The sequence below is a fragment of the Aquabacterium sp. genome (assembly GCF_016234775.1).
In the GTDB taxonomy this organism is placed as follows: Bacteria; Pseudomonadota; Gammaproteobacteria; order Burkholderiales; family Burkholderiaceae_C; genus Aquabacterium.
In genome coordinates this window covers 56108-111501 of record NZ_JACRAH010000005.1, presented here as the reverse complement: position 1 = coordinate 111501, position 55394 = coordinate 56108, and the positions used below count along the sequence as shown (strand labels likewise).

Annotated in this window: 52 protein-coding genes and 2 tRNA genes; 32 read left to right on the top strand and 22 right to left on the bottom strand. The window is 61.3% G+C overall.

Annotated elements, in window-relative coordinates:
* Window positions 1–43 precede the first annotated feature (43 nt).
* The 6 genes from petA to HY836_RS02710 all read left to right on the top strand — a co-directional run bounded on the left by petA (window position 44) and on the right by HY836_RS02710 (window position 4412).
* Window positions 44–643: a ubiquinol-cytochrome c reductase iron-sulfur subunit gene (petA, locus tag HY836_RS02735; RefSeq protein ID WP_290673333.1), complete on the top strand. Its 600-nt coding sequence runs from the start codon at window positions 44–46 to the stop codon at window positions 641–643.
* 13 nt (window positions 644–656) lie between these two features.
* Entirely contained in the window at window positions 657–2060 is a 1404-nt protein-coding gene (locus HY836_RS02730; RefSeq protein WP_290673331.1) for a cytochrome bc complex cytochrome b subunit, read from the top strand.
* A gap of 30 nt (window positions 2061–2090) precedes the next feature.
* Entirely contained in the window at window positions 2091–2867 is a 777-nt protein-coding gene (locus tag HY836_RS02725; protein WP_290673329.1) for a cytochrome c1, read from the top strand.
* Between the two features lie 132 nt (window positions 2868–2999).
* Complete coding sequence (locus HY836_RS02720; RefSeq protein ID WP_290673327.1) at window positions 3000–3614, top strand: glutathione S-transferase N-terminal domain-containing protein; 615 nt, start codon at window positions 3000–3002, stop codon at window positions 3612–3614.
* Between the two features lie 28 nt (window positions 3615–3642).
* A complete protein-coding gene (locus tag HY836_RS02715; protein WP_290673325.1) occupies window positions 3643–4272 on the top strand; it encodes a ClpXP protease specificity-enhancing factor in 630 nt (209 codons plus the stop codon).
* Window positions 4273–4336: 64 nt separating this feature from the next.
* Window positions 4337–4412, top strand: a tRNA-Thr gene (locus HY836_RS02710).
* A gap of 61 nt (window positions 4413–4473) precedes the next feature.
* Here the strand turns inward: HY836_RS02710 and HY836_RS02705 are convergent.
* The 6 genes from HY836_RS02705 to HY836_RS02680 form a co-directional block, all read right to left on the bottom strand.
* The gene (locus HY836_RS02705; RefSeq protein ID WP_290673323.1) at window positions 4474–4818 is read right to left on the bottom strand and encodes a hypothetical protein; all 345 of its coding nucleotides are present in this window, start codon (window positions 4816–4818) and stop codon (window positions 4474–4476) included.
* Between the two features lie 156 nt (window positions 4819–4974).
* Window positions 4975–6378, bottom strand: coding sequence for a TolC family outer membrane protein (locus tag HY836_RS02700; protein ID WP_290673321.1), 1404 nt, complete (start codon window positions 6376–6378; stop codon window positions 4975–4977).
* A 31-nt stretch (window positions 6379–6409) separates the two neighbouring features.
* A complete protein-coding gene (locus tag HY836_RS02695) occupies window positions 6410–7063 on the bottom strand; it encodes a protein-L-isoaspartate O-methyltransferase (RefSeq protein ID WP_290673319.1) in 654 nt (217 codons plus the stop codon).
* Window positions 7064–7142: 79 nt separating this feature from the next.
* The gene (locus tag HY836_RS02690) at window positions 7143–10307 is read right to left on the bottom strand and encodes an efflux RND transporter permease subunit (protein WP_290673317.1); all 3165 of its coding nucleotides are present in this window, start codon (window positions 10305–10307) and stop codon (window positions 7143–7145) included.
* Between the two features lie 28 nt (window positions 10308–10335).
* Window positions 10336–11484, bottom strand: coding sequence for an efflux RND transporter periplasmic adaptor subunit (locus tag HY836_RS02685; RefSeq protein WP_290673315.1), 1149 nt, complete (start codon window positions 11482–11484; stop codon window positions 10336–10338).
* Window positions 11481–12233: a TetR/AcrR family transcriptional regulator gene (locus HY836_RS02680; RefSeq protein ID WP_290673313.1), complete on the bottom strand. Its 753-nt coding sequence runs from the start codon at window positions 12231–12233 to the stop codon at window positions 11481–11483. The genes HY836_RS02685 and HY836_RS02680 overlap by 4 nt, the downstream gene beginning before the upstream one ends.
* A 143-nt stretch (window positions 12234–12376) precedes the next feature.
* Here HY836_RS02680 and HY836_RS02675 point away from each other — a divergent pair, with 143 nt between their 5' ends.
* The 16 genes from HY836_RS02675 (at window position 12377) to HY836_RS02600 (ending at window position 29702) form a co-directional block, all read left to right on the top strand.
* Window positions 12377–12826 (top strand): thioesterase family protein, encoded by a 450-nt coding sequence (locus HY836_RS02675; protein ID WP_290673311.1) that lies wholly within the window; start codon window positions 12377–12379, stop codon window positions 12824–12826.
* A gap of 1 nt (window position 12827) precedes the next feature.
* Entirely contained in the window at window positions 12828–13562 is a 735-nt protein-coding gene (locus tag HY836_RS02670; protein ID WP_290673309.1) for a nitroreductase, read from the top strand.
* Window positions 13563–13730: 168 nt separating this feature from the next.
* Window positions 13731–15362, top strand: a complete 1632-nt coding sequence (locus HY836_RS02665) for a 3-(methylthio)propionyl-CoA ligase (protein WP_290673307.1) — start codon at window positions 13731–13733, stop codon at window positions 15360–15362.
* A 196-nt stretch (window positions 15363–15558) separates the two neighbouring features.
* Window positions 15559–16803 (top strand): branched-chain amino acid ABC transporter substrate-binding protein, encoded by a 1245-nt coding sequence (locus HY836_RS02660; RefSeq protein WP_290673305.1) that lies wholly within the window; start codon window positions 15559–15561, stop codon window positions 16801–16803.
* 103 nt (window positions 16804–16906) lie between these two features.
* Entirely contained in the window at window positions 16907–17932 is a 1026-nt protein-coding gene (locus tag HY836_RS02655) for a branched-chain amino acid ABC transporter permease (protein WP_290673303.1), read from the top strand.
* Window positions 17933–17937: 5 nt separating this feature from the next.
* Window positions 17938–19230, top strand: coding sequence for a branched-chain amino acid ABC transporter permease (locus HY836_RS02650; protein WP_290673301.1), 1293 nt, complete (start codon window positions 17938–17940; stop codon window positions 19228–19230).
* Window positions 19231–19254: 24 nt separating this feature from the next.
* Window positions 19255–20058, top strand: a complete 804-nt coding sequence (locus HY836_RS02645; protein WP_290673299.1) for an ABC transporter ATP-binding protein — start codon at window positions 19255–19257, stop codon at window positions 20056–20058.
* Between the two features lie 5 nt (window positions 20059–20063).
* Entirely contained in the window at window positions 20064–20759 is a 696-nt protein-coding gene (locus HY836_RS02640; RefSeq protein ID WP_290673297.1) for an ABC transporter ATP-binding protein, read from the top strand.
* A gap of 216 nt (window positions 20760–20975) precedes the next feature.
* Window positions 20976–23081 (top strand): 3-hydroxyacyl-CoA dehydrogenase NAD-binding domain-containing protein, encoded by a 2106-nt coding sequence (locus HY836_RS02635; protein ID WP_290673295.1) that lies wholly within the window; start codon window positions 20976–20978, stop codon window positions 23079–23081.
* Between the two features lie 144 nt (window positions 23082–23225).
* On the top strand, window positions 23226–24005 hold the full coding sequence (locus HY836_RS02630; RefSeq protein ID WP_290673293.1) for a crotonase/enoyl-CoA hydratase family protein: 780 nt from the start codon (window positions 23226–23228) through the stop codon (window positions 24003–24005).
* A 120-nt stretch (window positions 24006–24125) separates the two neighbouring features.
* A complete protein-coding gene (locus tag HY836_RS02625; RefSeq protein ID WP_290673291.1) occupies window positions 24126–26012 on the top strand; it encodes an acyl-CoA dehydrogenase in 1887 nt (628 codons plus the stop codon).
* Between the two features lie 61 nt (window positions 26013–26073).
* Window positions 26074–26355, top strand: a complete 282-nt coding sequence (locus HY836_RS02620) for a Dabb family protein (protein ID WP_290673289.1) — start codon at window positions 26074–26076, stop codon at window positions 26353–26355.
* A 12-nt stretch (window positions 26356–26367) separates the two neighbouring features.
* Entirely contained in the window at window positions 26368–27162 is a 795-nt protein-coding gene (locus HY836_RS02615; protein WP_290673287.1) for an SDR family oxidoreductase, read from the top strand.
* A gap of 1 nt (window position 27163) precedes the next feature.
* The gene (locus HY836_RS02610) at window positions 27164–27628 is read left to right on the top strand and encodes a PaaI family thioesterase (RefSeq protein ID WP_290673285.1); all 465 of its coding nucleotides are present in this window, start codon (window positions 27164–27166) and stop codon (window positions 27626–27628) included.
* A gap of 61 nt (window positions 27629–27689) precedes the next feature.
* On the top strand, window positions 27690–28718 hold the full coding sequence (locus HY836_RS02605) for an NADP-dependent oxidoreductase (RefSeq protein WP_290673283.1): 1029 nt from the start codon (window positions 27690–27692) through the stop codon (window positions 28716–28718).
* Between the two features lie 54 nt (window positions 28719–28772).
* Window positions 28773–29702 (top strand): SDR family oxidoreductase, encoded by a 930-nt coding sequence (locus HY836_RS02600; protein ID WP_290673281.1) that lies wholly within the window; start codon window positions 28773–28775, stop codon window positions 29700–29702.
* Window positions 29703–30457: 755 nt separating this feature from the next.
* Here HY836_RS02600 and rapZ read toward each other — a convergent pair.
* From rapZ to HY836_RS02585, 3 genes are read right to left on the bottom strand one after another with little or no spacing between them, the layout of a single operon-like run.
* Entirely contained in the window at window positions 30458–31393 is a 936-nt protein-coding gene (rapZ, locus tag HY836_RS02595; RefSeq protein ID WP_290673279.1) for an RNase adapter RapZ, read from the bottom strand.
* 58 nt (window positions 31394–31451) lie between these two features.
* Window positions 31452–33197, bottom strand: a complete 1746-nt coding sequence (recN, locus tag HY836_RS02590; RefSeq protein ID WP_290673277.1) for a DNA repair protein RecN — start codon at window positions 33195–33197, stop codon at window positions 31452–31454.
* 1 nt (window position 33198) lies between these two features.
* Complete coding sequence (locus HY836_RS02585) at window positions 33199–34101, bottom strand: NAD kinase (protein WP_290673275.1); 903 nt, start codon at window positions 34099–34101, stop codon at window positions 33199–33201.
* A 93-nt stretch (window positions 34102–34194) separates the two neighbouring features.
* On the opposite strand from HY836_RS02585, the gene hrcA reads away from it, so the two are divergent.
* The 4 genes from hrcA to HY836_RS02565 all read left to right on the top strand — a co-directional run bounded on the left by hrcA (window position 34195) and on the right by HY836_RS02565 (window position 37938).
* Window positions 34195–35214 carry a heat-inducible transcriptional repressor HrcA gene (gene hrcA, locus HY836_RS02580; protein ID WP_290673273.1) on the top strand — a complete coding sequence of 340 codons (1020 nt, stop codon included), beginning with the start codon at window positions 34195–34197 and terminating at the stop codon, window positions 35212–35214.
* A gap of 93 nt (window positions 35215–35307) precedes the next feature.
* A complete protein-coding gene (locus HY836_RS02575) occupies window positions 35308–36285 on the top strand; it encodes an MBL fold metallo-hydrolase (protein ID WP_290673271.1) in 978 nt (325 codons plus the stop codon).
* A 5-nt stretch (window positions 36286–36290) separates the two neighbouring features.
* Window positions 36291–37187, top strand: coding sequence for a LysR family transcriptional regulator (locus HY836_RS02570; RefSeq protein WP_290673269.1), 897 nt, complete (start codon window positions 36291–36293; stop codon window positions 37185–37187).
* A 145-nt stretch (window positions 37188–37332) separates the two neighbouring features.
* Window positions 37333–37938 carry a hypothetical protein gene (locus HY836_RS02565; RefSeq protein ID WP_290673267.1) on the top strand — a complete coding sequence of 202 codons (606 nt, stop codon included), beginning with the start codon at window positions 37333–37335 and terminating at the stop codon, window positions 37936–37938.
* A gap of 117 nt (window positions 37939–38055) precedes the next feature.
* Here the strand turns inward: HY836_RS02565 and HY836_RS02560 are convergent, their stop codons facing one another.
* The 8 genes from HY836_RS02560 to HY836_RS02525 form a co-directional block, all read right to left on the bottom strand.
* Window positions 38056–38490: a nuclear transport factor 2 family protein gene (locus tag HY836_RS02560; RefSeq protein WP_290673265.1), complete on the bottom strand. Its 435-nt coding sequence runs from the start codon at window positions 38488–38490 to the stop codon at window positions 38056–38058.
* Between the two features lie 15 nt (window positions 38491–38505).
* Complete coding sequence (locus HY836_RS02555) at window positions 38506–39279, bottom strand: SDR family oxidoreductase (RefSeq protein WP_290673263.1); 774 nt, start codon at window positions 39277–39279, stop codon at window positions 38506–38508.
* Between the two features lie 22 nt (window positions 39280–39301).
* Entirely contained in the window at window positions 39302–39856 is a 555-nt protein-coding gene (locus HY836_RS02550) for a DUF3833 domain-containing protein (RefSeq protein ID WP_290673261.1), read from the bottom strand.
* Window positions 39853–41130, bottom strand: a complete 1278-nt coding sequence (locus tag HY836_RS02545) for an MFS transporter (RefSeq protein WP_290673259.1) — start codon at window positions 41128–41130, stop codon at window positions 39853–39855. Before HY836_RS02545 ends, HY836_RS02550 begins: the two co-directional genes overlap by 4 nt.
* A gap of 3 nt (window positions 41131–41133) precedes the next feature.
* Complete coding sequence (locus tag HY836_RS02540) at window positions 41134–41634, bottom strand: chalcone isomerase family protein (RefSeq protein ID WP_290673257.1); 501 nt, start codon at window positions 41632–41634, stop codon at window positions 41134–41136.
* 106 nt (window positions 41635–41740) lie between these two features.
* The gene (locus tag HY836_RS02535; RefSeq protein ID WP_290673255.1) at window positions 41741–43024 is read right to left on the bottom strand and encodes a cyclopropane-fatty-acyl-phospholipid synthase family protein; all 1284 of its coding nucleotides are present in this window, start codon (window positions 43022–43024) and stop codon (window positions 41741–41743) included.
* Entirely contained in the window at window positions 43021–43794 is a 774-nt protein-coding gene (locus HY836_RS02530; RefSeq protein WP_290673253.1) for a DUF1365 domain-containing protein, read from the bottom strand. The genes HY836_RS02535 and HY836_RS02530 overlap by 4 nt, the downstream gene beginning before the upstream one ends.
* Window positions 43795–43816: 22 nt before the next feature.
* Window positions 43817–45133 (bottom strand): NAD(P)/FAD-dependent oxidoreductase, encoded by a 1317-nt coding sequence (locus HY836_RS02525; RefSeq protein WP_290673251.1) that lies wholly within the window; start codon window positions 45131–45133, stop codon window positions 43817–43819.
* A 131-nt stretch (window positions 45134–45264) separates the two neighbouring features.
* Between HY836_RS02525 and HY836_RS02520 the strand changes: the two genes are divergently transcribed.
* Together HY836_RS02520 and HY836_RS02515 are read left to right on the top strand one after the other, a co-directional pair.
* Window positions 45265–45882: a TetR/AcrR family transcriptional regulator gene (locus tag HY836_RS02520; protein ID WP_290673248.1), complete on the top strand. Its 618-nt coding sequence runs from the start codon at window positions 45265–45267 to the stop codon at window positions 45880–45882.
* Window positions 45883–45940: 58 nt separating this feature from the next.
* Window positions 45941–46017, top strand: a tRNA-Ile gene (locus tag HY836_RS02515).
* Window positions 46018–46030: 13 nt separating this feature from the next.
* On the opposite strand, the gene HY836_RS02510 is transcribed toward HY836_RS02515, so the two are convergent.
* Genes HY836_RS02510 through HY836_RS02500 form a run of 3 tightly spaced genes read right to left on the bottom strand, consistent with a single transcriptional unit; the run spans window position 46031 to window position 48512 of the window.
* The gene (locus HY836_RS02510) at window positions 46031–46909 is read right to left on the bottom strand and encodes a site-specific integrase (protein WP_290673246.1); all 879 of its coding nucleotides are present in this window, start codon (window positions 46907–46909) and stop codon (window positions 46031–46033) included.
* Window positions 46906–47280: a helix-turn-helix domain-containing protein gene (locus HY836_RS02505; RefSeq protein ID WP_290673244.1), complete on the bottom strand. Its 375-nt coding sequence runs from the start codon at window positions 47278–47280 to the stop codon at window positions 46906–46908. Before HY836_RS02505 ends, HY836_RS02510 begins: the two co-directional genes overlap by 4 nt.
* An 11-nt stretch (window positions 47281–47291) precedes the next feature.
* The gene (locus HY836_RS02500) at window positions 47292–48512 is read right to left on the bottom strand and encodes a replication initiation factor domain-containing protein (protein ID WP_290673242.1); all 1221 of its coding nucleotides are present in this window, start codon (window positions 48510–48512) and stop codon (window positions 47292–47294) included.
* Between the two features lie 433 nt (window positions 48513–48945).
* Here HY836_RS02500 and HY836_RS02495 point away from each other — a divergent pair, with 433 nt between their 5' ends.
* The 3 genes from HY836_RS02495 to HY836_RS02485 all read left to right on the top strand — a co-directional run bounded on the left by HY836_RS02495 (window position 48946) and on the right by HY836_RS02485 (window position 52427).
* Entirely contained in the window at window positions 48946–50502 is a 1557-nt protein-coding gene (locus HY836_RS02495) for a DUF262 domain-containing protein (RefSeq protein WP_290673241.1), read from the top strand.
* A 51-nt stretch (window positions 50503–50553) separates the two neighbouring features.
* Window positions 50554–50994 carry a hypothetical protein gene (locus HY836_RS02490; RefSeq protein WP_290673239.1) on the top strand — a complete coding sequence of 147 codons (441 nt, stop codon included), beginning with the start codon at window positions 50554–50556 and terminating at the stop codon, window positions 50992–50994.
* 383 nt (window positions 50995–51377) lie between these two features.
* Window positions 51378–52427, top strand: a complete 1050-nt coding sequence (locus tag HY836_RS02485; RefSeq protein WP_290673237.1) for an AraC family transcriptional regulator — start codon at window positions 51378–51380, stop codon at window positions 52425–52427.
* Window positions 52428–52451: 24 nt separating this feature from the next.
* Here HY836_RS02485 and HY836_RS02480 read toward each other — a convergent pair whose 3' ends face one another.
* Window positions 52452–53348: an SDR family oxidoreductase gene (locus tag HY836_RS02480; protein ID WP_290673235.1), complete on the bottom strand. Its 897-nt coding sequence runs from the start codon at window positions 53346–53348 to the stop codon at window positions 52452–52454.
* A gap of 126 nt (window positions 53349–53474) precedes the next feature.
* Window positions 53475–54716, bottom strand: a complete 1242-nt coding sequence (locus tag HY836_RS02475) for a hypothetical protein (protein ID WP_290673233.1) — start codon at window positions 54714–54716, stop codon at window positions 53475–53477.
* 101 nt (window positions 54717–54817) lie between these two features.
* Between HY836_RS02475 and HY836_RS02470 the strand changes: the two genes are divergently transcribed.
* Window positions 54818–55384, top strand: a complete 567-nt coding sequence (locus tag HY836_RS02470; protein WP_290673232.1) for a hypothetical protein — start codon at window positions 54818–54820, stop codon at window positions 55382–55384.
* Window positions 55385–55394: the final 10 nt, after the last annotated feature.

Sequence of the window (55394 nt, the reverse complement as noted above, 5' to 3'; positions counted from 1 at the left end):
TCTCATCGTCCCATCAGTCCTCTATAAGTCCAAAAGGATACCCATGAGCAATCAGCCAGTGGATCAAAGCCGTCGGACCTGGGTGACCATGGCCTGCGCCGCCGGTGGCGTGGGCGGCGTGGCCACCGCCATCCCCTTCGTTTCGACTTTCCAACCTTCAGAACGTGCTCGCGCAGCTGGTGCTGCCGTTGAGGCTGATATCAGCGCCCTCAAGTCGGGCGAGATGATGACGGTTGAATGGCGCGGCAAACCCGTGTGGATCATCAAGCGCACGCCCGAGCAGGTCGCCGGTCTGGCCAAGATCGATGGTCAACTGGCCGACCCCAAGTCCGAGCGCAAGCCAGCCGAGCTGACACCCGAGTACGCGCGCAACGAGCACCGTTCGATCAAGCCTGAAGTGCTGGTCGCCGTGGGTATCTGCACCCATCTGGGCTGCTCTCCGACGTCCAAATTCCAATCCGGCCCTCAGGCTTCGCTGCCCGATGACTGGCCAGGTGGTTTCCTCTGCCCTTGCCACGGCTCGACCTTCGACCTGGCAGGCCGCGTGTTCAAGAACAAGCCGGCTCCAGATAATCTGGAGATTCCGCCCCACATGTATCTGTCTGAGACCAAGCTGCTGATTGGCGAAGACAAGAAGGCCTGACAGGAGAGACGCAATGGCTGAAATGAAGCAGGCGCCCGCAGGCGCAACGGCCGGCGAAAAGTTGATGACATGGGTGGATAACCGGTTCCCGGCCACCAAGATGTACAACGAGCACGTCGGCGAGTACTACGCACCGAAGAATTTCAACTTCTGGTATTTCTTTGGTTCGCTGGCCATGTTGGTGCTGGTGATCCAGATCGTGACCGGCATTTTCCTGGTCATGAACTACAAGCCTGATGCGGCCACGGCTTTCGCCTCGGTCGAATACATCATGCGTGACGTGCCATGGGGCTGGTTGATCCGCTACATGCACTCCACGGGCGCTTCCGCGTTCTTTGTGGTGGTCTACCTCCACATGTACCGCGGCCTGATCTACGGTTCGTATCGCACCCCGCGTGAACTGGTCTGGATCTTCGGTTGCCTGATCTTCCTGTGCCTGATGGCTGAAGCCTTCATGGGTTATCTGCTCCCATGGGGCCAGATGTCCTACTGGGGCGCCCAGGTGATCATCAACCTGTTCGCCGCGATCCCCTTCGTCGGTCCTGACCTGGCCATCCTGATCCGCGGCGACTACGTCGTGGGCGATGCCACCCTGAACCGCTTCTTCTCGCTGCACGTGATTGCCGTGCCCCTGGTCCTGCTGGGCCTGGTGGTGGCGCACATCATCGCGCTGCACGAAGTGGGTTCGAACAACCCCGACGGTGTGGAAATCAAGCAAGGTCCGAAGGATGCCAAGGGCAACCCGTTGGACGGCGTGCCTTTCCACCCTTACTACACGGTGCACGACATCCTGGGCGTGGGCGGTTTCCTGATCTGCTTTACGGCCGTGATCTTCTTCATGCCCGAGTTTGGCGGTTACTTCCTGGAGTACAACAACTTCATCCCCGCTGATCCGTTCAAGACGCCTCCGCACATCGCGCCGGTCTGGTACTTCACGCCGTTCTATTCGATGCTGCGTGCCACCACCGACCAGATGGTCACCGTGCTGGCCATCATCATCGGCGCGGCTGCCGTGCTGAACCTGATCAAGGGCAAGGGCACCGGTCAGACCAAGATCGCTGGTCTGGTTGTGGCTGCTGTCGTGGTCGGTCTGTTGAAGACGTTCGAAGCCAAGTTCTGGGGCGTGGCCGTGATGGGTGGCGCTGTGGTGATCCTGGCTGGTCTGCCCTGGTTCGACAAGAGCCCGGTCAAGTCCATCCGCTATCGTCCGGGCTGGCACAAGATGGTGTATGGCATCTTCGTGATCAACTTCTGCATCCTGGGTTACCTGGGCGTGGAGCCGCCGTCTGATATCGGCAACCTGGTCTCGCAAGTCGGCACACTGCTGTACTTCGGTTTCTTCGTGCTGATGCCTTGGTGGAGCCAGGCAGGTACCTTCAAGCAAGTGCCTGACCGTGTGACTTTCAAGCCTCACTGATCACACAGAACATCGAAGCAGGAAACTCCTATGAAAAAAATCCTAGCCTCCTTGCTGGCTGCGTTGTTGGCAACATCGGCCTTGATGTCGGGTGCCCACGCCAATACCGCGCTGGTGCTCGACAAGTTCCCTAAAGAGCGTGTGACGGATCTGGCCGCACTGCAAAACGGTGCCAAGCTGTTCGTCAACTACTGCCTCAACTGTCACGCTGCCGCCTTCATGCGTTTCAACCGCCTGAAGGACATCGGTCTGACCGAGCAACAGATCAAGGACAACTTGCTCTTCCCGACCGACAAGGTTGGTGAGGTCATGAAGGTCTCCCTGGATCCGAAAGATGCCAAGGAATGGTTCGGAGCTGTGCCGCCTGACCTGACCCTGGTGGCTCGTTCGCGTGCCAGCGGCAGCGGCACGGGTGCCGATTACCTCTACACCTATCTGCGCAGCTTCTACCGTGATGACACGCGTCCGACCGGCTGGAACAACATGGTCTTCCCCAACGTCGGCATGCCGCACGTGCTGTGGGAACTGCAGGGCCAGCAAGCTGCCAAGTTTGTGACGCATGCTGATCCACACAATCCAGCGAAGGTTGAACACAAGTTCGAAGGCTATGAAGCCATCACCAAGGGCACCTTGTCTCCCCAGGAGTACGACAGTGCCGTGGCTGACCTTGTGGCCTATCTGCAATGGATGGCAGAGCCCATGCAAAATCAGCGCAAACAACTGGGTGTTGGTGTGTTGATTTTCCTGGCGATCTTCACCTTCATCGCCTGGCGTCTGAATGCCGCGTACTGGAAAGACGTGAAGTGATTCAGGCGCACTCGCTGACTTGTCAGTGAGCGCTTGGTGGCGCAGTGGCCTGCTGCAAAGCGGTCACTGCGCTTCGTTGTTTTGTGGTGTCGAACACCACGAGCCTTTTTAGAACTATAGGAGCCCACCGCCATGATGGTGCTTTACTCCGGAACGACCTGCCCTTATTCGCATCGTTGCCGTTTTGTGTTGTTTGAAAAGGGCATGGATTTTGAAATCCGTGACGTCGACGTCTTCGCCAAGCCGGAAGACATCGCCCTGATGAACCCGTACAACGAGGTGCCCATCCTTGTTGAGCGTGATCTGATCCTGTACGAGTCGCACATCATCAACGAGTACATTGATGAGCGTTTCCCGCATCCGCAACTGATGCCTGGTGACCCTGTCGCCCGTGCACGCGTTCGCTTGTTCTTGCTGAACTTCGAGAAGGAGTTGTTTGCTCACGTGAACCTGCTTGAGGGGCGTGGTGGCATCAAGGGTAATGACAAGCAATTGGAAAAGGCACGTTCGCAAATCCGCGATCGACTGACCCAACTCGCTCCGATTTTCCTGAAGAACAAGTACATGCTGGGCGATGACTTCTCCATGCTGGACGTGGCGATTGCCCCTCTGCTGTGGCGCCTGGATTACTACGGTATCGAGCTGTCGAAGAATGCCCTGCCGCTGTTGAAGTATGCTGAGCGCATCTTCTCGCGTCCGGCCTACATCGAAGCCCTGACGCCGTCTGAAAAAGTGATGCGCAAGTAAGTGATCCGATTCCGGTCTGAAGAGCAGCATGTCCACTGAACAAGATTCACAGGGTTCCTCCACCCGGCCGTACCTGATCCGTGCCTTGCACGACTGGTGCACCGACAATGGGTTCACACCCTATCTGGCTGTTTATGTGGACCGTTCCGTTCAGGTGCCGCAGGAATACGTCAAGAACAACGAGATCGTGCTCAATGTCAGCTTCGAGGCCACAAGCCAGTTGCAGTTGGGTAATGACTACATCGAGTTCAAGGCACGTTTCGGCGGCATGGCGCGGGACATCTGTGTACCCATCGATCACGTGATTGCCATCTATGCCCGTGAGAACGGGCAGGGCATGGCCTTCCCTGTGCCGACATCCTTGGGTGGTGAAGGTGTGGATTCACCTTCCTCGCCTGATGACGGCAGCGACGTGGCGGTCTTGCATGCAACCCTGCCTGCGGATCACCCTGTCGAGCGCGGGCCTTCACTGAAGCTGGCCCGAGCTGGAAAAGGTGAAGGCAGGGACGTGTCTAGCAGCACAACACCCAAGGATCGCCCCAAGGCGGTCAAGCCTGTTGAGGTGGAGTCCGTGCCCAAGCCAGTTGATGGTGGTGATGAGCCGAATGATCCCCCCCCAACAGGTGGTGGTCGACCAGCTCTTCGTCGCATCAAATAAGGCGAATTCCCGTAGTAGAATATCTGCTTCTGATCTTTGCAGTCTTTGACTTCAGGGATCTGATGCCGGCTTAGCTCAGTTGGTAGAGCAACCGCCTTGTAAGCGGTAGGTCGTCAGTTCGAATCCGACAGCCGGCACCAAATTTAAAAGCCTGCAACTCTCATGGGTTGCAGGCTTTTGTCATTTGCACGTTCTCAAGGCTTATCGGGCGTGGTCTGTGCTTGGGCACTGATAGGCCTTGCCGCTCAAGGTGGTGGTGTCATAACCCACGCTGGCTTTGTCCCACACCACGTGGGTGGCGCCCATGGCATCGGCCTGTCTCAGCAGGTTCTGTTTGATGTTGTCGACGCCCTTGGGCGCGAAGAAGCCTGTCAGGCCGGAGCTGCTGCTCAAGGTATCCAGAAGCTTGCAGCCCACCACCATGTCCGCGTTGCCGTCGATCACGTGCCCGGCATAACGCTCATGATGCTGCGGCGTGCTGCTGCAGGCCGCCAGGGTGGCGAGCAAGGTCGCGCAGGTGAGAGCGCTCAGGCGCATGGATGTCATGTGGTCTCCTATCGAATCGGGTCTGGTTGTTTTCAATGTAGCGCATGCCCCTGGCGCTTCATAGCATTTCGGCTTGCGCCAGCACAAGAACAAAGGCCCGCACGTGGCGGGCCTGCTGAAAGGGCGTTGGCGTAGCTGGTGCCAACAGGTGCTGGTTTATTGCGCAACCAGCTTGTTGAGGTCAACCAGATCGTCGGCCTTCAGTGTGCCGGCGGCCTGTTTGAGCAGGATGGAGCTGACGATCACGTCGTAGCGAGCTTTGTAGAGGTCCTTCTGGGTGGAGGTCAACTGGGTCTGGGCATCCAGCACATCCTTGTTGATTCGCACGCCAACACGGTAGCCCAGTTGCGTGGCTTCGAGTGCCAGTTTGGCCGAGGCCTCTGCCGCCTCGTAGGCCTTGACTTGAGCAAGGCCAGATTGCACGCTGGAGAAAGCCTGGCGTGTTTTCAACGCGACGCCGCGTTTGGCATTGTCCACGTCACGCTCGGCCTTGTCGGACAGCGCCAGCACTTCCTTGACGCGATTCTGGACGGCGCCACCAGCGTACAGCGGCATGTTCAGTTCGATGCCGATCGATGCAGTCGAGCCGGATCCGGCTGACACGGTGGAGGAGTTGGAGTCGATCTTGCTGCGCGTCAGGTTGGCCACCGCATCCAGCGTGGGCCAGTTGCCCGCCTTGGCTTTGTCGATTTCGAGCTTGGCCACCTTCAGGCCCACTTCTGCCTTGCGCACAGCGGGGGCATTGGATGTCTGGGCAACCCAGTCGTCCATCTGGCCTGGCGCCAAAGCGTCGAGCTTGGCCGGCGTCAGCAGTGGGCTGGGCGTCACATCGGTGCGACCCACCAGCTGATCCAGTGCGATGCGCTTGACGCGCAAATCGTTGGTGGCGGCGATTTCCTGCGCCGAGGCCAGATCGAATCGGGCCTGGGCTTCACGTGTGTCGGTGATGGTGGCATTGCCGACTTCAAAATTGCGCTTGGCGGACGCCAGTTGCTCGGCCAGGGCCTTCTTGTTGGCTTGGGTGGTGTTGAGCACATCTTGAGCAGCCAGCACGTCAAAGTAACCCTGCGTTAGCCGGGCGGCCAGATCGTTTTCGGCGATGCTCAGGTCGGCCTGGGCCGCAACGAGCGACAACTCGGCCTGATCCACCTTGGCGGAATCAGCCCGGTTGATCAGTGGCATTTTGCCGGCCAACGACGCCGTTTTATTTGTGGTGCTGGCATTGGCTGTTTGGCCTGCCATGGCTAACGACGGTGGTACCTCTGCATCACCCTCGAAGCGACTGCGGGTTATGGAGCCCTTCAAGCCCAGGCTGGGCCGCAGTAGCGCGTAAGACTGCTCCACCTGATACTGCACCGACTCCGCCTGCGCCTTGGCCGACAGATAAGCCGCGTCATAGCCCTTGGCCGCCTGATACAGGTCCACCAGATTTTCAGCTTGCGCATGTGTCCAGCCCGCCAGGCTCAGAATGGCCGCAGAGCAGGCCATGGCGAGCGCGCGCCTTTGGGCTGCAGTACGTTGGCCAGTAAGCGACAGGGCCGTTTTGACGGACTTGGACATCATGATTCCTCAATCAAATGGGTATGGTTCTTCAGAACTGGAACCGGCTGGGCTCGGTGAAACCGGCCAGTCGGGGCGCGATGGTGTCAAACAGCACCTGGCTGCTGAACTGCGCGTCGTTCACACGGGTGTAGAGCGTGGCCTGCATGATGGGCTCCTGCCCAACGATGGCCAGCAGGCGGCCGCCGGTCTTGAGCTGGTCCAGCAGGCTCTGGGGAACCTGGGCCACCGAGCCAGTCAGCAAAATGGCGTCGTACGGGGCCTGGCCGGGGAAACCGGCGTTGCCATCAGCCTGCACCACTTCCGCGTTGTTCACGGCGGCGTTGCGCAAGTTTGTGCGTGCCACCGTTGCCAGGGCTGCATCGGCTTCCAGCGCAATCACGCGCTGCGCCTTGTGGGCCAGCAGGGCCGCGACGTAGCCGGTGGCGGCGCCGATCAGCAGCACGGTGTCGCGCTTGCTCAGGTTCAGATCCTGGACCATGCGGGCTTCAACACGGGGAGCCAGCAGGGAGCGGCCCTGACCCAGCGGAATCTCCAGGTCCATGAAGGCCTGGGCGCGGTGGTCGGCGGGGATGAAATCTTCGCGACGAACGGCAGACAGCAGGGCCAGCACCGAGGTGTCCAGGACATCCCAGGGGCGGATCTGTTGCTCGATCATGTTGAAACGGGCTTGTTCGACGTTCATGCTGGGCATCCTACGGGAGACGGTAAGGGAAAGTAATCCGGATAAAACATAGATTTTAAGAAGAGCAGCCGGGTTTGCCTCAATGCGACAGTGACTTGTCCGAATTAAAGCGATTTTTTACCCACATGCTGAAATCGTCCAGGAAGGTGTAGATCACGGGTACCACCACCAGGGTCAGCAGGGATGAGGCGATGACCCCACCGATCACGGCCTGGCCCATGGGGGCGCGTTGTTCGGAGCCCTCCGTGAGGGCAAAGGCCAGTGGCACCATGCCGAACACCATGGCCAGCGTGGTCATGAGAATAGGGCGCAGGCGCACACGGGCGGCCAGCAACAACGCTTCTCGTCGGGGCAAGGGCTCGGTGTGGTCGGTCTCACCGCTGTGACCCAGACGCGCCCGGTTGGCGAAATCGACCAGCAGGATGGCGTTCTTGGTGACCAGGCCCATCAGCATGATGATGCCGATGACGGAGAACATGTTCAGCGTGGAGCCGAACACGAGCAAAGTCACGACCACGCCGATCAGGGTCAGTGGCAGAGAACTCATCAGGGCAATGGGCTGCAGGAAGCTGCGGAACTGCGAGGCCAGGATCATGTAGATGAAGATCACGGCCAGGCCCAGTGCGGATGCGGCATAGGCAAAGGCTTCCTTCATGTCCTTGGTCGAGCCACCGAAGCGATAGTGGTAGTTCGCGGGCCAAGGCGTCTTGTCGAGGATGGCCTTGATGTCGGCCGAGACCTCGCCCATGGAGCGGCCCGTCACGTTGGCGGTGATCTCCACCTCGCGGTTGAGGTCGCGGCGGTTGATCTGGGTGGGGCCAATGCCTTCGATGACGTCGGCCACCTGGTGCAGTTTGACGATGCGGGGGCGGCCCTGTGCATCGGTGCCGGCCACGAGGGGCAGGTTGCGCAGGTCTTCGGCGGTGCGGCGATCTTGCGGACGCAGGGACACGCGGATGTCGTAGTTCTGCTCGTCGGAGGCCAGCCAGCTACCTACCGTCTTGCCTTCCACCAGAACGGACAAGGCATTGCTGATGGCCTCCACATTGAGACCTAGATCAGCTGCGGCATCGCGGCGCACGCGGATGTCCAGCGTGGGCTTGTTGGGCTTGAGGCTGGTGTCCAGGTCTACCAGGCCAGGCACCTTGCTCAGCTTGCGCATTGTTTCCTGAGACAGCTTGCCGAGTTCGGCCAGGCTGGTACCCTGGATGGAGAGCTGAATGGGCTTTTGGCCGCCCACCGAATCCAGCAGGCCGACGTGGGTGATGGTGATGTCAGGCAACTGGCTCAAGGCCTGTCTCAAGGGAGCAGAGAGCTGGTCCACACTGCGTTGGCGTTGATGCCGGTCCTTCAGGCGCACGTAGACGCTGACCTGGTTGCGCCCCAATGAAAAGCCCGTGTTGATGGTGGACAGCGTGTAGCTGACCTCGGGCATCTGGCGGATCAGTGCCTCGACATCGTGTGTGCGCGTTTCGGTGGCTTCCAGCGAGGTGCCAGCCGGCGTATAGAAGCTGACGAAGGTCTCGGAGTAATCGGCCTTGGGCACGAACTCGGTGCCCATCAAGGGCATCAAGGCCAGGCTGCCGACCAGGCTGCCAGCTGCGAGCAGCATGGTCCACCAGGGGTGTTCCAGCGCCCACGCGAGCAGGTGCTGGTAGGCCTCGCCCAGCGAATCGGCCCAGCGCTCCACGGCACCGGTCAGGCGGCCGATGCTGCGGTCGTACCACGAGCGTGATGCGGCGGCATCACCCTGGCGGTGAATCGCCGGGTCATGCCAGACGCTTGACAGCATCGGGTCCAGTGTGAAGCTCACGAACATCGAGATCATCACGGCGGCCACGATGGTGATGCCGAACTCGTGGAAGAACTTGCCGATGATGCCGCCCATGAAACCGATTGGCAGGAACACCGCCACGATGGACAAGGTGGTGGCCAGCACGGCCAGGCCGATCTCCCTGGTGCCGTCCATGGAAGCGTCGAGCGCCGATTTGCCCATCTGCACATGGCGCACGATGTTCTCGCGCACCACGATGGCATCGTCGATCAGCAGGCCCACGCACAGGCTCAGGGCCATCAGCGTGATCATGTTGATGGAAAAGCCGAAGGCATACATGAACAGGAAGGTGCCGATGATGGAGATGGGCAGCGTGAGGCCGGTGATGACGGTCGAGCGCCAGGAGTTCAGGAACAGGAACACGATGCCCACGGTCAGCAGCGCGCCTTCAATCAGCGTTTCGCGCACGGTGGACACGCTCACGGCGATGGGGCGGCTGTTGTCGCGGATGATGTCGACCTTCATGCCCGGTGGCAGTTCCTTTTCCACCTGCGTGATCACCTCGCGCAGGCCCTTGGCCACATCCAGCGTGTTCTCGCCCTGGGCCTTGAGGACTTCCAGCGCGAGCGTGCGCTTGCCGTTGTACAGGGCCAGTGTTTCCAGCTCCTGCGGGCCGTCGATCACATCGGCAACCTGGCTGAGGCGGATGGGTTGGTTGGCGCGCGTGGTGATGATCAGGCGCTCGAAATCACGCACGGTCTTCAGGCGTGCGTCGACCTGCACGACGCGGTCTTGCTCCTTCGTGCGCACGCTGCCGGCCGGCTGGTCCTGATTTTCCAGGCGCACGGCATTGGCCACCTGTTCGGCACGCAGGCCGAGCGCCTGCAGCGCTTGCGGCTTGAGATAGACGTTGATCTGGCGCTTGAGGGCGCCCACCAGGTTGACCGAGCCCACGCCGCGCACGTTTTCCAGTCGCTTGCGCAGGATCTGGTCGGCGTAGGTGCTCAGCGCCTGCTCGCTTTGCGATGAATCTGGCGAGGTCAAGGCCAGCGAGAAGATCGGGCGGTTGGCCGGGTCAAAGCGCAGGACGCGCGGTTCCTTCACTTCATCGCGCAGGGTGGGGCGGATGGCCGAGAGCTTTTCGCGCACGTCATCAGCGGCGCGGCGGCCATCGACATCCAGATTGAATTGCACGATGACGACCGAGCTGCCTTCATAGGAGCGCGAGTACAACTGGTTGATGCCCGCCACCGTGTTGACGGCTTCTTCGACCTTGCGGGTGACTTCGGATTCGATGATCTCGGGTGAGGCGCCGGGGTAGTCCAGCTGGATGGCCAGCGTGGGCAGTTCGATGTCGGGGAACTGATCGACCTTGAGGCGCTGATAAGAAAACAGACCGAGCACGACCAGGGCCAGCATGACCATGGTGGCCAGCACCGGGTTGTTGATGGACAGGCGGGTGAACCACATGCGGTGCGTTTCCTGGCAGGTGTCGGTATCAGCGCGTGGCTGCAGCGGGCTGTTCGAGCTTGACGGCCTGGCCGTCATGCACGGTGCCGGTGGCGTTGCGCACGATCACGTCGCCAGCCTGCACGCCTTCGATCACCTCCCGCATGGGCAGCCCCTCAGGGCTCTTGCCGCTGTGCGTGCCCAGTTTCACGTTGACCCTGCTCACCTTGCCCTGGCTGACCCGCAGCACCTGGTCACGGCCAGATTCCCTGGTGATGGCGCTCAAGGGCACGGCAAGTGCAGTGCGTTGCGCCAGCATGATCTCGCCTTGGGCAAACAGGCCCTGGCGCAGGGCGGGGTGGCTGGGCAGAGCCAGGTAGACCATGACCGAGCGGGTGTCGGCTGTGGCGCTGGGGTTGATGCGGGCAATGCGGGCGGTGATGGCTTCGCTCAAGCCGTCAAGATGGAGGGTGGCAGGGCTGCCCACGCGCACTTGCGTCACGTCTTGCGGCGAGAGAGGTGACTGCAACTCCAGGCTGTTCAAGTCCACCACTTCCACGATGCGGCCATCCACGGCCACGCGTTCGCCTGCTTGCACGAAGCGCTGCGAGATCTGTCCGGCAATCGGCGCACGCACGGTGCTGTCCTTCAAGGACTTGCTGGCCAGGTCGACGGCGGCTTGTGCGGCCTCGTAGGCCGCTTTGGTGCCGGCGGCGTTGGACTGCGAAGTGTCCAGCGCATTGCGCGAGATGAAGCCTTGTTGAATGAGGGCCTGGTTGTTGTCGAGGTTCTGCTGGGCGATCTGCCACTGGGCTTTGGCCGAGGCCGCCTGCTGGCGTGCCTGTTGCAGCTTGGTGTCGAACTCCTGAGGATCGAGCTTGCCAATGACCTGATCGGCCTTGACCTGGTCACCTTCACGCACTTTCAGGCTCAGCAGCTCGGCGGCCACCTTGGCCTTGACGATGGCCGAGCGCTGGGCGCTCAAGCTGCCCGAGATGGCGATGGTGTGCGTGAGTTGAGTCGGCTGGGCCGTCATGACCTCGCGCGACGTCAGCGTCATCTGAGGCGCCTGCGCGCTGGCGGAACTCTGCGCCAGGTCGCTTTGCTGTGCCTTCTTGTGCACGATGGCGCGGCCGATGCCGCCACCCAGAACCAGCACACCGGCTGCCAGGGCGATCCACTTGGTTTTGTTGCTCATGTCTCTTGCTGTTGTGCGTTACCGGGGCGAACCTCAAGGCCTCTCAGAAGCAGTTCGATCTGGGTCGTCATGAAACGTGCCGGATCAAGTGGCACCGGGTTGGCCGTGCAAACCGATGTGCACTGGCGATACAGGATCAGGAATTGCAGCGGGGCAATCAGCGCATGGACGACCGAGGTGACATCCATCTGCCTGAACTCCTGGCGGTCGATGCCACGCTGCACGGCTCGGGCCAGCAAGGCATGGCTTGGCGCGACCACCTCATCCACATAGAACTGTGCCAGCTCCGGAAAGTTGGCGGCCTCGGCCATGATCAGCACCAGCAGCCCTGACGCCTTGGATGAGCCCACCCGCGACCACCAGGTGTGGGCCAGCAGGTGCAGGGCATCGGACGTGCTGCCGTCAAATTGCTCCAGCAACTCTTCACCTTCCACGATCACCTGGGTGAGGTAGGCGCGAACTACCGCCTTGAAGAGCTCGTCCTTGCTGGGGTAGTAGAGGTACAGCGTGCCCTTGGATACGCCTGCTCGTTTGGCGACCTCTTCCGCTCGTGTGGCCGCCAGGCCCTTCTCCACGAACAGGTTCATGGCAGCTTCCAGCAACTCGTGAGGGCGGGCAGCCTTGCGCCGCTGGCGCACCTTGGGGGCCAATGCCGCCACCGCAGCTGCGATCGGGCAGGAGGGCCCGCTGGCGTCCGGTTTGTCCGCAGGTACGGGCAGGGCAGAAGCAGGCGAGGGGACGCGGCTCAAGGCAGTGACTTTCAAAATAACTGACTGGTGGGTCAGTAATGTAGCCGTGCGATTCGGCTCGGTCAAACCGTCTGCGCAGATGTTGGCAACGTGCTGGCTTGGCTATCATGCAACTCGATTTGTCAGTTCTGAAGAGCCCATTCATGGAAAGACCCCAAGCGCAAGAGCGGGCGGCTTACGCCCACTTCAGCACCATCACCACCCGCTGGATGGACAACGACATCTACGGGCACGTCAACAACGTCACCTACTACAGCTACTTCGATACGGCCGTGAACCGTTATCTGATCGAGGCGGGTGTGCTGGACATCCACAACGGTGACGTCATCGGCCTGGTCATCGAGACGCATTGCAATTATTTTGCTTCGCTGGAGTTTCCCAAAAACGTGGATGCCGGCATCCGCGTGGCCCACATCGGCAAGAGCAGCGTGCGCTACGAGATCGGCCTGTTCGATGAAGGCGAGCCCATGTCGGCGGCGGTGGGGCACTTCGTGCATGTGTATGTGGACCGAAGCACGCGTCGCCCCGTGCCCTTGCCGGAGCCTTTCGTGAAGGCGTTGCAAGCCCTGCAGGTCAAACCCAAGGTGGATTGAGATGCCCCACCCGAAGTCGGTGCCGCGTGAGCCGGATGTGATCACGCCCGAGTCGATCGCTGCGGTGGATCACGCCATCACCTCGCGACGCTCGATCAGGCGGTTCCTGACCAAGCCTGTGCCGCGTGAGTTGATCGATGAGATCCTGCAGGTCGCGTCGCGCTCACCGTCGGGCAGCAACACCCAGCCTTGGCGTGTGCATGTGCTGACGGGCGCCAGTCGCCAAGGCCTGGTCGACAAGATCATGGCCGCGTACAACGATCCCGCTCAGGCGGCGCAGCACAAGACGGAAGAGGGCTATTACCCTGCGAAGTGGGAGCCGCCCTATGCCGATCGGCGCCGACAGGTCGGGCTGGACCTGTACGGTTTGCTGGAAATCGGCCGTGAAGAAAAAGCGCGCATGCATGAGCAGCAGGGCCGCAATTACGCGTTCTTCGATGCGCCGGTAGGTCTGATCTTCACCATCGACCGCCGACTGGGCCGCGGCAGCTGGATGGACTGCGGCATGTTCCAGCAGACCCTCATGATGGCTGCCCGCGCGCGCGGCCTGGACACCTGTCCACAAGCGGCGTTCAACCAGTACCACTGCATCGTCAGTGCCCACCTGGGTTTGAATGAAGAGACCGAGATGGTGGTAGTGGGGATGGCCCTCGGGTATGCGGATCTGGATGCGATCGACAATACTTTGCTGTCGGATCGGGAGCCGGTATCTGGCTTCGCGCGTTTCCTGGATTGAACAGGGGCCACGCCTGAATGTGGGGATCCTAGGGTTATCCCTTGATGGTTTCCCATGTGGTTTCCGGTCTCCTCGGTCTAAGATCCGCCTGCCGATCTGAGTCGGCCTGTTTCCTGTTTTGGCCTGCCTGGTCAATTGCGTTTCACTCTTTGTTCGGAGGTAGTTCCTATGAGCCTGATGGGCCAAATGATGCACATGCCCTTGATGATTTCGTCGCTGCTGACGCATGCGGCACGTCATAACGGTGATGTCGAGATCGTGTCCAAGCGTGTGGAAGGCGACATGCACCGCACCAACTGGTCCGAGATCGAGTTGCGCTCCCGCAAGCTGGCGCAGGCACTGGACCGTCTGGGCCTGGAAGCCGGCGATCGCGTGGGCACCCTGGCCTGGAACGGCTATCGCCACATGGAGATTTACTACGCGGTCTCGGGCTCGCAGCGCGTTTGCCACACCATCAATCCGCGATTGTTCCCGCAACAAGTCGTCTGGATCGCCAGCGATGCGCAGGACAAGGTCATCTTTGTTGACCTGAACATCTTCCCGCTGGTCGAGAAGCTGGCACCGTCGCTGCCCACACTCAAGCATGTGGTGCTGATGTGCGCACGCGAGAACATGCCGCGCGAATCGGCGCTGGCCAACCTGCATTGCTACGAAGACCTGATCGCTGCCGAGGATGGCAACTACGCCTGGCCGTCGTTTGACGAAAATGCCGCCGCGAGCATTTGCTACACCTCCGGCACGACCGGCAACCCCAAGGGCGCCGTCTATTCGCACCGCTCTACCGTGCTGCACGCGTTCGCCGCTGCCTTGCCTGATGCCATGAGCCTGAAGGCCACGGACACCGTGTTGCCTGTGGTGCCCATGTTCCACGTCAATGCCTGGGGCATTCCATACGCCGCCGCGTTGGTGGGTTGCAAGTTGGTGATGCCGGGTCACCACCTGGATGGCGCTTCGCTGTACAACCTCTTCGAAGAAGAGAAGGTCACCATGAGCGCTGGCGTGCCCACCATCTGGTTGGGTCTGCTGAACCATGTCAAGGCCAACAACCTGAAGTTCAGCACCTTCAAGACCACGATCATTGGTGGATCGGCTTGCCCGCCTGCCATGATTCGCACGTTCGAAAACGACTATCAGGTTGAAGTCATCCACGCCTGGGGCATGACCGAGTTGTCACCCATCGGCACCTTGGGTCGTCTCAAGTCCAAGCATGCGGACTGGTCGCTTGAGGACAAGCAAAAGCTGCTGGAAAAGCAGGGCAAGTCGGTCTATGGCATCGACATGCGCATCGTGGATGCCGATGGCAAGGTGCTGCCCTGGGATGGCAAGGCCGCCGGCGATCTGGAAGTGCGCGGCCATTGGGTCATCAGCAGTTACTTCAACATCGACAAGTCGCCACTGCATGATGGCTGGTTCCCTACGGGCGACGTGGCCACCATCGACCCCGATGGCTATATGCAGATCACCGACCGCTCCAAGGATGTGATCAAGTCCGGTGGCGAATGGATCAGCTCCATCGACCTGGAAAATGTGCTGATGGCCCACCCGGCTGTGCACGAAGCTGCTGCGATTGCTTGCCATCATCCGAAGTGGGATGAACGCCCGCTCATGGTGGTGGTCAAGAAGCCTGGCGCCGAAGCCACGGTGGATGAACTGATCGCCTTCTACAAAGGCAAGATTCCCAGCTGGCAGACGCCGGACGATGTGGTGTTCGTTGAAGAAATTCCGCACACGGCCACTGGCAAGATCTCCAAGCTGCAATTGCGCGAAAAGTTCAAGGACCACAAGCTGCCTACGGCTTGATCGTTGTGTGAAGCACACAGGGCGCTCCATTTGGGGCGCCTTTTTTTTGCGGGTGATGTGCGCTGTTGCGCGCATGCGCAGGTGTTTTGTTCATTTACGCGCACTAAGGTGCATGTGCGGGTCATCCCTGACGGACGCCCTCAATTCAGGGGGGTAAATTGACCACGCTTAGGTTCATCACGACACGGAGATTTCAATGCGCTTCCCTGTTCCCCAAGTTCGCACGCTGAGCCTTCTGGTAGCTGCCAGCCTGTCCGCTGGCGCGGCATTGGCCCAGAAGGGTGAAACCGTCAAGATCGCCTGGATCGATCCACTGTCCGGCCTGATGGCCAGCGTCGGTCAGAATCAGGTCAAGAGCTTCCAGTTTGTGGCCGAGAAGATCAACGCCAACAACCCCGCTGGCGTGAAGTTCGAAATCGTCAGCATCGACAACAAGCTCAGCCCGGCTGAATCCCTCAATGCCCTTAAGTCGGCAGCCGACCAGGGCATCCGCTATGTCGTGCAGGGCCTGGGATCGGGATCCGCGCTGGCGTTGGTGGATGGCGTCAACAAGTACAACGAACGCAACCCCGGCAAGGAAATCGTTTACCTGAACTACGCCGCGGTAGATCCTGATCTGACCAACAGCAAGTGCAGCTACTGGCACTTCCGTCTGGATGCCGACACCTCCATGAAGATGGAGGCGCTGACCACCTTCATCAAGGATCAGAAGGACGTGCAGAAGGTCTACTTGATCAACCAGAACTATGCACACGGCCAGCAGGTCTCGAAGTTTGCCAAGTCCATGCTGGGCCGCAAGCGTGCTGACATCCAGATCGTGGGTGACGACCTGCATCCGTTGGCCCAGGTGCGTGACTTCGCGCCGTATGTGGCCAAGATCAAATCTTCCGGTGCCGATACCGTGATCACAGGCAACTGGGGTTCTGACCTGGCCTTGCTGGTCAAGGCCGCGAACGAAGCGGGTCTGAACGTCAAGTTCTACACCTACTACGCCAACTTCGGTGGCACCCCGACCGCACTGGGCAAGGCCGCCGATGGTCGCGTCTACCAGGTGGGCTACGGCCACTACAACATGCCCGGCCTGAATGCGACCCTGGTCAGCGAGTTCAAGAAGCGCTTCAATGACGACTACTACTCGGCTGCCACCTACTCGGGGCTGACGATGCTGGCAGAAGGCATGGCCAAGGCAAAGTCTACCGACCCGGTGAAGGTGGCCGCCGCGATGGAGGGCTTGAAGTTCAAGAGCTTCAACGGTGAAGTCGAATTGCGCAAGACTGATCACCAGTTGCAGCAACCCTTGTTCATCGCCAAGTGGGCGCCGGTGGATGCCAAGAACGGCTACGACGTCGAAAAGACGGGCATGACCTTCGTGCCTGTGAAGTCGTTCGACGCGTATGTGTCGAGCACGCCGACGTCCTGCCAGATGAAGCGTCCTTCGTGATACGAGCGGCCTGGGGCATCTTCGATGAGTTGCCTGGGCCGATGAATGTGGGCAGGCAAGGTGGCGCAGCGCCTGCCCCGGTTTCACTCGTGCGCCGCGCCTGATGGAAACCTTTGTTGTCTTCTTTCTGAACGGCATCAGCTACGGGCTGTTGCTGTTCATGCTCAGCTCCGGGCTGACGCTGATCTTCAGCATGATGGGTGTGCTGAACTTTGCACACACCAGCTTCTATATGCTGGGTGCCTACTTCGCCTACATGATCGCCGGCACGGTGGGCTACTTCCCTGCCTTGATACTCGCGCCCTTGCTGGTGGGGGTGCTGGGCGCCATGTTCGAGCGATACAGCCTGCGCAAGGTGCATGTTTACGGGCATGTGCCGGAGCTGTTGATCACCTTCGGCCTGTCTTACGTCGTGTACGAGTGCGTGCGGCTGATCTGGGGGCCGGCCAATGTCGACTACCGCATCCCCGAATCGCTCAGCGGGCCCTTGTTCACGGTGGCCAACGTCAAGGCGCAAGGCCTGCAGTTCATGCTGGGGGCGGGTGATCAGGCGATCTGTGGCCCTGCTGCCGGCAACTCCTGCACGCAGTTCCCGATCTACCGCGGCTTCATGGCCCTGGTGGCCTTTTTCATGCTGGGCGCCTTGTGGCTGCTGCTGACCCGCACGCGCATCGGCTTGATCATCCAGGCGGCGCTGACTCATCCTGACATGGCTCAGGCGCTGGGGCATAACGTGCCGCGCGTGATGATGGGCGTGTTCGGTGGCGGCTGCGCACTGGCTGGCCTGGCCGGCGTGATCGGTGGCAATGCCTTTGTGACCGAACCCAATATGGCGGCCTCGGTGGGCGCCATCATCTTCGTGGTGGTGGTCGTGGGCGGCATGGGCTCGTTGGCGGGGGCCTTCCTGGCTTCCTTGCTGATCGGCCTGCTGCAGACCTTTGCTGTGGTGGCCGATGTGTCGGTGGCCACCTTCATGCAAAGCCAAGGCCAGACGGTGAACTATGAGCACTGGTCCTACCCGCTGCTGAAAATCACGGTGTCGCAGATGGCGCCGATCCTGCCGTATCTCCTGTTGGTGTTGATCCTGATCTTCAGACCCAAGGGCCTGCTGGGCACACGTGAGGAGTAATGAGCATGTCCAGCAATGTCTATCGATTTCGTCCTCTGAATGTCGGCCGCTGGGTGCTGTGGTCAACGTATGCCCTGGCGCTGTTAGTGGCCCCTATGTTCTTCAAGAGCAGCCTGGCCATGACCATGCTCACGCAGATGGGCACCGCCATCATCGTCTGCCTGTCCTACAACATGCTGCTGGGGCAAGGTGGCATGCTGAGCTTCGGTCATGCCGTGTATTCCGGCCTGGGTTCGTTTGCCGCCATTCACACGCTCAACAAGGTGGGGGCGGGTGATTGGGCCATCCCGGTGAGTCTGATTCCCATCATCGGTGGGGTGGCCGGCTTCCTGGTCGCCGCCTTGCTGGGCGCCGTCACCACCAAGAAGTCAGGCAACACCTTTGCCATGATCACGCTGGGTGTCGGTGAGCTGGTGTGGAACATGTCCCTGATGCTGCCTGAGTTCTTTGGTGGCGAGGGAGGCATCAGCAGTAACCGCGTGGTGGGGCAGCCTTTCATGGGCATCACCTTCGGGCCGCAGATTGAGGTGTACTACCTCATTGCCGTGTACTGCTTCATCTGCACGGTGCTGATGTTTGCCTTCACGCAGACCCCCTTGGGGCGCATGCTCAATGCCGTGCGCGACAACCCCGAGCGTGTCGAGTTCATCGGTTATGACACGCAACGGGTGCGCTACATCGCCTTCATGATCGCGGGCTTTTTTGCCGGCATCGCAGGTGGCCTGTACGCCATCAACTTCGAGATCGTGACCGCTGAGGTGGTGGGCGCGCAGCGCTCCGGGGCCTACCTGCTGTTCACCTTCCTGGGTGGTTCGCTGTTCTTCTTCGGCCCGATCATTGGCGCGGTGCTGATGGTGTTCGCAATGGTGATGCTGTCGGAGCTGACCAAGGCCTGGTTGCTGTATCTGGGGCTGGTCTTCCTGTTCATGGTGATGTTTGCGCCTGGCGGCATCGCCAGCCTGCTGATGATGAACGTGCGCCTGGCTGCCTACGGCATGTTGCGTCGCCTGTGGGGCACGTATGCGGCGCTGGCCGCCACCGCCGCGCTGGTGGTGCTGCCGTTTGCAGCCATTGTGGAGATGGTCTACCACGTCAAGCTCAATGAGGCCCTGGGCCCCGTCATGCGCTTTGCCGGTGTTGAGCTCAATACGCAGCTTGGTTCTACCTGGGGCATGACCGTGCTGGCGCTGGCGGTGGGGGTGGGCTTGTTCGAGCTGGTGCGCCGACGCTTCTCGCGTCAGTGGAACCAGATCCAGGAAGAGATCGAGGCGCAGATGGTGCGCCAGCAAGCGCATTGATCGGGGTTGAGCATGAGTACGTCAATGCAAGCAAACACGTCGGCACCGAGGATGGCGCTGGAGTTGCGCCAGGTGCGCAAGTCCTTTGGCAAGACCGAGATCATCCGCGGGACCGAGCTGGCTGTGAAGGCCGGTGAGCGCGTGGCCCTGATCGGGCCCAATGGCGCGGGCAAGTCCACCTTGTTCAATCTGATCAGCGGGCGCATGGCGCCCACGAGTGGCGAGATCCTGCTCAATGGTGAGTCCATTCATGGCCGTACGCCATACGACATCAATCGGCGTGGGCTGGCTCGCAGCTTCCAGGTGTCCAACCTGTTTCCGCGCTTGACGGTGTTCGAGAACATCCGCTGTGCGGTGCTGTGGTCGATGGGCGAGCGCTATACCTTCTGGCGCTTCCTGTCGAAGATGGACAAGGTCAACGCGCGCGCCGAAGAAGTGCTGGACATGATCCACCTGCGTCGCAAGCGCGATGTGCATGTCTCGGCGCTGACCTACGCCGAACAACGGGCGCTGGAGGTGGGGGTGACCATTGCCGGTGGCGGTGATGTGATCCTGCTGGATGAGCCCACGGCCGGCATGAGCAAGTCCGAGACGGCCAACTTCGTGAAGTTGATCCGTGACGTGACGGTGGGCAAGACCTTGCTGACGGTCGAGCACGACATGGGTGTGGTGTTCGGCCTGGCCGATCGCATCGCGGTGCTGGTGTATGGCGAGGTGATCGCCTTTGATACGCCGGAGAACGTGCGGGCCAATGAACGCGTCAAAGAGGCTTACCTGGGTTCGGTGCTGGCGCAAAGCCAGGCTGCTGAAGCCGAAGCCGGAGTCTGAACACCATGCTGAGCATCCAGAATCTGCACGCCTTCTACGGCAAGAGCCACATCCTTCATGGTGTGGACATGGAGGTCAAACCTGGTGAGATCGTGAGCCTGCTGGGCCGCAATGGCTCGGGGCGCTCCACCACCATCAAGGCCATCATGGGCCTGGTGGAAGGGCAGGGCTCGGTCAAATGGAACGAGCAGGAACTGCTGGGCCACAAGACCTATGACATCGCGCGGCGTGGCCTGGGTTATGTGCCCGAGAGCCGCGATGTGTTCCCCAAGCTCACGGTGGAGCAGAACCTGAGGCTGGGCATGAAGGCCGGCTCGAAAAAGGGCCGCTGGAGCCTGGACGACATGTACCAGATGTTCCCGCGCCTGAAGGAGCGGCAGCACACGGAAGCAGGTGTGATGTCCGGCGGCGAGCAGCAGATGCTGACGCTGTGCCGCACGCTGATGGGTGATCCGGATCTGATCATGATCGACGAACCCACGGAAGGTTTGGCGCCCAAGATCGTGGAACTGGTGGGGCAGTATCTCAAGGAGCTGCAAAAGCGCGGCCTGGCCGTGCTGCTGGTGGAGCAGAAGCTCACCATCGCGCTGGACATTTCGCAGCGCTGCTACGTGATGGGCCACGGCGAGGTGGTTTTCCACGGCACGCCGGATGAGCTGCGCGCGGATCAATACACCCGCAAGGAGTGGCTGGAGGTTTGACCCTCCAGGGCTCAGATTGACGTAAGGCATACCTGCGTCTAGGTGTTTTCACGGGGTGGTCGCGCACCTTTGCGGAGTCGGTGCACAATGTTCACCAATTCGTACAATGATTCTTGTCAGAATTGACGTTTGAGCATCATTGAACGCGGTGCATGTGCCTTGCCGGGCTTTTTGTGCCGCGGTGTTCCCTTGTCTTTCATCGAGCCCGAGATCGCCATGAGCACCTCCTACCAAGTCACCGACGGCGTGGCCGTCATCACCCTCGACAACCCTCCCGTCAACGGTTTCGGGCAAAGCACGCGAGCTGGTGTCGTTGATGGCGTCGCCAAGGCCAATGCAGACAGCGCCGTGTTGGCGATCGTGATCACGGGCGCTGGCAAGGTGTTCTGTGGCGGGGCAGACATCCGCGAGTTCGGCACGGCCAAGATGGCGGCCGAGCCTTCCTTCCACACAGCCATCACGGCGGTCGAGCAATCGGGCAAGCCGGTGGTGGCGGCCATTCACGGCGTGGCCATGGGCGGTGGGCTGGAGCTGGCCCTGGGCTGCCACTATCGCCTGGTGGTGCCGGGCACCCAGATCGCCTTGCCGGAAGTGAACATCGGCATCGTGCCGGGTGCGGGTGGCACGCAGCGCCTGCCGCGCGTGCTGGGTGTCGAGACCGCTTTGCAGATGATCACGAGCGGCGCCTCCGTGCCCGCCGAGAAGCTGGCCAAGGCCCCGGGCCAGAAGCTGTTCGACAAGGTGGTGGAGGGCGATCTGTTGCCCGCTGCCATCGCCTTTGCCAAGGACGTGGCTGCCTTGCGTCCACTGCCTTCCGTGCGTCAGTTGAGTGTGGCCGCGCCCGCTGATGCCGAGGCCTTTGCCAAGGCTCGCGCCGATCTGGCCAAGATCCGCAAGAAACTGGAGGCGCCACAGCGCTGTGTGGATTGCGTGGAAGCCTCGACCAGGCTGGATCTGGACGCCGGCCTGGCTTTTGAGCAGGACGTGTTCGCCAAGCTGGTGACCAGCGACCAGGCTCAAGCCCTGCGCCACGCCTTCTTCGGCGAGCGCGCCGCCAGCAAGATCCCCGATGTGCCCGACAACACGCCCGTGCGTGACATCAAGAAGGTGGCCGTGATCGGCGCCGGCACCATGGGTGGCGGCATCACCATGTGCTTCTTGAACGCGGGCATCCCCGTCACGATGCTGGAGATGAAGCAGGAAGCCATCGACCGCGGCGTGGGCATCATCCGCAAGAACTACGAAGCGCAAGTGGCCAAGGGCAAGCTGGCGCAAGACAAGTACGAGCAGCGCATGAGCCTGCTGACCACGACCCTGAGCTACGACGACATCGCCCAGGCCGACATGGTCATCGAGGCCGTGTTTGAAGACATGGGCGTGAAGTCGCAAGTCTTCACCAAGCTCAACAGCGTCATGAAGCCCGGTGCCATCCTGGCATCGAACACCTCGACGCTGGACGTGGACAAGATCGCTGAAGTGACCCAACGCCCGGGCGATGTGATCGGCTTGCACTTCTTCAGCCCGGCCAATGTGATGCGCCTGCTGGAAGTGGTGCGCAGCAAGCACACCGCCAAGGATGTGCTGGCCACGGTCATGCAGGTCGCCAAGAAGATCAAGAAGGTGGCCGTGGTGTCCGGCGTGTGCGATGGCTTCATCGGCAACCGCATGTTCGAGCAGTACGTGCGCCAGAGCTTCTTCCTGATCGAAGAAGGCGCGACCGTGCAGCAGGTTGACAAGGCGGCCGAGGCCTTTGGCTGGGCCATGGGCCCCTTCCGTGTGGGTGACCTGGCCGGCAACGACATCGGCTTTGCCATCCGCAAGCGCCGCAAGATCGAAAGGCCCGATGTGATCTACAGCCCTGTGGGCGATGCCATCTGCGAGCTGGGTCGCTTTGGTCAGAAGACCGGCAAGGGCTGGTACGACTATGAAGTGGGCAAGCGCGAGCCCGTGCCTTCGGTTGAAGTGCAGGCCTGCATTGACAAGGTCCGCGCAGATAAAGGCATCACGCCCCGTGCCATCAGCGACGCAGAAATCGTGCAGCGCCTGATGCTGGCCCTGGTCAACGAAGGTGCCTTGATCCTGGAGGAAGGCATTGCCTCCAAGGCCTCCGACATCGACATGGTCTACCTCACGGGCTATGGCTTCCCGGCCTACCGCGGCGGCCCCATGCTGTACGCCGACATGCTGAGCCTGCCCAAGGTGATCGAGCTGATGAAGGGCTTTGCGGCCACGGCCAGCAGCGACGCTGCTTTCTGGACGCCAGCGCCCTTGCTGGTCAAGCTGGCCGCAGAAGGCCAGCGCGTGACGGGCGGCAAGGCCTGATCGCGGGCTGAGGCCCTCGACAGTCGATCGGTCGCCGATTGCACTACAACATGATGGATCAGACGATCTGAACCCGAGGTCTGCTTGGCGCTTGCCATGCGGGCCTTTTTTTGTGCCTGAATTGATTCACAGCGAGACACGCGCATGTCCTACATCGAAACCCGCCAGGTCGGACACATCCTGGAGATCAAGGTCAACCGGCCCGAGAAGCACAACGCCTTGTCGCCCGAGATGTACCACGACATCGCCAAGGCCTATGGGGAGTTGAGTCGCAACCGTGATCTGCGTGTTGCCTTGCTGTATGGCGAAGGCCAGCACATGACATCGGGTGTGGAACTGGACAAGTGGGCGCCCATCTTCGGCAATGGCAAAGGCTTCGAGATCGGTGAAGGTGAGATCGACCCCTTCGGCCTGACGGGTGAGCGGCACAGCAAGCCTGTGGTGATGGCGGTGCAGGGCAACTGCTTCACCTGGGGCGTGGAGATCATGCTCAACACGGAAGTACGTGTGGCGGCTGACAACACGCGCTTTGCGATGTTGGAAGTCAAGCGCGGCATCTTCCCGTGTGGTGGCGCCACCTTGCGCTTGCCGCAGCAAATGGGTTGGGGCGCTGCACAACGCTATCTGCTGACGGGTGACTATTGGTATGCCGACGAGGCCTTGCGGACAGGGCTTGTGCAAGAGGTGGTGCCTGCCGGTCAGCAATTGGACAAGGCTAGAGAGATCGCCGAGAAGATCGCCAAAGCGGCGCCCATGGGTGTGCAGAACGTGCTGAAGTCCACCCGTCTGGCCTGGAACGAAGGGGAGGCTGCCGCAGCCAAGGCCTTGTTCCCCAACCTGTTGCCCGTCATGCAAAGCGAAGACGCGCTGGAAGGCATCCAGTCCTTCCTGGAGCGCCGCGATGCTGTGTTCAAGGGACGCTGAAGCAGCGTCCAAGCTCAAGCTTGTCCATTCAATTGCACATCCACCTCAACGTCGGCCGGCCCGCCTTGCCGAGTTGCTGTCCGTGTTGACCGATACCACCGCATCACCTGAGTCGAGATCATGACCCACCGCGCTACCGTTGATTTCCTGCTGTACGACTGGCTGAACGCAGAAGGCCTGTGCCAGCGCGAACGCCACACCGAACACAATCGCGAGACCTTTACGGCTGTGCTGGACCTCAGCGAGAAGATCGCCACCGAGCAGTTCGCACCTATCAACCGCCTGACCGACATCCACGAACCTGAGTTCGATGGCGTGACCGTGACATTGCCCAAGGAAACGCCCGTGGCCATGCAGGCCTTCAACGATTCGGGTCTGATGGCGGGCAGCAAGGACGCCGACATCGGTGGCATGCAGTTGCCCACGGTGGTCGAGATCGCGTCGATGAGCTTTTTCTACAAATCCAGTGTGTCGCTGGCCGCGTACCCGATGCTCACGCGCGGCAATGCCAACACCATCCTGGCGCACGGCACGCCCAAGCAGATCGATGTGTTCGCGCGTGGTGGCTTTGAAGGCCGCACCTTCGGCACCATGTGCCTGAGCGAACCCCAGGCGGGATCGAGCCTGTCGGACATCGCCACCAAGGCCGTGCCCGATGTGAACGGCGATGGCACCGGCATCGACTGGGCACAGGACAGCCTGGGGCCACGCTATCGCCTTACCGGCAACAAGATGTGGATATCGGGCGGCGAGCACGAGATGGGCGAGAACATCGTGCACCTGGTGCTGGCCAAGATTCCCGGCGAAGATGGCAAGCCCGTACCGGGCGTGAAGGGCATCTCGCTGTTCATCGTGCCGCGCAAGCTCGTCAAACAAGATGGCAGCATCACCGCTCAGCGCAACGACGTGGCCCTGGCCGGCTTGAACCACAAGTGCGGCTACCGTGGCACGGTCAACACGCTGCTGAACTTTGGCGAAGGCAAGTTCCCGGTCAACGGCCAGGCGGGTGCCGTGGGCTACCTGATCGGCAAGCAGGGTGAAGGGCTCAAATGCATGTTCACCTTGATGAATGAAGCCCGCATCAGCGTGGGCCTGGGTGCCACGATGCTGGGTTATGCAGGCTATGAGGCTTCGCTGGACTACGCCAAGCAACGCCCGCAAGGCCGTCACATGAGCGCGGGTGGCAAGAACCACAGCGCACCGCAGATCCCCATCATCGAGCACACCGATGTCAAGCGCATGCTGATGATGCAAAAAGCCATTGCCGAGGGTGGTCTGGCCCTGGGCCTGCTGTGCGCGCAACTGGTGGACGATCAACACACGGGCACCGGCGCCGAGGCCGAGAAAGCTGGCCTGCTGCTGGAGCTGCTCACGCCGATTGCCAAGAGCTGGCCCAGCGAATGGGCGCAGGAAGCCAACAGCCTGGCCATCCAGATTCTGGGTGGCTACGGCTACACGCGTGACTTCCCGGTGGAGCAGTACTGGCGCGACAACCGCCTCAACATGATCCACGAAGGCACGCACGGCATCCAGGGGCTGGACCTGCTGGGCCGCAAGGTGGTGATGAACGGCGGCAAGGCCTTGAGCGTGCTGGCCGAGCGCATCAGCGAAACGATTCAGAAGGCAGGGCAGGTGGACGGCCTGGCCGTGCATGCCAATGCCTTGGCGCAAGCCCTGCAAAAGATTGGCGCGACGACCAAGGCCGCCTGGTCAACTGGCGTGCCTGAAGAGGCATTGGCCAATGCCACGCCGTATCTGCAAGCCTTTGGCCACACGGTGCTCGCGTGGATCTGGCTGGAGCTGGCCTTGGCGGCCAAAGCCGCGCAAGCGCAAGGCCACGATCAGCACAGTTGGGACAAGAGCCCCTTGGGTGCTGGCTTCCTCAAAGGCAAGCTGGCCTGTGCAGACTACTTCTTCAGTTTCGAGTTGCCCAAGATCGACGCCTGGCTGGGTGTGGTCGCCAAGCGTGACCTGACCTGTGCACAAGCCCAGTCCGACTGGTTCTGAGCTTCACCGAAACACCTGATCATCTGATCGAATCACCTCACAACACCGAGAGAGACAAACCATGTTGAGACACATCGTGATGTGGACGCTCAAGCGCCCCGAAGACGCAGCCAAGGTCAAGGCCCTGCTGGACAGCTGCAAGGGCCTGGTGCCCGGCATGCATGAGTTCGACGTCGGCATCAAGACCGAAGGCCTGGAGGCCAACTGCGACGTGGTGCTGGTGTCCACGTTCGAGAGCAAGGATGCACTGGCTGCCTACATCCCTCATCCGCATCACCAGGGTGTGGTGGCGCAGATCCGCGAGATGGCGGCCACCCGCCACGTGGTCGATTACAACATCTGAGGCGAGGGCAGCATGACGGAAGCACGCAAGGTACAACAGCTGTTCGATCTGACAGGCAAGAAGGCCCTGATCACTGGCGGCTCGCGCGGCCTGGGCCTGCAGATGGCCTATGCATTGGGCGAGGCTGGCGCCAAGGTCGTGATCAGCTCGCGCAAGTCTGCTGACCTGGAGCTGGCCGTGCAAGATCTGCAAGCAGCCGGCATCGATGCGCGCTGGATTGCTGCAGATGCCGGCAAGGCCGACGATATCCAGCGCCTGGCAGACGAAACCCTGGAGCGTGTGGGCGATGTGGACATCCTCGTCAACAACGCGGGTGCCACCTGGGGCGCACCGGCTGCCGAACACCCGATCGAAGCCTGGGACAAGGTCATGAACCTGAACGTGCGTGGCTACTTTCTGCTGTCGCAAGCCATCGCCAAGGCCAGCATGATCCCGCGCAAGCAGGGCCGCATCATCAACGTGGCCTCGATCGCCGGCCTGCGCGGCAACCCACCCTTCATGCAGACCATTGCCTACAACACCAGCAAGGGCGCGGTCATCAACTTCACGCGGGCCCTGGCTTGCGAGTGGGGGCACCAGGGCATCCGCGTCAATGCGATTGCGCCGGGCTTTTTTCCTAGCAAGATGACGGCGGGCACGCTGGCCATGGTTGGCGAAGAAACCATTGCAAACCGAGCACCACTGTTGCGCGTGGGCGATGATGAAGACCTCAAGGGCATCACCTTGCTGTTCGCGTCTGACGCAGGCAAGCACATCACCGGGCAGATCCTGGCGGTGGACGGTGGCGTCAGCGCCTTGATTGGTTGACATGGCCATTCCCTTTGCGGTTCGCATCCCCTTCATCGAGCAGATCGGCTGCGAGATGCAGCGCTACGAAAACGGCGAAGCCGAGATCACACTGGACGTGCAGGACCAGCACACCAACTCATTCGGCGTGGCGCACGGTGGCCTGATGATGACCTTGCTGGATGTGGCCATGGCCCATGCGGCGCGCAGCCTGAACCTGGATCAGCCGGATGGCGGGCCTGGCCTGGTCACCATCGAGATGAAGACCACCTTCATGCGACCAGGCCTGGGCCATATCCGGGCACTGGGCAGTGTGTTGCACTCGACCGCCTCCATGGCCTTCACCGAAGGCAAGGTGCTGGATTCGAAAGGCCGCGTGTGTGCCCATGCCACGGCCACGTTCAAGTTCCTGCGGGCCTTGCCGGTGTCCGACCGCGAAGTGCGGCCGGCTGCCAAACCCTTGCTTCACGGGCCGGGTTCTGACTGAGCCCGCGCCCCTCCTGATCGATTCATCCGCCAACCAGCTGTCACGCTGAAGGAGAGTTCACATGACCACCAACCATCAGATCCTGCTGGCATCGCGCCCGCAAGGCGAAGCCACCGTGGACAACTTCAAGCTCGTTGAGGTGCCCGTGCCCACGGCCGATCAACTGAGCGATGGCCAGGTGCTGGTGCGCCATCACTTCATGTCGCTCGACCCGTATATGCGCGGCCGCATGAACGACAGCAAGAGCTACGCTGATCCACAGCCGCTTGACACCGTGATGATCGGCGGCACCGTGGGCGAGGTGGTGCTGAGCAAGCATCCGCGCTTTGCGCCCGGCGACAAGGTGCTGGGCATGGGTGGCTGGCAGGAGTACTCGGTGGTGGACGCCAGTGTGAAGGGCGCCATGCTGCACAAGGTCGATACCACCCACATCCCGCTGTCGGCCTATCTGGGCTCGGTGGGCATGCCCGGCGTCACCGCCTGGTATGGCCTGATCAAGATCATCGCACCCAAGAGCGGCGAAACCGTGGTGGTGAGCGCCGCCAGCGGTGCCGTGGGCAGCGTGGTGGGGCAGTTGGCCAAGGCCCGTGGCTGCCGCGTGGTGGGTGTGGCCGGTGGCGCCGACAAGTGCCGCTATGTGACCGAAGAACTCGGTTTTGACGCCTGCATCGACTACAAGCAGCACAGCGACCCCAAGGCCTTTTACAAGACCCTGAAGGAGGCCACGCCCCATGGCATCGATGGCTATTTCGAGAACGTGGGCGGCATGATCCTGGACGCCGTGCTGCTGCGCATGAATGCGTTTGGCCGCATCGCCATGTGCGGGATGATCGCCGGCTATGACGGCCAGCCGCTGCCTTTGCAGAACCCCGCGCTGATCCTGGTCAACCGGCTGAAGATCGAAGGCTTCATCGTCAGCGAGCACCCCGAAGTCTGGCCCGAGGCCACGATGGAGCTGGGCACGATGGTGGCTACCGGCAAGATGAAATTCCGCGAATCCGTGGCCCAGGGCATAACCAGCGCGCCCGAGGCCTTCCTGGGCTTGCTCAAGGGCAAGAACTTCGGCAAGCAGCTGGTCAAACTGATCTGATCCCTCGATCAATCTCCCTACTGATCCCCCCACAGCAGGACGCAGGACAACAACATGTCGACTTTGAATTTGCAAGCGGGCCAGACGGCCGTGATCACCGGCGCTGGCAGCGGCTTTGGCCTGGAGCTGGCACGGCTTGGCGCGAAGAAAGGCCTCAACCTGGTGCTGACCGATGTGCAGCAAGATGCGCTGGACGCCGCCGTGGCCGAGCTGAGCGCCACGGGCGTGAAGGTGGCGGCCTTGCGTGGCGATGTGTCACGCGCCGAAGACATCCAGGCGCTGGCTGACATCTGCATGGAGCGCTTCGGTGCGCCGCACATTGTCATCAACAACGCAGGCGTGGCGCACGGCGGCCTGATCTGGGAGCACACGCAGCGCGATTGGGAATGGGTGATCGGCGTCAACTTGTTTGGCGTGATCCACGGCATGCGCGTGTTCACCCCGTTGATGCTGGCGGCGGCGCGCAAGGATCCGAGCTATCAGGGCCACATGGTCAACGTGGCCTCGATGGCCGGCTTGTTGAACTCGCCGAACATGGGCGCCTACAACGTGAGCAAGCATGCGGTGGTGAGCTTGTCGGAGACGCTGTACCAGGATCTGGCGCTGGTGACGGAGCAGGTACACGCCTCGGTGCTGTGCCCGTACTTCGTGCCGACCGGCATTCACCTGTCGCATCGCAATCGCCCCGCCGAGATGCGCAGCGAAGGCAAGCCCACGCCAAGCCAGATGATCGCGCAGGCGATGAGCACGAAGGCTGTGACATCGGGCAAGGTCACGGCCACGGATACGGCAGAGCTGGTCTACAAGGCCATCGAGTCGGGGCAGTTCTACATCTACACGCATCCACAGGCTTTGGGCATGGTGCAGACGCGTCTGGAAGATGTGGTGCAGGGGCGCAACCCAACCGATCCGTTTGCGGGCAAGCCGGAGATCGGGCAGCAGTTGCGTCAGGCTTTGCGGGATGCGATGGAGAAGCAGGGCTGAGTCTTATTGGTTCTTTTATGCCTGCCATGTGCTGTGCGGTTTGGCGTGGCAGCGCGGGGCGCGGCCGAGGTGGCATGCGGCCGGGCTTCAATGTTGTCGGTCCTGCTACGCAGGACTGCTCTACGGTGCTCGTCCAGCTCAGGTGGCTGCGCAACTCGGCCTGCGGCCTCAAACATGCTCGCCATCCCCTTGTCTGTGACAAGGGGCAAACCTGAGCCTCCCTGCGCGCCTGCGACGCCAACAAGGCGCCCGGCCGCATGCCACCTCAGCCTTTTCGGCCCCGCTGGCCGCACGCCACGGTTGTTGGTGCGGAATAGTGCCTGCTATTTCTATTGGCCAACAATGCGATGCAGACTCGATTCGGCTTTGCAAAGAGGGTAGCGAGAGTGCGCAGCACATGCGGCCTGTGCATGCTGACAGCGAGGTGGAAAAGGGCTGAGCCGGCATCTGGCCGGGCGCCTTGTTGGCGCTGAGAAGCGCAGTGGGGAAGTGGGCACGCGCAGCGTGCTTCGTCATCTGACTCGCCGGAGCTGTTTGACCGGAGTGGTCGTCAGACCACGCAGGGAGTTCTCCGGCGCCACTTCCTCGCGAGTATCGCAAGGGAGTCCCGCTTGCAAAGCGGGACCGCCAACAATGAAGCCTGGCCGGATGTTGGCTCAGCCCCCACCTCGCGCTCTACCGAAAAAACGCGCCAACCGCCAACCGCCAACCGCCGACCGCCGACCGCCGACCGAACCAGCAATCAACCAGCAGCCTTACTTCGCGTCCTGCTCACGATGCCGCGCCAGCACCACCCCACGCGGTGCAAAGCGCTGCACCAATTGCTCCACGCAATACACCGACCGGTGTTGCCCGCCCGTGCAACCAATCGCCACCGTCACATAACTGCGTTGATCGCCTTCCAGCGCCGGCAACCAGCGCAACAGGAAGGCCTCGATCTGCGCAATCAGCTCGGCCGATTCAGGCTGTGCCGCCAGGTAGTCGATCACCGGTTGATCACGGCCCGTCAGCGGCTTGAGTTCCTTCAAGTAGAAGGGATTGGGCAGCATGCGCACGTCGAACACGAAGTCCGCGTCCATGGGCACGCCATGCTTGTAGGCAAACGATTCGAACACCAGCGTCAGGCGTGACGGTGCAGCCTGCACGATGTTGCGGATCCAGGTGCGCAACTGCGCCGGGCGCAGCAGCGAGGTGTCGATCACGGTCGAGAACTCGCGCAGCGGGCTGAGCAGTTCACGCTCCAGGTTGATCGCGTCCATCAAGGCCTGCTCGGTCGCATCGATGGGTGTGATCAGATCGCTGGCGCGCCGTTGAGGCTGATGCGTATCCGGATGCGGCGTCTTGGCCAGCTGCGACAGCGGGTGAGGGCGCCGTGTTTCAGAAAAGCGGCGAACCAGCGCGTCCGTGCTGGCATCCAGGAACACCGCGCGCACCGAATGACCTTCCTGCCGCAGGTTGGTCAACACCGGCGTGAGGTTGGGCAGCGAATGCGCACTGCGCACGTCCACCGACACGGCAATGCGGCGCTTCAACTCCGGCGCACGCTTTTCTTCCAGCTCGATCATGCCGCGCAGCAATTCGGGCGGCAGGTTGTCCACGCAGAAGTAGCCTGCGTCTTCCAGCGCATTGAGCGCCACGGATTTGCCTGAGCCGGAGATGCCGGTCAGCAAGACGATGTCCAACGCGCTCATCTTGAAACCTCCGTGCTGCGCACTGTGGTGCGAGCGCCTTCGTACGGCCGTGCGTCGCTCATGCTGCTTCCTTCTTGCGTTTGGCTTTGTTGGCCGCGGCATCGCTGGCGGCCGCCTGGGCATCGTGTGCCGTGGCCGAATCGAGCATGACTTTGGCGTGAGCGCGGCTGGTGTCGGTCACCGCACCACCCAGCATGCGGGCCACTTCGTGCACGCGTTCGGTGGCTTGCACCTCGCGGATGTCGCTGGTGGTCTGGCCATGGTTCAAGGCCTTGGACACCACCAGGTGCTGGTGCGCACAAGCTGCGACCTGGGCCAGGTGCGTCACGGCCATGACCTGGCGTTCGCGGCCCAGGCGTTGCATCAACTGGCCCACCGTGTCGGCCACCGCGCCACCCACACCGGAATCGATTTCGTCAAAGATCAGCGTGCCCACTTGCGCCGCTTCATCGGCACGTTGCGACGTGGTCACCGCAATGGCCAAAGCCAGCCGTGACAGCTCGCCACCGGATGCCACCTTGCCCAATGGGCGCGGCGTGCTGCCCGCGTGGCCGGCCACCAGGAACTCGATGTTCTCCAGGCCATAGGCCTGTGGTTCGTCCTGCTTGAGCAGCGAGACCTCGAAACGGCCACCGGCCATGCCCAGATCCTGCATGGCCTCGCTCACCGCCTGCGCCATGGCAGGGGCGGCTTGCGCACGCTGTTTCGACACGGTTTTGGCCACGTCCAGCCAGACCTGGTGGGCTTGCTGGGCGTCGCGCTCCAGCGCTTCCAGATCGGCGGCGGCATCCAGTTCGGCCAGCTCGGCTTTCCAGCCTTGCAGCAGTGCAGGCAATTCGGGCGCGGGGCGGCGGTAACGGCGCGCCAGGCTCATCCAGGCCGACATGCGGTTGTCCAGCTCGGCCAGACGATCCGGATCCAGCTCGGTGTGGTGCAGCGCGCTGTTGAGGCTGTGCGCCGCATCTTGCAATTGCGCCTGGGCGCCACGCAGGGCTTCTAGCGCATTGCCCAGATTGGGCTCCACGCCGGCCACTTCTTCCAACGCGGCAATGGCGCGGGCGGTGAGCGAGTCGGCGCTGTCATCGGCTTCCGAAACCACATCCAGTGCCAGTCGGGCACCGTCGAGGATGGCCTGGCCGTGGCTGAGGCGCTGGTGCTCGGTGTTGAGCTCGTCCCACTCATCCGCTTGCGGATTGAGCTTGTCCAACTCGGCGATCTGCCATTGCAGGCGCTCGCGTTCGCGGTCCAGGTCGGCCTGCTTGCTGCGGGCTTCGTCCAGGCGGCGCTGGGCTTCGCGGCGTGCGGCCCAGGCTTGTTGCAGCGCGGCGTGGTCCACACCCGCTTGCGCGTCCACCAGGGCGCGAACCGAATCGGCGCGCGTCAGGCTTTGCCAGGCGTGCTGGCCGTGGATATCGACCAGGTGCTCGCCCAGCTCACGCAATTGCGTCACAGTGGCGGGGCTGCCGTTGATCCAGGCGCGGCTCTTGCCCTGGCTGTCCACCACGCGGCGCAGCAGCAAGGGTGCGCCTGCTTCCAGGCCATCAAAGCCGGCTTCTTCCAGCCAGGGGGCCAGCAGGGTGGCCAGTTGTGCGGAGGGTTCGAACTCGGCGGTGATGTCGGCGCGCGCGGCACCTTCGCGCACCACACCCGCGTCACCACGGCTGCCCAGGGCCAGTTGAAGGGCATCGATCAGGATGGACTTGCCGGCACCGGTTTCGCCGGTCAGGGCTGTGAAGCCGCCGCCAAGGTCCACTTCCAGGCTGGTGACGATCACGAAATCGCGCAGTGTCAGGCGGCGCAACATCTCAGCTCACTCCTTCGTTCCAGCGCAGCTTGCGGCGCAGGGTCGCGTAGTAGTTCCAGCCCTTGGGGTGCAGGAAGCGCACCTTGTGGGCAGATTGGCGCACCGTCACGCGGTCGCCGTGCAGCAGGCTGGCCAGGCTCTGCATGTCGAAGTTCATGCTGGCATCGCGGCCGGCCACGATTTCGATGGTGATGGTCACGCTGTCCGACACCACCAGAGGCCGGTTCGACAAGGTGTGCGAGGCAATCGGCACCATCACCCAGCCACCCAGGCCCGGGTGCATGATGGGGCCGCCGGCCGACAGTGCATAGGCCGTCGACCCGGTGGGCGACGCCACGATCAGGCCGTCTGCGCGGTAGTTGGCCACGAACTGGCCGTCGATCTCGGCGCGCAGCTCCACCATGGAGGCGGTGGCCCCCCGGCTCACGACCACTTCATTGATCGCGTAGCCTTCATAGATGGTCTCGAAGCCGGCGCCGCGCATGGGGCGCAGCACGGCGCCTTCCAGCATGGCCCGGCGCTCTTCCTCGTACTGGCCGGCCAGCATCAGGGGCAGGGCGGTGGCCATGTCCTTGTGCTGGAGGTCGGTGATGAAGCCCAGGCGGCCCTGGTTGATGCCGATCAGCGGGATGTTGAAGGGCGCCAGTTCGCGGGCAATGGCCAGCATCGTGCCGTCGCCTCCCAGCACCACGGCCACATCGCACTGCTTGCCGATTTCCTTGATCGCCAAGGACGGGTAGTCCGTCATGCCGGTGTTCAGGGCAGTTTCCTGCTCCAGCCAGACTTCGACGCCGGTGCGCGCCAGAATATGGGCTACGTCCTCCAGAACCGGGCGGATGCCGCGGGCCTGGTACTTGCCAATCAAGGCAGCATGACGGAAGCGTGAGGTGGGCAGACTCGACATGCGGGGAATTACACCACACGGGGGTGTCAAAATGAGACCGTCCCCCACTGAGGGGCTGGCGCCGTTTCACTCGGAAACTAAAATGAAGAACACATGCTGGATGATCGAGCCAAGATTCTGTTGAAAGCGCTGGTCGAGCGCTACATCGCCGATGGGCAACCCGTCGGCTCGCGCACGCTTTCCCGCGCCTCCGGCCTGGATCTGTCGGCTGCCACCATCCGAAATGTGATGGCGGATCTGGAGGAGCTGGGCCTGATCGTCAGCCCGCACACCTCGGCCGGCCGCGTGCCCACGCCCAAGGGTTACCGCCTGTTCGTGGACACCATGCTTACGGCCCGCCACCTGAACCTGGCTGACCTGGGCGCCGAAACGCGTGATCAGCTCCAGCCCGATCAGCCTCAGCGCGTGATCGCCAGTGCGGCGCACATGCTGTCCAGCCTGTCGCAGTTCGTGGGCGTGGTCACCGCACCGCGCAAGGTCTCGCTGTTCCAGCACATTGAATTTTTGCGCCTGGGCGACAAGCGCGTGCTCGTCATCCTCGTGTCGCCCGATGGCGATGTGCAGAACCGCGTCATCTTCACCCCGCAGGACTACAGCCAGTCCCAGCTGATCGAGGCCAGCAACATCCTCAACGCCCACTATTCGGGCCTGACGCTGGATGAAATGCGCGAGCGCCTCAAGCGCGAGGTGGATCAATTGCGTGGTGACATCGGCAACCTGATGCAGCAGGCCGTGCAGGCTGGCGGCGAGGTCATGGCCGAAAACAGCGACCAGCTCGTGCTCTCCGGCGAACGCAACCTGTTGACGGTGCAGGATTTCTCCAACGACCTGGGTTCGCTGCGCCGCATGTTCGACCTGTTCGAGCAAAAGACCCAGCTCATGCGCCTGCTGGACGGCTCCAGCCGGGCAGACGGGGTGCAGATCTACATCGGCGGCGAAAGCCAGTTCGTGCCGTTCGAAGAGCTGTCCGTCGTCTCGGCGCCGTACGAGATCAACGGCCAGGTGGTCGGCACGCTGGGCGTGATCGGACCCACCCGCATGGCCTATGACCGCATGATCGAGATCGTGGACATCACCTCCCGGCTGGTGTCCAACGTGCTCAGTCAGAAATAAGAAAATCTTTTAGATATCCCAAGTAAATACAATTTGCCTTATTGATGGGCAGCCTCTAGCCTTGAGGCCCTGAACCCATTAAACGGAGCAAAGATGCAGACTTGGATGAAGCGCAGCCTGGGTGTGGCTGCTGGCGTGGTGGTGTTGCTGGCCGGCCTGGCCACGGGCCTCAGCGCCATGGACGCCCCTTTGCCTGTGCCCACGCAGAACCTGCCGGATCTGGGTGCCAGCCTGCCACCTGCCAGCCCGCCGTCAGGCCTGGGCTTTTCGGTGCTCAAAACCTCCGAATCACAGGGCGTCTTCGAGGCGCTGGAGGTGGGCGGTGGTTCGTGGCTGCGCTACCGCCACCCGGCGCATGTGTCCGTGCTGGTGCGCCACCCGAAGGTGACCTTTCTGTTCGACACGGGCCTGGGCCGTCAGGTGGATCAGCAGTTCGCGGCCAACACCTTCATGGATCGCCTGTCCTTCGCGTACCGCAACGTGGCGCCCGCCGTTGATCAGTTGGCCAAAGCCGGCTGGGCGCCGGACCGCATCAAGCTGATCGTGCCTTCGCATATGCACTGGGACCACGTCAGCGCCTTGCCCGACTTCCCCGATGCCGAGGTGCTGATCAGCCCCACCGAGCGCGAACACGCCCGGCACGGCCATGCGCCGGCCTTTCTGGCCAGCCAGTTTGCCGGCGTGCAGCATTGGCGTGAGCTGAGCTTCAAGCCGGGCGCCTACCTCGGCTTTGACCGCAGCTTGGATCTGTTCGGCGATGGCGCTGTTGTGCTGGTGCCCTTGGTCGGGCACACGGCAGGGCAGGTGGGCATGTTCCTGAACCTGCCTTCCGGCCAGCGCTACTTCTTCACGGGCGACACCACCTGGACCATCGAAGGGCTGCAGAAGCCGGCCGATCGCTCCTGGGCTTTGCGGCAGGTGGTGCATGTGGACCACGACGAGGCCACGAACCAGGCCGCCATCGTGCACGTGCACCGCATCATGCAGCGCTTCCCGCAGTTGACCGTGGTGCCGGCGCACGATGAGAACGTGGTCAAGACGCTGCCGCACTTCCCGCAGTTCCAGGAGTGAGTGGCGTGAACCTGCGCAACCTCAAGTACTTCTGCTCGGCGTATGAGGCGGGCTCCACCGTGGCGGCAGCCAGGCTGTGCAACGTCACCCAGCCGGTGATCTCCAACGCGATCGCGCAACTGGAAGAAGAGCTGGGCACGCGCCTGTTCACTCGCCAGCAGCGCGGCCTGGTGCCCACGCCTGAGGCCATCCGCCTGTTCAGGCTGGGCGGCAAACTGCTGGCCGATGCCCAAGCCATCGTCGAAACTTTTCAGGACGTGGCCACCCACCCCAGGCTCAGCCTGCACATCCACCCCACGGTGAGCGTGGCCCATGTGCGCCAGCTCATCCGCCACCTGAAGCAGATGCTCACGCACCTGGAGCTGTCCGTATTGGACGACCCGCAAGCTGCGGACGCCGAACTGACCAGCCAGAGCTGCGCCGCGCCGGGCAAAGCCTTCATGCCGCTGTGGGAAGAGCAATACGCCTTGCTGGTGCCCGCCGAGCACCCGCTGGCCGTGAAAGAAGCACTCTGCCTGCAGGATCTGCACGGCGTGGCCTTCATCGAGCGCACGCAGTGCGAACTGGCCAGCTACTGGCACGCCGGCCTGAGCCAGCATCAGATCGTGCCCGACGTGCGCGCCCGCGTGGACAGCCAGGAATGGGCGCTGGGCCTGGTGGCCGCCGGTGTGGGCGTGACCATGGCGCCGCTGCACCCCATGTTGATGACACCGGGCCATACGCAGGAAGGCATCGTGGTGCGCCGCGACTTGCGCGAACTGCAAGGCGCCAGCCGCGTGGTGGGCCTGGCCTACGACGCCCACGCCAGCAACGCGCAGGAAAACGGCACCCTGGCCGAGGTGTTGCGTGCATGCGAGCTATGGGCAATGCCTCTCCGGTGGCCTTTGCATGACTGTTGCTGAACAGGGGTGACAAGGCTCTGCAAGTGCAATCCCTGATTGAACTCATTTGACGTAACCTGTCAAATGATTGCACCTTGTCTCGATGGCAAGGTTTGTGGCGATGCCACAAGAGGTTCACTAATTAACTCATATCAGAGAGGCCCAAATGCTTTCTACATTCAAGTTCGCCAGATTGATGGCAGCGTCTGCTGCCTTGCTCGCGGTGACCGCGCACGCCGAGTTGCAGGTCTGGAAGATGACCGGCACGGTCTACGACGAGATCAACCAGCAAGGCGAGCCCTTTGTGCCGCCATCCAGCTACTATGCGCATGGCAAGACCGTGACGGTCAACTACGCCGTGGACACGGAGGCCAGCTCCAGCGATGGTTTCTTCTACAGTTCCGTGCTGGCCTTCACCGTCAACGGCATCGGCTCCAAAACTGACAGCAACAGTTCCATCTGGGCTGACGGCGTGGGTCTCAACGCGCTTAACGTGTCGCCCGTTACCGCTCGCGCAGACAAGGTCAGCTTCTTGTCCTTTAACCGCTTTGGAGGGCCCAAGGTCACCAACGTTAGCGATGCTTTGAGTGACTTCTCGGCCGCAACGGCCAATGGCACCGACGTCGACTACCGTGTTGACTTTGGCTCCGCTGGCAGCGTGCGCGTCAAGCCCACCTCGTTCACCAAGCAAACGATCCCTGCGCATTGCAAGTCCCCGCTGTACCTCTTGATCGACCCCAGGTGCGCTCCACTGCGTCCACTTATGCGCTGAAGTGAGGCCGCGGGGGGGCCGTTGGCCGCCCTGCCAGTCGACTCAGGCCTCGCCAATTGCGCTGGCCTGTGCGATGCAATCGCAGGTTACCGCAAGCCGGAAGGCATCGTGGGGCGATCAGGCCGTGGCCGACAAGCGCCGTGTCAGCCAGCGCACGAGCGTCCCCAGTACAGGGATGTGCGCGTAGAGCTCTTCGGCCGGGTCCCAGTAGTCTCGATGCTGCTGGATGCGCCCATCCGGCGCGTAGCGCAGGTGGCTTGCGCCATGGATGATCAGTTCACCCTGCGGCCGCTTGATCAGGAAGTCCCAGGTCAACCAGGCCTCATCCCCCTGCGTCATGGCGCTGCGCACGATGAAGCGCGGCGTATTGATCGTCTCGAACATGTGCATGAACACACGCTGGATGCCCGCGACACTGGTGACCTCGTTGAACGGGTCCTTGAAGCGGGCCTGTTCCGTGTAGATCGCCTCCAGCATGCTGACACTGGCGGGGCTCAGTGTTTCAAAGAACTGCACGACGCGGGTGGTGCGTGGATCTGGCGAAGGGCTCATCATGCTGGCGAGGTGTCACAGGCCTGTGGCGCGGCGCACCAGGCTGAAGTAGAGGGCATGCGGCAAGTGTCGCATCAGCTTGAGCCACAAGGTGAAGCGCTTCGGAAAGTGAATCTCGAAGCGGCCGCGTGCCCAGCCTTGCACGATGGCCTGGGCCGCCTGATCGGGTGAGAGCAGGGCGGGCATGTCGAACTGGTTCTGCGAGGTCATCGGTGTGGCCACGAAACCGGGGTTGATGACCGAGACGCCAATGCCCAGATCATGCAGATCCAGGTACAGCGTGTCGGCCAGGTGTTGCATGCTGGCCTTGGTCGGGCCATAGGCCAGTGAGTTGGGCAGGCCTCGGTAACCCGCCACGCTGGCCACCAGGCTCAGGTGCCCATGCCCTTGCTTGATCAAGGTGGGCAAGATGGCATCCAGCACGTGCAGCGTACCCACCACATTGACCTGCTGATGCTTCAGTGCTTCGTCCAGATTGAAATCCGTGGCGCGCATGGCGCGGTAGTGGCCGGCACAGTACATCACCAGATCAAGGCGACCAGTCTGTTTCAGGATGTGCTGCGTGGCCTGGGCCACGTTGGCTTGGTCAGTCACATCCAGTGGCATGGCAATGCTCCCCGGGTGGGCCTGCGTGAACCCTTGCAACGCTTCGCTGGATCGGGCAGACACCACAACCTGGGCGCCAAGCGCATGCAAGGCCCGCGCGGTGGCTTCACCAATGCCGGTGGAGGCACCGATGAGCCACACGACCTGGCCTTGCCATTGGGTGATCCGGGGGTTCAGGGGCATGAGAGGCAGTCTGAGAGTGTCTTCAAAGTTTGGTGAACGACAGCGTCACGTCGCCCAGATGGATGCCGAACTTGCTCATCGCGGCCCTGTTGATCACGGTGCGGCTGTCCACCAGGAACATCCAGTCTTCAAGCTGCACATGCCAGACTTGGCCATCGACGGGCAGAGCCATGGTGTAACTCCAGTAAAAGGCGTTGCCCGCTGACTCGCCAGTGGCTTGTCCCACCACATCATCCGCGCGTCCGCTGTAGCGGCCACCGCCCAGGTCCGTGAGATGCCAGATGCGTTGCTGGCGGGTGCCATCGCTGTAAGTGAAGCGCTCGTCCAGCGTGCCTTGCTGGCCTTCCCACTTGGCTTGCATCTCAACCACGAAGCGCTTGACCACGCGGCCTTGCCGATCCGTGAAGATGCCTTGAGCGCGAAGCGGGCCATCCAGGTATTGGCGCAAGTCGAGCCTGGGTTGCTCGTTGGCGTAGTCTTGAATGCGTGGCCCGGCACAGCCGCTCAGGGCTGCTGACAGACCCACGGCCAACATGGCTGATGCGATGCCGTGCAAGGTGCGTTTGAGCCGGTTCATGCTTGTGCTTTCAAAGTAGGGTGGCGGCGCATGGCATGCCACAGTGCCCAGGCTGCCAACAGCTTGAACACGCATGGCAACAGCCCATATGCCATTGACAGGGCCAACTGGTTTTGATCGGTATGGCGCCCGGTTTCAAACCCGACCAGGGCCAGCAAAGGCAGGCTCAAGCCGGAAGCCAGCGCGAGATTGAGCTTGGTCGCAGCCGTCCACCAACCCAGAAAGCGGCCTTCACTGTGTTGGCCCAGCCCCGCGTGGTGGATAAGCCCTGTGAGCAAGGCACCGGGGATAGCCAGGTCGGCGCCCAGGGCCAGCCCGGTGGCCACGCACACGAACAGGAAGGCCCAGGTGTCGCCGGGTCCCAGTGTGGGGACAGCGCAAAACGCGGCCATGCTCAGCCCCATGCCGACCAGCCAGCTGCGGCCCAGCCCCAGCCGCCGGATCAGGCGGACCCACAGTGGCAAGCCCAGGGCCGCAGCCAGGAAGTAGCTGCCCAGAAACAGCGGCTCCCAGGTGGGCGCCTGCAAGGTGTCGCGCACGAAGAAGGGCAGCAAGGTAGCAGGGATGGCGCTGGCCGTGCCGTTGAGCAGGAACACCAGCAACAGCGCTGTGAAGGCGCGGTTGGACCATGGCGACGAGCTCATGGTCGAGGTCACCTGCGCCCTCAGCAGCGCAGTGTGAGCCGGCAGGGTTTGATGCAAGGCCCACAGCCCGATCATCAGGCTGAGTGCCAGGGCCAGGCTCGTGGCTGGCAGGCCCAACCAGGCAGGAAGGACGCTGGCCAGCAGCACGCCAGCCAGTGCAGCACCTTCTCGCCATGCGACCAGGCGCGCCCGCTGATCAGCATCGCCACCCCAGCGCGCCCCCCATGTCTGGTGCACCATGGTGATCACGCTGTAGCTCAGGTAGGTCACCATCAAGGCGGCGCTCAGCCACAGCAGCAAAGGCGTGAGCTGGCCTGGGCTTACTTCTGGCGGCGTCCATAACGCTGCGAAACCTGAGGCCATGGCCACCGATGCCAGCAGCGCCACTTGCCAGCCTTGTGCGGGGCTTCTGGCAAACAATCGGTCTACCCAACGGCCAATGCCTGGGTCCAACAGGGCATCCAGCAAACGCGTACCCAGCAGCAACAGGCCCAGCGTGGCCAAAGGCACGGCGTGGTGTTCAGCGTAGTGGCGAGGCAGGCTCACATACAGAGGCAGCGACACGAAGGCCAGCGGCAAGCCCAGCAGACCGTAGCGCCAGCCGTTGCCTGCGGTGTGCGCTGCACCCATGGCTCAGCCTTGCCCGATCAGCGAGGCACGCAGGCCGGGCGCTGATGTCTTGTCTGACAACCAGATGCCGAAGAACAGGCGCGCATAGTCCTTGTCCTTGATGCTGGCGGTAGCCTGCCCATTGAAGTAGAAGCGGACCAGGCCTTGTCCATCGTGCACGCCGGTGAGGCGGTCATCTGCTTGCACGTCGGGGAAGGCCTTGTTCATCATGTCCTGCCAGGCCTTGGACTGCGCTTCGCTGAAGTCGCCCACGCGGCGCATTTCGGCAATCGATCGTTCTGCGATGTCGCTACCGTTCAACTTGCGTGCGTAGGCCAGCTCCAACGCAAAGGGGAGGCTGTCATAGCGCAAGGCATCAAAGGCAGGAGGCGCCCACAAGCGTGCCTCGTACACACGCAGGCCGAAGAAGCGCAAGGTGGCGCGGCCCAGCAACTGGGCTTTGCTGAGCGCACTCGCCACCTCGGCGGGCGTGGTGGCAATGGGGGGGGCGGCAGACGTGGTCATGGTGCAGGTGGTGGAGACGCAAAGGGCAGTCAGCTGTTGCAGACAGCGCCTGCGCGTCAAGGATGAAGGGGTGGCTGGCATGGTGTGATCGCGCATCGAGCCTGCTTCAGGCCGGGCGACGCAGCGTGAACTGCATGACGTCCGTGTTGCCATGGTCAAAGGCGGCTTCACAGTAAGCCAGGTAGAAGGTCCAGATACGGACGAAGCGGGTGTCGAAACCCAACTGACCAACGTCTGCTTCGCGCTGCAGGAAGGCATCGCGCCATCGACGCAGTGTTTCGGCGTAGTCAGGCCCGAAAGCCAGTCGTTTGTCGACCACCAGGCCGGCCTTGCGCGCCATCGCTTCAAACTGCGAGGGACTGGGCAGCAGGCCACCCGGGAAGATGTACTGCTGGATGAAGTCGGTTGACTTCACATAGCGATCGAACAGGTCGTCTCGGATGGTGATGGTCTGGATGCAGGCTCTGCCACCTGGCTTGAGGCAGCGTTTGATGGTGTCGAAGTAGCTGTCCCAGTATTCACGGCCAACTGCTTCGAACATTTCGATGGACACGATGGCATCGAACGGTTGGGCCTCATGCTGGGCAACCAGATCGCGGTAGTCCTGATAGCGCAGATCGGCCTGCTGGCTCAAGCCGCCCTTGGCCATGCGGTCCTGGGCCCAGGCCAGTTGCTCTTTTGACAAGGTCACGCCCGTCACGTGTGCGCTGCGCTCCTTGGCTGCCGTCTCGGCAATGGCGCCCCAACCGCATCCGATCTCCAGCACGCGGCTGCCCGCTTGCACGCCGGCCTCGTCCAGTGCGCGACGCATCTTGGCCTGCTGGGCCTCCTGGAGCGAGTGGCCAGCCAGTTCTTGAGCGCTGCGCCCCTCGAACCATGCACTGGAGTAGTTCATCGACGGATCCAGCCACATCCGGTAGAAGTCGTTGCCCAGGTCATAGTGGGCGTGGATGTTCTTGGCGCTGCCCGTGCGTGAGTTGCGATTGAGCCAGTGCTTGACGCGATAGAGCAGCGAGCCCCACCAGGAGCCGTACACAATCTGCTCCAGGTGATCCCGGTTGGCAATGAACAGCGACAACAAGGCGGTCAGGTCTGGCGTGTGCCAGTCGCCATCGATGAAGCTCTCGGCAAAGCCAATGTCGCCTGACTTCATTGTGCGTTCGAACACCCGCCAGTTGTTCAGGCAAATGGTGGCGCGAAGGCTGGTGGCCGTGTCTGGCGCATGGGCCGGAAAGCGGCTGTGGCGGCCGTCGGGCCATTGGATGTCCAGTCGGCCGTGAGCCAGTTTGTCCAGCATCCTGAATACGGTGCGAGCAGAGGCTGGTGCGTCGGCGGGCAGCGTGGCATGGCCTGCGGCCTGCGCTGAAGGGGTGTGAGCGGTGGTGTTCATCGTGTGACGAAGCGTTCCGGCGCGGCGGGTTTGTGGAAGAAGGGCACGCGCTTGAGCAGAAGCTTCAAGGCATGCCAGTGGATGCGGGCCACCACGCCAAGCGTCATGAGCGGCATGGTGCAGAAAGCGTGGCGGGCACTCCGGGCTGTGAAGGGGTGCAGATGGCCGCTGATGCTGGTCTGCAGCAGCGGGCCCTGCTCGTCGTGCAGATCGATGCGAGCCAGCGTGCGCTCAGCAGTGCGCTCGAAACGGAAGCGGTATTGCCCTGCCACGCTGCAAAAGGGCGAGACGTGGAACACCTTGTCGGCCGTCAAGGTCTGCCCCCAATGCAATGCCTCGCCTTGAAGCAGATAGCAGTGCCTCTCGCCAAAGGTGTTGTTCACCTCCGCCAGGATGGCAGTCAAGGTGCCATCTGCACGATGGGCAAACCAGAAGCTCACGGGTTTGAACGCGTGGCCCAACACGCGGGGGTAGGTCTGCAGCCAGATCTCGCCATCCGCGTCGTCAATGCCTTCCTGGCGCAGCAGTGAGTCAAACCACGCCAACGCATCAGGCCCGCCCTCGCCATGGTCCTGATCCAGAAAAGTGATCAAGCCGAATCGACGACGAGGAACGGCCCAGCCGTGTGATCGGCCATGGCGCATGGGCAACAGAAGGAAGTAGCTGTCATGACTGAATTGGTGTTCGGCGGGGCGCAAGCGACGGTGCCAGACCTGTCCCATGCCGATAAAGGCTTGAGGTGCGGCGGCATCCTGCATGTGGTCGCTCATGGTGTAGCCCTTGTCAAGTCCATCAGGCAGCCTGCCGTGTGTGCGCACGATGCTGCTGCTGGATCAGTTGCGCGGCGTTCAGTCCCGCCTGCAAGCCGTCTTCATGAAAGCCGTAGCCGCACCAGGCGCCGGCATACCAGGTGTGCGCAAGGCCTTGAATGGACGGCAGGGCCTTCTGGGCATCAATCGCAGCCTGGTCGAAAACCGGGTGGGCGTATTCGAACTCGCGCAACACTTGGTCTGCGTTTGGTTCACGCACCGGGTTGAGCGACACCACCACGGACTGATCCCAGGGCAGGGGTTGCAGGAGATTGATCAGATAGTGGAGACACACGCGCGATGCGCCGCGCCCTTGCTGGGGGGCTCGCTCATAGTTCCACGCAGCCCAGGCTTTGCGCCGCTGAGGCAGCATGCTGGTGTCCGTGTGCAGCACGGCACGGTTCGCTTGATAACGGATGGCGCCCAGCAACTCACGCTCCCTTGGCGTGGCTTGGGAGCCCAGCATGGCCAGTGCCTGGTCGCTGTGGCAGGCCATGACCACACCATCAAATGGCTCGGGGCCTTTGGCGGTATGAACGATGACGCCGTGCGCCAGGCGAGAGACCGCTGTGACCGGGGTGTTCAGGCGTGCATCACTCAAGCGCGGCAACATCTTGCGAACGTACTCTCGTGAGCCGCCTGTCACCGTGTACCACTGGGGCCGGTTGCTGACTTGCAGCAGACCATGGTTGTGGCAGAAGCGGATCATCGTGGCCATGGGAAAGCGCAGCATCTGCTCGGTCGGGCAGGACCAGATGCAGGCCACCATGGGCAGGAAATAGTCGTCTCTGAAGGGCGTGCCGAAGTGATGCTGATCCAGGAAGGCGCCAATCGGTTGCGCCAGCGCCTCGGCCGCGCCGGATGTGGCCAGCGCCGTGGTCAGCTTGTTGAAGCGCAGGATGTCGCGCAGCATGGACCAGAAGCGCGGGCTCAGCAGATTGCGTCGTTGCGCAAACACCGTGTCGAGCGAGTTGCCACTCCACTCGATCGCCGCCTGCTCGTTGCCTTTTGCTGCCTGAGGTGACTGAACCGAAAAGGACATCTCTGAGGGCGATCGCACCACGCCCAGTTCATTAAATAGGGCGATCAGGCCCGGGTAGGTTCGTTCGTTGTAGACAAGAAAGCCCGTGTCGACCCCGTGGGTGACGCCGTCGATCGTCACGTCAACGGTGTTGGCGTGGCCGCCAAAGTGGCGCCCGGCCTCGAACAGGGTGACGTCGGTCGGGCTGCCTGAGGCACTCAACTGCCACGCAGCACTGAGGCCGCTGATGCCAGCTCCAATCACGGCGATACGGGGCATGAGCACTCCAGTCTATAGTGGTGAACTAATTAGTTCATAAATTGAACTCATTGGTTTAAATGATATCCGCATGGGAATTCCATGTGTACATCATGGTCTTCCCTTCAGCCTCCCGAGCCTACAATCGTGGCATGGCTCGTCTCTCATACAAAGAACAAATTCAGCGCATTCGCGAGGATGCGATCGTCGAGGCGGTCAACCGACTGTTGGCGACCAAGGGCTATGACGCCATGACGGTGGACGAAGTTGCGGCAGAAGCGGGCGTGGCCAAGGCCAGCCTATACAAGCACTTTTCGTCCAAGGAAGAGTTGGCAGGTGCAGCCATGGTGCGTGCGCTGGATCGCGCGCTGGCGTTTGTCGACGGTTTGCGTGAAAAGCCCGAAACACGCGCGATCGACCAGCTCAAGGCGGTGGCCCGCTGGGCCATGAGCAGCTTGCTGGCCGGGGAGATGCCGTCCCTCCCGTCTCGGGACTCATCGCTCACGTCATCGCTGCAAGGCAATGACGATTACACAGACCGCCTTCTGAATCTGAGCAACAAGCTGAGCATCTGGGTGACACAGGCGCAGACCCGCGGGGAACTCAACCCCGAGCTACCTGCGGAGATGGTGCTCTACACCCTGTTTGCGCGAGCGTGCGATCCCGTTGTGTCCATGCTCAAGGATTCCGGGCAGTACACGGATGCCCAGATACTGGATTGGGTCACGACCTCCACGTTTGACGGCCTGGGCCTCAAGCGCGTGCCTTGAGCGTGGTGTGTGGCGGCGACGCCCGAGCCTTGTCCTACAATGGCGGGCTTATCTCAGGGGGCCGTTAGCTCAGTTGGTTAGAGCAGAGGACTCATAATCCTTTGGTCGTTGGTTCAAGTCCAACACGGCCTACCAATAAATCAAGGACTTAGCTCATAGGGCTAGGTCCTTTCTCTTTCGGCGTAGCCGTAACGTAGCTACCGAACGCATCGAGCCGACCGGCTGCCGCCTGCAAGGTCTCCGGAGCTACGTGTGCGTAGCGCTCCACCATCGCGCCAGTTTTCCAGCCCCCGAGCCTTTGTAGCTCATGGGTTGGTGTCCCGGCCTGGCGGTGCCACGTCGCAAACGTGTGCCGCAGATCGTGCCAGCGGAAGTCTTCAATCCCCGCACGCTTCAGCGCGCCCGTCCATGCCTTGGTGTTGACGTTCGCAATGGGTTGCCCCCGAAACGTGAACACCTGCGTGGGGTGCTTACCGAGCTGGCGCGTGAGCACTGCCAATGCCATGTCATTGAGCGGTACCGAGTGAGGCTTGCCGTTTTTGTGTTGGCTGCCAGGCACCCAGGCGTGTTGCCGTTCAATGTCCACGTATTGCCATTGCATGTCCCGCACGTTCGCCTGCCTCAGCCCGGTAGCTACAGCGAAGATCGCCATGTCTGCCAGGTGGGGCGGTAGCTCTCTCAGCAGGGCTTGAAACTCCAGTGGGTTCAGTGAACGCACGCGGCCTTCAGCCTCACGAAACAGCTTGAACTTCGGGACGCGCTCCAGCCACTCCCACTCATCACAGGCGCGCTTGAGAATCGCACGCACCAATGCCAAGTAGCGGTTAGCGGTTGCAGGAGAACACATCCTCTCTCGGTCGAACTTGATCCGGTCGATCAACGTCCGGTCAATGTCTTCAAGGTACTTACCTCCTAGGTACTGATCAAGCCAACGAAGCTTTGCCTTGTCATGTTCGTGCGTGGCCTTGTGCCTCGTTTCCAAGAGCCACCGCACTACCGCTTCTTCCCAAGTGTGTTGCGGCTTCACGCCGAGCCGTTCTTGCTCCCATCGGGCGGCTTTGAGCCGGTCATGGACCTGCTGCGCTTGCCGTCGATCGGAAGTCCCAGTGCTCTGCTGTAAAGGTCGCGATTCACCCTTGATGGGCGGGAGTTTGACCCACCAGCAAGGTGAGTCTTTGCGTCTGTAAATCGACATTTGGATTTCTCCAGTGAGTCGGCTACGGACACACGCGCCAGCGATTCTGACACCAAGTGCTTGATCAGCAAATGCTCCAGAAACAGCCAGGCCTTGCCAACCTTGCATGCCGGTACTAAGCCACTACGCGCCCACTTCTGCAACGTCTTAGGGTGGACTTGCAAAAGCTGCGCAGCATCAACCAGGTTGAGTGTCCGTGCCATGACTGCACTCCTTACTGGGTTGATGGGCCCGACTTGTCGTCGGTGTGGCACATGCTGGCGAAGCTGCCCGGCAAGCTGCTATCCAGCAGTTCCGGTGACTTCACCAGGGTGTGACCAAAGGCCTCCAGGCGCGCGGGCATGCCATCCCGCCTGAGTCGCTCCACGACCTCGGCATAGTCCCCGCCATAGACGTGCATCATCAAGTTGATGAGCTTGCCAGCCTGAAGCCTGGCGTTTTCCATGGCCGATTCAAAGGTAATGGTTGCAGCGTTCGCCGTGGTGCGTATGCGCTCCTGCTCGGTCGACAGGATGTGCATGCAGGGGTAGGCCCCAGCCAGGTAGATGCCAGGCCTGGTCAGCACGTCATAGGGGATGTATCGCCGCTCAGCGCGCCACTCCACCTCAACACGCACCCAGCCGCTTTGCGGGTCGCCTTGCTGCTTGCCCTTTTCGTACACACGGCAGAACTTGCCATTGGCTCGACGGCCTACGCCAAAGGTGCGGCCCTCGGTGGCCTCATCGCCTGAGAGCCAATCGCCAAAGACGTTGTGAACCGGTTGACGCCCGCCAGCATTGAAGCCGCCAGCTTTGTATTGCTCGACAGCCCATGTGATGTCGGTGATTTCGCCTGCGAAATCATCGTGCGCCAGGTCAACACGCTTGATCGTGGCCATGCGCTGTTCAAGCCAGTGGGCCAGGCCTGCCCAGTCTTGAACTGTGGCGCAGCCTTGGCCCTGGATGCTCACGTACATGCGGCCACGTTGGCTCTTGCCACCCCAGGCGATCAAGCCAGAGCCGTTGTCCCATGATGCGGAATGCTTGAAGCCTGAGTAGCCCTTGCGCTCTTGCAGCGAGTTGATGGGCATGAACTGGCGCAGTTGATCTGACACCCACAACTCAGGCAGGTATTCCGTGGGCGGGGTGAGGGAGACAGCCAGCGCATCGACAAGCGCCAGCTTGGGCGAGGACTCAGGTCTAGAACCCATCAGGCGCACAGCTTCTGGGCCGTGCTTGCCGGACGCGTAGATCTCGACCTTTTCACCCGTATCGGGATCAATACCGTTGAGGACTTTCGGGGCGTTGTCGGTCGTGCCTCGAATCTTTCCCCCCGTAGTTACTGTACGGGGGGAGGCGCCAGCGCCGCCGCCCGGTGCGCGCTCCGCGCATCCCCGGTCGCCGTCACTACCGCCACACGCTTTGCCGCCACCAGGGCGGTCATCAAATGCGGACATGGAAACTCCTTCGCTACGACGACGAGCGGAAGGAGGTAGGCAAGAAGGGAGGCCAAACGCACCTGCCGCCCGTCAAGTTGATTGATGGGCGATGAGTGCGAAGGAGTGCTATCCGGGGGGCGCTATGGATGGTGGCAACTACGGCCTAAATGAAGCATCCCAACTGGTAGGCAGACGTGTTTTCGCTGGTGGTCACGTCTCGCGGTCAGTTTAGTTCTGGAGTTTTGATCGTGTCAACGGGGTGTGTTCGGACACTGCTTGTCTTGATGACGCGGGCGCCGATGTGGTGAGGCGCGACACCTGCCGCGGGCTAGGTCTCCAACATGGTGAGACTGTCGTTTTGACGTGGCGTAAGGCCCGCCCCGTGCCCCTGCCCGCTAGATTATGCGAAGCGCAGGTAGGATACTGCGAAGAACAACCAACTGAGAGAGTTATGGCTCAAAGAGTAACACTAGATGCAATGATTCCTAGAGAAGACTTCTCAGTTGAGGAGGAGGAGTTCGTACTAGATCTTTTCGGTGACTTTCCTATTGCTAACCTGTTGTCCGATTCTCCCATATTAAAACTATTGAGAAAGCCAGATTTTCAGCGTGAAACAAATCAATGGTCCCCGGAGCAAGTTGCAACGTTTATTGCAAGTTTTTTGGATAACGAAGTTATCCCTTCTTTAATATTGTGGAAGTCACCAACGTACATATTTGTTATTGATGGTGGCCATCGGTTAAGTGCGCTGCGGTCTTGGGTTCTTGATGACTATGGTGACGGGCCAGCGTCAGCGGCATTTTATAGAGGTGAAATTTCCGATGACCAAAAGCGTGTTGCGAAAAGAGCTCGAACACTGATTGAGCAAAAGGTCGGGCGTTATGCGAACTTGCGCGGTATCGTTGATGTAAAAAATATCGATGATCCGCAAATAAAGCGAAGGGCAAACAGGCTGGTTACTCGCGCATTAAACCTTCAGTGGATTCAAGGCAATGCCGACGTGGCGGAAACGTCATTTTTTAAGATCAACTCTCAGGGGACGCCCCTGGATGATACTGAGGAAATGTTGATCAAGAATAGGCGTAAACCGATTGCTATTGCTGCGAGAGCTATCCTTAGATCAGGTACAGGACATAAATACTGGTCTGCTTTTTCAGAAAGAAATAGAAACAAGGTTGAGAGTTTGGCTGGGAAATTCTATGAACTTTTGTTTGAGCCAGAGGCAACGCTACCATTAAAGACTCTTGATGTGCCGTTTGGCGGAGCTGTTTCGCCAGTAGACGCACTTTCTTTGCTTATTGATTTTCTGACAATCTCCGCAAGTCGTGAGCAGGTTCCAATGTCGATTGAGAGATACTCTGACGACTTGGATGGCAAAAGCACCATTGACGTACTTGTGCGCTCTTTAGAGGTCCTGAATAGAGTGACTGGCAACTCGCCTGGGAGTCTTGGGTTGCACCCTGTCATATATTTTTATAATGAACGAGGTAAGTACAATAGATTCTTGTTTTTGGGAATGATTGCGCTTATTGTTCAGGCACTAAGAAATAATGATGATGGATTTTTTAAGAAATTCACAAAATCGCGCAAGCTGTTTGAGGAGTTTTTGGTTGAGAATAAATCTCTAATTGGTTTTGTTCTGCAAAACTTAAGTAAGGCTCAGCGGGTTCCAAAGATGAAGGATTTGTTCGGTTTGCTGGTCGAGTCTGGTTCAAAAGGGGCTATGCCAACAATTGAGGAAGCAATTGGTATTCTGGGCTTGAGAGGGCGAGTGTTGAGTGTGAATTCGGCGCAGGCGTCAATTAATTTTTCTGATGATACTAAGTCGCTTGTTTTTGTTCAAAATGCATTGGGTTCTGCATTGAAGTGCAATATATGTCAGGGCTACCTGCATCCTGCTAAGTCTGTTTCTTATGATCACATCAAGAAGAAGAGTAGTGGGGGTAACGGAAGTGTTTCCAATGCGCAAATGGTACATCCATACTGCAATACTGGAATAAAGGGGTGAGATATTTTTGCAATATCTGGGGTGAGAAAAATTGACGGGTGAGATTTGTTTATGAATGAAGAAACTGAGTTTGTTCGTTTGCATGGGCCGATTAAGTTAGCTTCCGCCGAAACTGAATGCTGGAAATGCCATGCAGTAACGCCGGTGCATGCTCTGGTCGCAACCGATGTCGAGGAATTCGTAGACGGAGAGGAGCCATTCAAGTTGGAGGCAACGACCTTTGTTTATGACTTGAGTCCGGACGCCATTCCAGCGGAGGTGACTGCGGTGGTTGCGCAGACGGCAACAAACTTCAAACCAACGTTCTCAAGAATGGCTGGAGAGACAAGTTGGGGCAATGTCTGTATCCACTGTGGCGTGCTTCAGGGGGCATTCTTTCTGCACAGTGAGCCTGATGGACCGTTCTTTGGTGGTCCGAACGCGTTTTCAGGCGCTCTTACACTGGTGTCATCGGTCGGATTCGACGTAGATGGTGCCAGCTATTCACTTTGAGTCATCGCGTCAGGTGTAAATTGAAGCGGCGTAGCTGTTACGTAGCTAGGCTACGTTCCCAAGCGCGTTTTGGTGAGGCTAGGGACTCCAAGTTCTCCTCTGCGTGTGTCGCGTAGCCCTTGTTAATCGGGTTCGCAAGTGGGCTTGGAGCCGCCTCATAATCCTTTGGTCGTTGGTTCAAGTCCAACACGGCCTACCAACCCCATTCAGCACTTGGCCACCAAAGCCAGGTGCTTTTTACTTCTTGCGCCACCAAAGGCGTCAGTGGCGCACCGATGTCGCCAAATGCATCCTCCAGTCGCGACATCTCCTTGTCGTGTCGCGATGTATCGCTTCCAATCTGTCGGAATTGATTCGCCTCAAGCAATCCATCGACAGGAAGCATGGCCAACAACCCACCCGTTGACGACATCGTTCCTTTCCCTGGGCTGAATGCCTGGGTGCGCGCCGCGTCCTGGTGCCAGCTCAACATCAACCCGCTCTTGATGGAGGCTGGCCTGCATCTGGATCAGCACGGTACCCATCACATCAGCCGCAAGGGCATTGTCAATGTGATGCTGCAGTGCGTGTGCCGTACCGCGCCCTCGCATCACTTCCCTTTGCTGGTGGGCCAGTCTTTCGCGTTTGACACGGTGCCCGCGATCGAAACCTATCTGGCCACCAGTCCCACCTTGCGTGATGCGATGAAGGCCTTGCAATGGGTGTCGCAATTGTTGACCGACATCCGCCTGCATATGGAGGAAGGCCCACAAGGTACGGCTGTGGTCATCGAACTGGGCCGGCGGCCGGATGACCCGCCCAAGGCCGCAGGGTACTTTGTGGAGTTGATCCTGGCCTGCCTGGGCAAGTTCGCGCGCATGCTCATGGGCGATCAGTCCCTGGCCACACGCATTGACCTGGAGCATGACCCCGGGCCCGTGCGTGCCTTGTGCGAGATGCAGTTTGGCGCACCCATCCTGGTTCATCAGGCGCGCAATGCCGTGTGGATCCGTTCGTCGCTGCTGGACGTGCGTCTGCCCGGTGGGGTGCCTGATCTGCACAAGCAGTTGCAGCAGGTGATCGAGCAGAAGCTGCCCAGCGCGCCTGGCAAGCGTCTGACGGCGCAGATCGAATACCACTTCCGGCGCGACCCCAGGCTCATGGGGCAGGGCATCCAGAATGTGGCCGAGCTGATGAAGCTGCACCCGCGTACCTTGCAGCGCCGCCTCAAGGAGGAGGGGCAGGTGTATGGCGATATCCAGACGCGCTGCCGTTACGAGCTGGCCGTGCAACGCCTCAAAGGTGGCCAGGTCGATATCGATGCCTTGAGCGAAGAGCTGGGCTTCACCGATCGCAACAGCTTCACGCGTGCCTTCAAGCTCTGGACGGGTGTGGCGCCCAGAGCCTATCGGAAGTTGTCGTTGACGCCAGCGCCTCAGCCTGTGACGGCCTGAGCGCCGGCGTGCACCTCGCGCGCTTCAGGCGCACTGCTGCGCAAGGTCAAACACCCGGGTCTCACTGTCTTGTTCGCCAAAGCGCTCGATGCCCAGTGCACGTTCGCTGTAGTGCCACAGCTCCAGTGCCAGGCCTTCATCGCGGCTGGCTGGGCTGCCACGCTGGACGGCCTTCTTGAACCAGTATTGCCCGCTTTGATGCAGGCCGGGGGCGGTGGCCAGGTAGATCTGGGTTTCCGCGCCCTTGGCCTCCGAGATGAGTGTGGGGCCGATCAAGGCATTGAACAAGCCGGGCGTGCTGCGCCAGATCTCCGATTTGACCGGTCCGGGGTGGAAGGCGTTGACCAGCACATTGCTGTTGCGCAGCCGGTGCGCCAGTTCCCTCACGAACAGCAGGTTGGCCAGCTTCGAGCGCCCGTATGACAGGAAGGGCATGAACATCAAGGCCGTGCTGCTGGAGGGCTCACGCAGCGTGTCGAAATTGAAATCACCACCGAAGAAGTGCGCCACTGAACTGGTGACCACGATGCGGCCGTTGCGGCTGGCCTTGACCTGTGGGAGCAGATGGTGGGTCAACAGGAAGTGACCCAGATGGGTGGCCGCGAACATGAACTCATAACCGGCCGCATTGGTATGCAGCTTGGGCGTGAACAGGCCGGCGTTGAGGATCAGGGCATCGATGGGGTGGCCACGCTCCTTGATGCGCTGTGCAAAGCGGATGACATCGGGGAAGCTGGCCAGGTCCACCTGCATGAACTCGACCTGGGCGCCAGTGGTCTCGCGCTTGATCTGCTGCACCAGGGCATCGCCCTTGGCCTTGTCCCTCGCCGCGATGATGACTTCATAGCCCTGTGCGGCCAGATGCCGGACTGTTTCCTTGCCGATGCCGGCGCTGCCGCCTGTGACCAATGCTCTTTTCATCCAGGTGTCTCCTTGAGCTGTTTGACAAACGTACCCTGCAGTTTGTAACGGCATGTTCGCGCAGGCAATGGAGAATCGCGACAGAAAGAGGGACTTGGTGACAGCGCCGTTGCTGCCCCCAGGGCCTCACTGGTTGAGGTATTCCCGCTTGTACAGACGCGGCAGGAAGTAGGGCAGCATCTGGAACTCTCGCAAGGCGTGCGAGCCCAGGTCATCAAAGAAGGTGGGGTTGATGACCAGCGCCAGCGCGGTGTTGACGAAGGTGCTGGTGAGCACCACGCCGTCACCCGTGGCATTGGGGCGCCATTGGTGCGTCAGCGAGTTGTTGGGCAGGATGCTGGCCAGCAGCGTCAGGTTGGTGCTGGCATAGAAGTAGCCCGGGTCGGTCAGAGCCACGGGCGGTGGCGTGACCTTCGGGTCTGCGCCGGTGATGTTGAGCGTCAAGGCAGTCTTGCCGATGTACTCCTTGGCCTTTTGCACCGCGCCGATGTCGTACATCAGGTCGGGGCTGTTGGGCGGGATGGTCCACTCGAACGAGACATGGTCCACCGGTTGCCACAGGCGATAGCGGGCCGTGTTGCCGATGTGGTCCCACCACCAGGCCAGCATCTGTGGCTCGATGCCCTTGATCTCCTGCACGATGGTGAGCTTGACGTTGAGCTTCTTGTCCACCTGGCCGATGCTGTAGTAGCCGCGCTTCTTGAGGACGGCATTGAAGTAGCGCTCGTTGAGCGCGTCCATCAAGGTGGGCTGCAGGCCGGTCAAGGTTTTGCGCAGGTGGTTGACATAGGCCTGCGCCAGCAGGGGATCGGCCGCAGCCGTGGCCTGGATCACGAACTGGCTGTCGCCGAAGGTGCTGCCCACGGGGTTGTACTGGATCAGCACCGTGAAGGGCGGCCTGCCATCGACCGACACGCTCTGAGCCAGAAAGCTGTAGGGCTTGCTGCCCAGGTAGTTGTCGGAGGCCACGCGGCCACGCATGGTGTCGGGATCCAGGTAGCTGACATCGACCGTGTGCACGCCCAGCCCGAAGGTTGCCAGGGCGCGGTAGCTCGCACCGGCCGAGTAACCCAGGTGCTGCGGGCTGGAAGGGGCCTGCAGCCAGCAGAAGGATTTGTTCTCGCTGTTGGCCGCGGTGAGCATGGCCTGGTCGGCGTTGTCCCAGAACCAGCTGAAGGCCTCGGGGCGCACGCCCTTGACCACGAACTGTGCCGAGGCATTGATGCTTTGTGCATGGGCGGTGGTGACCGTCATGCCAGCGATCAAGCAGGCGGGTTGCAGCAGGGCGGCGCCGCCGATGGCCAGCAAGCTGGGGGCGCTCACGCCCAGAAGGCGAAGGGATCTGAACAGGCGATGAGGATGAGACACGGTGGGCTCCTTGGTTTATCTACAAATGTAGAGTTGTGCGAAATCTACATTTGTAGAGCGGGGCCCGACCAGATCGAAAACCCTGGGTAGACTGGCCTCAGATGGACAAAGACCGCAAAACCCTGATTGCCGATGCCGCTATTGCCTTGCTGGGCAGTGCAGGCGCCAAGGGCCTCACGCATCGCGCAGTGGACGCCGAGGCCGGCTTGCCGCTGGGCTCCACCTCCTTTTATTGCCGCACCCGGCACGAGTTGCTGACCCTGGCCCTGTTGCGGCACGCCGCGCTGGATCTGGCTGATCTGCAGGCCGACGCGCCCCTGATGGCCAGGCCCGACTGGGGGCTCGATGACTTCATCGACCTGCTGGTGGCGCGCGTGGCAGATTGGTTGTCGCCGGCCAAACGGGCGCGTCTGGTGGCCCGCTTCGAGTTGTTCCTGGTGGCCTCTCGTGAGCCGGAACTGGCCGACATCGTGACGCAGCAACGCCAGCGTTTTCTGGCGGCGACCGAGGCGGCGCTAAGCAAGGCTGGCGTGTCGCAGGCGGCCAGCCTCGCGCCTCGCTTGCTGGTCATCGTGGATGGGCTCTTGCTCGATCAGGTGCGCGCCAACGGGGCGGTGCTCACCGGCGAGCAGCAAAAGGCCTTGTTCAAAGCGGTGCTGAGGCCTTAACACCTCGTGG

What these genes read in the sequence shown, in the direction of transcription:
- petA (WP_290673333.1), top strand. Translation starts at nt 44, where the DNA reads ATGAGCAATCAGCCAGTGGATCAAAGCCGTCGGACCTGGGTGACCATG.
- HY836_RS02730 (WP_290673331.1), top strand. Translation starts at nt 657, where the DNA reads ATGGCTGAAATGAAGCAGGCGCCCGCAGGCGCAACGGCCGGCGAAAAG.
- HY836_RS02725 (WP_290673329.1), top strand. Translation starts at nt 2,091, where the DNA reads ATGAAAAAAATCCTAGCCTCCTTGCTGGCTGCGTTGTTGGCAACATCG.
- HY836_RS02720 (WP_290673327.1), top strand. Translation starts at nt 3,000, where the DNA reads ATGATGGTGCTTTACTCCGGAACGACCTGCCCTTATTCGCATCGTTGC.
- HY836_RS02715 (WP_290673325.1), top strand. Translation starts at nt 3,643, where the DNA reads ATGTCCACTGAACAAGATTCACAGGGTTCCTCCACCCGGCCGTACCTG.
- HY836_RS02705 (WP_290673323.1), bottom strand. Translation starts at nt 4,818, where the DNA reads ATGACATCCATGCGCCTGAGCGCTCTCACCTGCGCGACCTTGCTCGCC.
- HY836_RS02700 (WP_290673321.1), bottom strand. Translation starts at nt 6,378, where the DNA reads ATGTCCAAGTCCGTCAAAACGGCCCTGTCGCTTACTGGCCAACGTACT.
- HY836_RS02695 (WP_290673319.1), bottom strand. Translation starts at nt 7,063, where the DNA reads ATGAACGTCGAACAAGCCCGTTTCAACATGATCGAGCAACAGATCCGC.
- HY836_RS02690 (WP_290673317.1), bottom strand. Translation starts at nt 10,307, where the DNA reads ATGTGGTTCACCCGCCTGTCCATCAACAACCCGGTGCTGGCCACCATG.
- HY836_RS02685 (WP_290673315.1), bottom strand. Translation starts at nt 11,484, where the DNA reads ATGAGCAACAAAACCAAGTGGATCGCCCTGGCAGCCGGTGTGCTGGTT.
- HY836_RS02675 (WP_290673311.1), top strand. Translation starts at nt 12,377, where the DNA reads ATGGAAAGACCCCAAGCGCAAGAGCGGGCGGCTTACGCCCACTTCAGC.
- HY836_RS02670 (WP_290673309.1), top strand. Translation starts at nt 12,828, where the DNA reads ATGCCCCACCCGAAGTCGGTGCCGCGTGAGCCGGATGTGATCACGCCC.
- HY836_RS02665 (WP_290673307.1), top strand. Translation starts at nt 13,731, where the DNA reads ATGAGCCTGATGGGCCAAATGATGCACATGCCCTTGATGATTTCGTCG.
- HY836_RS02660 (WP_290673305.1), top strand. Translation starts at nt 15,559, where the DNA reads ATGCGCTTCCCTGTTCCCCAAGTTCGCACGCTGAGCCTTCTGGTAGCT.
- HY836_RS02655 (WP_290673303.1), top strand. Translation starts at nt 16,907, where the DNA reads ATGGAAACCTTTGTTGTCTTCTTTCTGAACGGCATCAGCTACGGGCTG.
- HY836_RS02650 (WP_290673301.1), top strand. Translation starts at nt 17,938, where the DNA reads ATGTCCAGCAATGTCTATCGATTTCGTCCTCTGAATGTCGGCCGCTGG.
- HY836_RS02645 (WP_290673299.1), top strand. Translation starts at nt 19,255, where the DNA reads ATGCAAGCAAACACGTCGGCACCGAGGATGGCGCTGGAGTTGCGCCAG.
- HY836_RS02640 (WP_290673297.1), top strand. Translation starts at nt 20,064, where the DNA reads ATGCTGAGCATCCAGAATCTGCACGCCTTCTACGGCAAGAGCCACATC.
- HY836_RS02635 (WP_290673295.1), top strand. Translation starts at nt 20,976, where the DNA reads ATGAGCACCTCCTACCAAGTCACCGACGGCGTGGCCGTCATCACCCTC.
- HY836_RS02630 (WP_290673293.1), top strand. Translation starts at nt 23,226, where the DNA reads ATGTCCTACATCGAAACCCGCCAGGTCGGACACATCCTGGAGATCAAG.
- HY836_RS02625 (WP_290673291.1), top strand. Translation starts at nt 24,126, where the DNA reads ATGACCCACCGCGCTACCGTTGATTTCCTGCTGTACGACTGGCTGAAC.
- HY836_RS02620 (WP_290673289.1), top strand. Translation starts at nt 26,074, where the DNA reads ATGTTGAGACACATCGTGATGTGGACGCTCAAGCGCCCCGAAGACGCA.
- HY836_RS02615 (WP_290673287.1), top strand. Translation starts at nt 26,368, where the DNA reads ATGACGGAAGCACGCAAGGTACAACAGCTGTTCGATCTGACAGGCAAG.
- HY836_RS02610 (WP_290673285.1), top strand. Translation starts at nt 27,164, where the DNA reads ATGGCCATTCCCTTTGCGGTTCGCATCCCCTTCATCGAGCAGATCGGC.
- HY836_RS02605 (WP_290673283.1), top strand. Translation starts at nt 27,690, where the DNA reads ATGACCACCAACCATCAGATCCTGCTGGCATCGCGCCCGCAAGGCGAA.
- HY836_RS02600 (WP_290673281.1), top strand. Translation starts at nt 28,773, where the DNA reads ATGTCGACTTTGAATTTGCAAGCGGGCCAGACGGCCGTGATCACCGGC.
- rapZ (WP_290673279.1), bottom strand. Translation starts at nt 31,393, where the DNA reads ATGAGCGCGTTGGACATCGTCTTGCTGACCGGCATCTCCGGCTCAGGC.
- recN (WP_290673277.1), bottom strand. Translation starts at nt 33,197, where the DNA reads ATGTTGCGCCGCCTGACACTGCGCGATTTCGTGATCGTCACCAGCCTG.
- HY836_RS02585 (WP_290673275.1), bottom strand. Translation starts at nt 34,101, where the DNA reads ATGTCGAGTCTGCCCACCTCACGCTTCCGTCATGCTGCCTTGATTGGC.
- hrcA (WP_290673273.1), top strand. Translation starts at nt 34,195, where the DNA reads ATGCTGGATGATCGAGCCAAGATTCTGTTGAAAGCGCTGGTCGAGCGC.
- HY836_RS02575 (WP_290673271.1), top strand. Translation starts at nt 35,308, where the DNA reads ATGCAGACTTGGATGAAGCGCAGCCTGGGTGTGGCTGCTGGCGTGGTG.
- HY836_RS02565 (WP_290673267.1), top strand. Translation starts at nt 37,333, where the DNA reads ATGCTTTCTACATTCAAGTTCGCCAGATTGATGGCAGCGTCTGCTGCC.
- HY836_RS02560 (WP_290673265.1), bottom strand. Translation starts at nt 38,490, where the DNA reads ATGAGCCCTTCGCCAGATCCACGCACCACCCGCGTCGTGCAGTTCTTT.
- HY836_RS02555 (WP_290673263.1), bottom strand. Translation starts at nt 39,279, where the DNA reads ATGCCCCTGAACCCCCGGATCACCCAATGGCAAGGCCAGGTCGTGTGG.
- HY836_RS02550 (WP_290673261.1), bottom strand. Translation starts at nt 39,856, where the DNA reads ATGAACCGGCTCAAACGCACCTTGCACGGCATCGCATCAGCCATGTTG.
- HY836_RS02545 (WP_290673259.1), bottom strand. Translation starts at nt 41,130, where the DNA reads ATGGGTGCAGCGCACACCGCAGGCAACGGCTGGCGCTACGGTCTGCTG.
- HY836_RS02540 (WP_290673257.1), bottom strand. Translation starts at nt 41,634, where the DNA reads ATGACCACGTCTGCCGCCCCCCCCATTGCCACCACGCCCGCCGAGGTG.
- HY836_RS02535 (WP_290673255.1), bottom strand. Translation starts at nt 43,024, where the DNA reads ATGAACACCACCGCTCACACCCCTTCAGCGCAGGCCGCAGGCCATGCC.
- HY836_RS02530 (WP_290673253.1), bottom strand. Translation starts at nt 43,794, where the DNA reads ATGAGCGACCACATGCAGGATGCCGCCGCACCTCAAGCCTTTATCGGC.
- HY836_RS02525 (WP_290673251.1), bottom strand. Translation starts at nt 45,133, where the DNA reads ATGCCCCGTATCGCCGTGATTGGAGCTGGCATCAGCGGCCTCAGTGCT.
- HY836_RS02520 (WP_290673248.1), top strand. Translation starts at nt 45,265, where the DNA reads ATGGCTCGTCTCTCATACAAAGAACAAATTCAGCGCATTCGCGAGGAT.
- HY836_RS02505 (WP_290673244.1), bottom strand. Translation starts at nt 47,280, where the DNA reads ATGGCACGGACACTCAACCTGGTTGATGCTGCGCAGCTTTTGCAAGTC.
- HY836_RS02500 (WP_290673242.1), bottom strand. Translation starts at nt 48,512, where the DNA reads ATGTCCGCATTTGATGACCGCCCTGGTGGCGGCAAAGCGTGTGGCGGT.
- HY836_RS02495 (WP_290673241.1), top strand. Translation starts at nt 48,946, where the DNA reads ATGGCTCAAAGAGTAACACTAGATGCAATGATTCCTAGAGAAGACTTC.
- HY836_RS02490 (WP_290673239.1), top strand. Translation starts at nt 50,554, where the DNA reads ATGAATGAAGAAACTGAGTTTGTTCGTTTGCATGGGCCGATTAAGTTA.
- HY836_RS02485 (WP_290673237.1), top strand. Translation starts at nt 51,378, where the DNA reads ATGGCCAACAACCCACCCGTTGACGACATCGTTCCTTTCCCTGGGCTG.
- HY836_RS02480 (WP_290673235.1), bottom strand. Translation starts at nt 53,348, where the DNA reads ATGAAAAGAGCATTGGTCACAGGCGGCAGCGCCGGCATCGGCAAGGAA.
- HY836_RS02470 (WP_290673232.1), top strand. Translation starts at nt 54,818, where the DNA reads ATGGACAAAGACCGCAAAACCCTGATTGCCGATGCCGCTATTGCCTTG.